Source organism: Streptomyces sp. DT2A-34, from assembly GCF_030499515.1.
GTDB lineage: Bacteria > Actinomycetota > Actinomycetes > Streptomycetales > Streptomycetaceae > Streptomyces.
In genome coordinates this window covers 2400233-2455000 of sequence record NZ_JASTWJ010000001.1, presented here as the reverse complement: position 1 = coordinate 2455000, position 54768 = coordinate 2400233, and the positions used below count along the sequence as shown (strand labels likewise).

Here is a 54768-nt window from a genome sequence, read left to right as displayed (position 1 = left end):
GGATGTGGAGTCGCAGAGACAACCAGGAGGTTGGCTTAGAAGCAGTCACCCTTGAAAGAGTGCGTAATAGCTCACTGGTCTAGTGATTCCGCGCCGACAATGTAGCGGGGCTCAAGCGTACCGCCGAAGTCGTGTCATTCACACAATAGGGCCAACGCCTGTGTGGATGGGTAGGGGAGCGTCGTCTGCCGGGTGAAGCAGCACCGGAAGGTAGTTGTGGACGGTTGACGAGTGAGAATGCAGGCATGAGTAGCGATACACACGTGAGAAACGTGTGCGCCGATTGACTAAGGGTTCCTGGGTCAAGCTGATCTGCCCAGGGTAAGTCGGGACCTAAGGCGAGGCCGACAGGCGTAGTCGATGGATAACCGGTTGATATTCCGGTACCCGCTGTGAAGCGTCAAACATTGAATCCAATGATGCTAAGTCCGTGAAGCCGCCCTGGAGCCTTCGGGCAAAGGGGAGTGGTGGAGCCGACGAACCTATCTGGTAGTAGGTGAGTGATGGGGTGACGCAGGAAGGTAGTCCATCCCGGGCGGTGGTTGTCCCGGGGTAAGGGTGTAGGACGTCAGGTAGGTAAATCCGCCTGGCAATAGTCTGAGACCTGATGCCGAGCCGATTGTGGTGAAGTGGATGATCCTATGCTGTCGAGAAAAGCCTCTAGCGAGTTTCATGGCGGCCCGTACCCTAAACCGACTCAGGTGGTCAGGTAGAGAATACCGAGGCGTTCGGGTGAACTATGGTTAAGGAACTCGGCAAAATGCCCCCGTAACTTCGGGAGAAGGGGGGCCACGCTTGGTGATGAGTCTTGCACTCTGAGCTGGGGGTGGCCGCAGAGACCAGCGAGAAGCGACTGTTTACTAAAAACACAGGTCCGTGCGAAGCCGTAAGGCGATGTATACGGACTGACGCCTGCCCGGTGCTGGAACGTTAAGGGGACCGGTTAGTCACTCTTCGGGGTGGCGAAGCTGAGAACTTAAGCGCCAGTAAACGGCGGTGGTAACTATAACCATCCTAAGGTAGCGAAATTCCTTGTCGGGTAAGTTCCGACCTGCACGAATGGCGTAACGACTTCTCGACTGTCTCAACCATAGGCCCGGTGAAATTGCACTACGAGTAAAGATGCTCGTTTCGCGCAGCAGGACGGAAAGACCCCGGGACCTTTACTACAGTTTGATATTGGTGTTCGGTTCGGCTTGTGTAGGATAGGTGGGAGACTTTGAAGCGGGCACGCCAGTGTTCGTGGAGTCGTCGTTGAAATACCACTCTGGTCGTGCTGGATGTCTAACCTGGGTCCGTGATCCGGATCAGGGACAGTGTCTGATGGGTAGTTTAACTGGGGCGGTTGCCTCCTAAAGAGTAACGGAGGCGCCCAAAGGTTCCCTCAGCCTGGTTGGCAATCAGGTGTTGAGTGTAAGTGCACAAGGGAGCTTGACTGTGAGACCGACGGGTCGAGCAGGGACGAAAGTCGGGACTAGTGATCCGGCGGTGGCTTGTGGAAGCGCCGTCGCTCAACGGATAAAAGGTACCCCGGGGATAACAGGCTGATCTTCCCCAAGAGTCCATATCGACGGGATGGTTTGGCACCTCGATGTCGGCTCGTCGCATCCTGGGGCTGGAGTCGGTCCCAAGGGTTGGGCTGTTCGCCCATTAAAGCGGTACGCGAGCTGGGTTTAGAACGTCGTGAGACAGTTCGGTCCCTATCCGCTGTGCGCGTAGGAGTCTTGAGAAGGGCTGTCCCTAGTACGAGAGGACCGGGACGGACGAACCTCTGGTGTGCCAGTTGTTCTGCCAAGGGCATGGCTGGTTGGCTACGTTCGGGAGGGATAACCGCTGAAAGCATCTAAGCGGGAAGCCTGCTTCGAGATGAGGACTCCCACCCACTTGATGGGGTAAGGCTCCCAGTAGACGACTGGGTTGATAGGCCGGATCTGGAAGCACCGTGAGGTGTGGAGGTGACCGGTACTAATAGGCCGAGGGCTTGTCCTCAGTTGCTCGCGTCCACTGTGTTAGTTCTGAGGCAACGACCGTGTTTTTTCCGGTCTGACTTCATAGTGTTTCGGTGGTTATAGCGTGAGGGAAACGCCCGGTTACATTCCGAACCCGGAAGCTAAGCCTTACAGCGCCGATGGTACTGCAGGGGGGACCCTGTGGGAGAGTAGGACGCCGCCGAACAAATTTTGACGGGTTGGACCCGGAACTTCGGTTCCGGGTCCAACCCTTTTTTGTTGTGCGTCACCTGAAGTTCACGTAGCGCAACCACCATCGCCCATATGGGTACTGCTGCAATGCTCAGGGCCGCCGGCATAGGAGTCGGCGACGAGGTTGTCGTACCGGCCTTCGGGAACGTCGAAGTCGCCGAGGCTGTGGTTCTGGCCGGGGCGCTGCCGGTGTTCGCCGACATAGATCCGGTGACGTACTGCCTGGACGCCATGGCCGTCGAGGTGGTCGTCACCCCGCGGACGGCGGCCGTCGTCGCCGTACATCGCTTTGGTCGGTCGGCCGATATCGCGCGGTTGCACGAGCTCGGGCAGCGGCATGGGCTGTTGGTGTTGGAGCAGGGTGAGTCCGAGGCGCCGTACGACGAGATTGCTCAGCGCAGGCAGCGGGCCTCGTATCTGGATGCGAAGTTGAAGGGTGTGCAGACGCCCGATGGTGGTGACGGGCACACCTACCAGCAATATGTCGTGCGGGTGCCTGGGAACGGGCGGCCGGATCGCGATGCCTTCGCTCGGGCCGTGCGGGCCAGGGGAGTTGACTGCCGTGTGCCGGTGAAGACGCCCGTGCATCGGCTGCCCGAGTTCCGCAGGTGTGTGTCGCTGCCGGAGACCGAGCGGGCCGCTGATGAAACGTTGGCTCTGCCTGTCGACGCCTCTCTGACGAAGCGGGACATGCACCGGATCGTGTCGGCCTGCAACGCGCTCGGAGGACTCCTCCAACCCGCTTTCTGACGAGGTTGGGAGCACGGGTGTGTTCGGGGTATGATCTATTCCGTTGCCGCGAGGGAAACTTCGCAAAAGGTGACAGGCCCCTATAGCTCAGTCGGCAGAGCGTCTCCATGGTAAGGAGAAGGTCAACGGTTCGATTCCGTTTGGGGGCTCCAGACAGAAGGCCCCGCCCATTCGGGCGGGGCCTTTCTCATGCCCTCCGCGTGCCTTGGGTCAGTCCTTGTGGATGCCCGGCACGCGCATCGCCAGGATCGCCATGTCGTCGGACGGGGCGTCCGAAGCGAAGCGTTCGACCGCGCGCATGATGCGGGCCGCCACGGCGCCCGCCGTCAGGCCGGTGCAAGTGGTGAGGACGTCGGTGAGGCCGTCGTCGCCCAGCATGCGGCTGCCTTCGCGGCGTTCGGTGACGCCGTCCGTGACGCACAGGAGGACGTCGCCCGGGTCAAGGGTGACCGTCTGCTCGTAGAGTTCCAGGTCCTCCATGACGCCGAGGAGTGGCTGGGGCTCGGCCGCCGGCTCGACTGTGCCGTCCTGGCGCAGGCGGAGGGGGAGCGGGTGGCCGGCGCACACCACCTTCAGCTCCGCGCTGCCGTCCTCCTGTGGCCTCAACTCGCCGTAGAGGAGCGTCAGGAAGCGGCTGCGAGCGCCCTCGTCGAGGATCGCGGAGTTCAGGCGCTCCAGGACCGCCGGGCCGCTGAGACCCTCGCGTGCGAGGAGCCGGAGGGCGTGCCGGGCCAGGCCGGTGACCGCGGCGGCGTTCGGGCCCGTACCGCAGACGTCGCCGATGGCGAAGCCGTAGGCGCCGTCGCTGATCGGGAAGAGGTCGTAGAAGTCGCCGCCGACCTCGTTGCCCTCGCCGGCCGCGCGGTAGATGACCTCGACCTCGACGCCGTCGATCTCGGGGAGCTCGGGCGGCAGGAGGCTGCGCTGGAGGGACTGGCTGATGGCCGTACGCTCGGAGTAGAGGCGGGCGTTGTCCAGGGCCAGGGCGGCTCGGCGGCTCAAGTCCTCGGCCAGTTCCAGGATTTCCTGGCGGAAGTGTTCGTCGGTCGGCTTGCCGAGGGTCAGCATGCCGATGACTCGGTTGCGGGCCACCAGCGGGAGTACGACCGTTTCGCCGCCCACTGCGGACGCCGTGGCCAGGGTGGGGCCGATGCCCGCGCTGATGCGGCCGACCGGCTCGCCCAGGCCCAGGCTGCGCATGGAGGTGCGCAGGGCCGCCTGGTGGGCCGACTGGGCGGGAGCCGACCAGACGCGGGCGCCAGGCGTGGGCACCGGGTCCGGTGGGGCGATCTTCGACAGCAACGACTTAATGCCGTCGATGAGCTCCTCGTCCTCGTGCAGGACGTACGACAGGTACGGCTCCGAGGCCTGGTCGGCGATCGTGTAGACCGCGCACCAGGTGGCCAGGGTCGGCACCGTCATCTGGGCCATCAGGGCCAAGGTCTGGTCGCGGTCCAGGGTGCCGGCGAGCAGGTCGGAGGCCTCGACGAGGAAGCTGAGTGAGCCTCGGCGCAGGCGTTCCAGTTCGCCCAGGCGGGCCGACTCCACGGCCAACGCGATGCGGTCGGCGGCGAACTGCAGGCGCAGCGCCTCCTCGTTGGAGTATCTGGCCGGGGCCTCGGCGGCGACGCCGAGCGAGCCGGTGAGGCGGCCCTCGACCTTCAGGGGCACCGTGACGACCGAGCGCATGCCGGTGCCGTTCAGCAGTGGCACGGCGCCGGGGACCATGGTGAGGTCCTCGTGGACCGCCGGCATGCGGGCGGAGCCGTAGCGGCCGGGACCCGCTTCGACGGGCACGCGCGCGAAGCGCTGGCGGGCGGAGGGCAGGCCGGTCGAGGCGCGGACCTCCAGTTCCGTCTCGTCGTCGGTCGCCAGGAGCAGGAACGCGGAGTCGCCGTCGAGCATGTCCCGGGCGCGTTCCACCGTGCGCTGGAGGAGCCCGTCGAGGTCGTCCGGGGCGGGGGAGCCGATGAACACCTCGAAGGGGTCGGTGCTCTGGCCCTCGGAGGTGGTGGACGTGTCGGAGGCCGGCACGCGCGACGGGGTCTGCAGGACGGCGCGTTCGTGGTCCCGGACCAGAAGGCAGACCGTGGAGGGTTCGCCGTCCGTGTCGCGGACGCGGAGGTGGGAGGCGTACACCGGTGTGACGCGGCCGTTGGCGCCCCTTATGCCGTAGCTGCCTTCCCAGCGGGAGAGTTGGAGGGCCTCCGCGATGCCGGTGCTGGTGCCCGGCGTGTGCGGCCAGGCCGCGAGGTCGGTCAACGGCTTGCCGGTGACCTGCTCGGCCGCATAGCCGAAGAGATCCTCCGCGTCCTCGTTCCAGGACGAGATGGCGCCCGTACGGTCGATCTGGACAACCGCGACGCGGACGCGGCCGTCGGCGAGGGGCAGGAGGTCGGCGGGGAGCGACGGGCCGGCCGCGCGGGTGCCCACCGGGCGTTCGGGGAGGTCGAGTTGGAACCAGACCTGCTTGTGCGTGGGCGTGTACTCGACGCCCCAGCAGGCGGCCAGGGCCGCGCACAGCTGGAGGCCGCGGCCGCCCTCGCGGTCGGGGCTGCCCATGTTGACGGGCGAGCCCTGGAGGGGGATCTCGCGCTCCGGGTACCGGTCGGCCACCTCGATCCGTACGCCGTCGTCACTGCGCAGACACAGAACGTCCGCGGACGTACCCGCGTGGACGACGGCGTTCGTCACCAGCTCGCTGGTGAGGACCACGGCGTCGTCCACGATGTCGGCGAAGCCCCAGCCCTGAAGTGTGTCGCGGACGAAGGAGCGGGCGCTCGCGACTGACCGCCCGACGGGATCGAAGGTTGCTGCCGCGCGCGCGGTGATCACAGAACTCCTCGTCCGGTTGTCGACGTGCAGGGCTCCGCGGCCCACCGGGTCGCGCCGCTGGTGCGGCATGTGCGCGCCCGTCGGCCGGTCCGGGGATGGTCCCCCCGGGATCAGTCCGGTGGTCATGTCCGGCTGCCCCTCCGATGCCCGCTCGTGCTCCTCCTGCTACCGCCCAGGCCGGACGGACCGGCGCGGCTGGACAGCCGCATGCAAGGTTACTTACCTTCGACGGCCATGCGGATGCCGGTCTGCAGTGTTTCCGTCCGGACGGTGTGCGGACGATGTGCGAAGCTGCCGAACTGTTATGGCCGGGTTCAGGCAGGGTGAAACACTGGGCAAGCTTCTTGTGAAGGTCCGGGCAGGCTGAGTGTCATTCGCGTTCTGCGGGCAGCAGCACGTGGTGTGGCCTGGTATATCCGGCAGGAATGCCCAGCAGTAACGGGTACGCCGAGCGGTAGAACCCGAACACAGCAGTAACGGTCGACCCCTGCGGGAGGGACACAGTGGAGTCTGGCGCAGCGACGCGGGGCACTAAGACGCGCGCGAAAGGCGGACAGTCCCTGAAGAACGAGCGCAAGCCGCGCAACGGGACCACTGCGGTGGACACCGCTGCCCTGAACCGGCTGATGGCGGCCCTGGTATCGATGCGCGACGGGAACTTCCGGAAGCGGCTCACGGTGTCCGGGGACGGCGTGATGTCCGAGATTGCCGCGGTTTTCAATGAGGTGGCCGACCGTAATCTCCACTTGACGGGTGAGTTGGCGCGAGTGCGCCGCATGGTGGGCCGTGAGGGCAAGCTCACGGAACGGCTGGAGACGGGCGCCTGTGAGGGTTCCTGGGCGGCCGCCGTCGACAACTCCAACGCCCTGGTCGACGACCTCGTACGGCCCGTCTCCGAGGTCGGCCGGGTGCTGTCCGCGGTGGCCGAGGGTGATCTGTCGCCGCGCATGGAGCTGCGGACGCAGGCGCCGGACGGGAACGGGCATCCGCTGCGGGGTGAGTTCCTCAAGGTCGGGCGGACTGTGAACAACCTTGTCGATCAGCTGTCGACCTTCACCGACGAGGTCACGCGTGTGGCCAGCGAGGTGGGTACCGAGGGCAAGCTCGGCGGGCAGGCACGCGTGCGTGGCATGTCGGGTTCGTGGAAGGACCTCACGGACTCCGTCAACACGATGGCGTACCGGTTGACTGCCCAGGTGAGGGATATCGCGCTGGTGACCACGGCGGTCGCCAAGGGTGATCTGTCCCGGAAGGTCACCGTTCATGTGGCCGGCGAGATGCTGGAGCTCAAGAACACCGTCAACACGATGGTGGACCAGCTGTCGTCGTTCTCCTCCGAGGTGACGCGAGTCGCGCGCGAGGTGGGCACCGAGGGTGAGCTCGGCGGGCAGGCGCAGGTGCCGGGTGTGGCCGGTGTGTGGAAGGACCTCACCGATTCGGTGAACCTCATGGCCGGCAACCTGACGGCGCAGGTGCGAGGGATCGCACAGGTGACCACGGCGGTCGCCAACGGTGACCTGTCGCAGAAGGTGACCGTGTCGGCACGTGGCGAGGTCGCGCAGCTCGCGGACACGATCAACCAGATGACCGAGACGCTGCGGATCTTCGCGGACGAGGTCACGCGTGTGGCCAACGAGGTCGGCGCCGAGGGACGGCTGGGCGGTCAGGCGAATGTGCCGGGCGCGGCGGGGACGTGGAAGGACCTCACCGACTCCGTCAACACCGTGTTCCGGAATCTGACCATTCAGGTGCGGGACATCGCGGCGGTCACGACGGCGGTGGCCAACGGTGATCTGTCGCAGAAGGTCACCGTGGACGTGGCCGGCGAGATGCTCGAGCTGAAGAACACCGTCAACGGCATGGTCGATCAGCTGTCGTCCTTCGGTTCCGAGGTCACGCGTGTCGCGCGTGAGGTCGGTGTCGAGGGTGAGCTCGGTGGTCAGGCGCAGGTGCCGGGGGCCGCGGGGACGTGGAAGGACCTGACGGACTCCGTCAACACGGCGTTCCGGAACCTCACCGGACAGGTGAGGAACATCGCCCAGGTCACGACGGCGGTGGCGAACGGTGATCTGTCGCAGAAGGTCACCGTGGACGTCTCCGGCGAGATGCTCCAGCTGAAGAACACCGTGAACACGATGGTGGACCAGCTGTCGAGCTTCGCCGACCAGGTGACGCGCATGGCCCGGGATGTGGGGACGGAGGGCCGGCTGGGAGGTCAGGCGGTCGTACCGGGTGTGGCCGGTACGTGGAAGGAGCTCACCGACTCCGTCAACGGAATGGCAGGAAACCTTACCGCCCAGGTGCGCAACATCGCGCAGGTCACCACAGCGGTGGCGCGCGGTGACCTGTCCCAGAAGATCGACGTCGACGCGCGCGGCGAGATCCTGGAGCTGAAGAACACCATCAACACGATGGTCGACCAGCTCTCCGGCTTCGCCGACCAGGTGACCCGGGTGGCGCGCGAGGTGGGTACCGAGGGCCGGCTGGGCGGTCAGGCGCAGGTGCCCGGCGTCGCCGGTGTGTGGCGGGACCTGACCGACTCCGTGAACGGAATGGCAGGAAACCTTACGGCCCAGGTGCGGAACATCGCGCAGGTCGCCACCGCGGTGGCCCGAGGTGACCTGTCGCAGAAGATCACCGTGGACGCGCGCGGCGAGATCCTGGAGCTCAAGAACACGCTGAACACGATGGTCGACCAGCTGTCGTCGTTCGCGGAGGAGGTCACCAGGGTCGCCCGTGAGGTGGGTACGGAGGGCCAGCTCGGCGGTCAGGCCGAGGTGCAGGGCGTCTCCGGCACCTGGAAGGACCTCACCCAGTCCGTGAACTTCATGGCGAACAACCTGACCATCCAGGTGCGTCAGATCGCCAAGGTCACGACCGCGGTCGCCAAGGGTGACCTGTCGAAGAAGATCACCGTTGACGCGAAGGGCGAGATCCTCGAGCTCGTCACGACCGTCAACACGATGGTGGACCAGCTGTCCAGCTTCGCCGAGCAGGTGACCCGGGTGGCCCGTGAGGTGGGTACCGAGGGCATCCTGGGCGGCCAGGCGCACGTGCCCGGTGTCACGGGCATCTGGAAGGACCTGAGCGGCAACGTCAACCTGATGGCCAAGAACCTGACCATGCAGGTGCGGAACATCTCCCAGGTCGCGGCGGCCGTCGCCAACGGTGACCTGACGCGGACGGTGACGATCGAGGCGCGCGGTGAGGTCGCGCAGCTCGCCGACACCTTCAACACGATGGTGAAGACCCTGAGCTCGTTCGCCGACCAGGTCACCAAGGTGGCCCGCGAGGTGGGCACGGACGGCATCCTCGGTGGTCAGGCGCATGTGCCAGGTGTGGCGGGCACGTGGAAGGACCTCACCGAGTCCGTGAACCAGATGGCCTCGAACCTGACGGGTCAGGTGCGCAACATCGCCCTGGTCACGACCGCCATCGCCAAGGGTGACCTGTCCAAGAAGATCGACATCGACGCTCGCGGCGAGATCCTCGAGCTCAAGACGACGATCAACACGATGGTGGACCAGCTGTCGTCCTTCGCCGAGGAGGTCACCCGAGTCGCCCGCGAGGTGGGCACGGAAGGACAGCTCGGCGGCCAGGCACGCGTGCGTGACGTCGACGGCACCTGGCGCGACCTCACCGAGTCCGTGAACGAAATGGCAGGAAACCTTACTCGGCAGGTGCGTGCCATCGCGCGCGTGGCGACCGCGGTGACCCGAGGCGACCTGAACCTGAAGATCGACGTCGACGCGTCCGGCGAGATCCAGGAGCTCCAGGACTACATCAACAAGATGATCGCCAACCTGCGCGACACCACGATCGCCAACAAGGAGCAGGACTGGCTCAAGGGCAACCTCGCCCGCATCTCCGCGCTCATGCAGGGCCGCCGCGACCTGGAGGACGTGGCCTCGCTGATCATGAGCGAGCTGACGCCGGTGGTGACCGCGCAGCACGGCGCGTTCTTCGTCGCGATGCCACTCCTCGACGGCAAGGACATGAACGCCGAGGCGGAGGACCAGTACGAGCTGCGGATGCTCGGTTCGTACGGCTACTCGATGGGCTCCATGCCGACGTCCTTCCGGCCGGGTGAGGCGCTCATCGGGACCGCCGCCGAGGAGAAGCGCACCATCCTGGTGGAGAACGCGCCCAGCGGCTACCTCAAGATCTCCTCCGGGCTCGGCGAGGCCCCGCCCGCGCAGGTGATCGTCCTTCCGGTGCTGTTCGAGGGCAAGGTGCTCGGCGTGATCGAGCTGGCGTCCTTCACGCCGTTCACGCAGATCCAGAAGGACTTCCTCAACCAGATCGCCGAGATGATCGCGACCAGCGTCAACACCATCTCCGTCAACACCAAGACCGAGGTGCTGCTGAAGCAGTCGCAGGAGCTGACCGAGCAACTGAGGGAGCGGTCGGAGGAGTTGGAGAACCGGCAGAAGGCCCTCCAGGCGTCCAACGCCGAACTGGAGGAGAAGGCCGAGCTGCTGGCCCAGCAGAACCGCGACATCGAGGTGAAGAACACCGAGATCGAGGAGGCGCGGCAGGTCCTGGAGGAGCGTGCTGAGCAGCTCGCCGTCTCCATGCGCTACAAGAGCGAGTTCCTCGCCAACATGTCGCACGAGCTGCGTACGCCGCTCAACTCGCTGCTGATCCTGGCCAAGCTGCTCGCCGACAACGCCGAGGGCAACCTCTCGCCGAAGCAGGTCGAGTTCGCCGAGACCATCCACGGCGCCGGCTCCGACCTGCTCCAGCTGATCAACGACATCCTCGACCTGTCGAAGGTCGAGGCGGGCAAGATGGACGTCTCCCCGACGCGTATCGCGCTCGTCCAGCTCGTCGACTACGTGGAGGCCACCTTCCGGCCGCTGACCGCGGAGAAGGGCCTGGACCTGTCCGTACGGGTCTCGCCGGAGCTGCCCGCCACGCTGCACACCGACGAGCAGCGGCTCCTGCAGGTCCTGCGCAACCTGCTGTCCAACGCGGTGAAGTTCACCGACTCCGGCTCGGTCGAGCTGGTCATCCGGCCGGCCAGCGCGGACGTACCGATGAAGATCCGGGAGCAGTTGCTGGAGGCCGGTTCGCTGACCGAAGCGGACGCGCCGCTGATCGCGTTCTCCGTGACCGACACCGGTATCGGGATCGCGGCCAGCAAGATGCGGGTGATCTTCGAGGCGTTCAAGCAGGCGGACGGCACGACCAGCCGCAAGTACGGCGGTACGGGGCTGGGGCTGTCCATCTCGCGGGAGATCGCGCAACTGCTCGGCGGGGAGATCCACGCGCAAAGCGAGCCGGGACGTGGTTCGACGTTCACGCTGTATTTGCCGCTGCACCCGAGCGAACTGCCTCCGCACGGCTACCAGCAGCAGCTGCCGGCCCTTGACGCCGGCGACCTGGTGGCTTCGGCGGCCGAGCTGGCGGAACTGTCCGACGTGGAGATCGTGACGCCGGCCGAGGTGAGGTCGTACCGGGAGACGCAGAACGGCGCCGCCGCGCTCTTCAGGCGCCGCCGCAGGGCCGCGACCGAGCTGGAACAGCGGCCGGCGCAGCAGGAGCAGTGGTCGGCGACTGAGCAGGACGCGGCGCCGCAGCCGCGCCGGGGCATCCGGTTCGGCGGCGAGAAGGTGCTGATCGTCGACGACGACATCCGCAACGTCTTCGCGCTGACCAGCGTGCTCGAGCAGCACGGCCTGTCCGTGCTGTACGCCGAGAACGGCCGTGAGGGCATCGAGGTCCTGGAGCAGCACGACGACGTGGCGGTCGTCCTGATGGACATCATGATGCCCGAGATGGACGGGTACGCGACGACCACGGCGATCCGCAGGATGCCGCAGTTCGCCGGGCTCCCGATCATCGCGCTGACCGCCAAGGCGATGAAGGGCGACCGGGAGAAGGCGATCGAGTCGGGCGCTTCCGACTACGTGACGAAGCCGGTCGATCCCGATCATCTGCTGGCAGTGATGGATCAGTGGATGAGGGAACAGTGACAGGAACCAACAGTGTCCACACGGAGTGCTGACTCAGTGTGCTCGAAGCCGTGTAGAAGTGCGGGATTGGGGGAACCTTCTGGTCTCCCGCTGCGTTTCTGCTACGTGCACAGTGACATCGCGGTGACAGGGTGTGGCGACAGGCGGGGTGCGGCTACCATGACCGGCACGAGGGCGGGCGGCGTAAGGGAGTCGTCCCCTGGGGCGGAGCCCGGTGCACTGCCGGGGCGAGGAGGGCGGGCCATGGTGCAGAAGGCCAAGATCCTCCTGGTCGATGACCGGCCGGAGAATCTGCTTGCGCTGGAGGCGATCCTCTCTGCGCTCGATCAGACCCTGGTGCGGGCATCGTCCGGGGAGGAAGCGCTCAAAGCACTACTGACGGACGACTTCGCGGTCATTCTGCTGGACGTCCAGATGCCGGGAATGGACGGTTTCGAAACCGCGGCGCACATCAAGCGGCGGGAACGGACGCGGGACATCCCGATCATCTTCCTCACCGCGATCAACCACGGCCCGCATCACACCTTCCGCGGTTACGCGGCGGGCGCGGTGGACTACATCTCCAAGCCGTTCGACCCGTGGGTGCTGCGGGCGAAGGTCTCGGTGTTCGTCGAGCTGTACATGAAGAACTGCCAGCTGCGTGAGCAGGCGGCACTGCTGCGGCTCCAGTTGGAGGGCGGCGGCAAGGCCGCGGGCGGGGACGCGAAGGAGCCGGCGGGCCTGCTCGCCGAGCTGTCGGCGCGGCTCGCCGCGGTCGAGGAACAGGCCGAGGCGTTGTCCAAGCAGCTTGACGACGAGTCGGCGGACGCGGCGGCGGTGGCCACCGCGGCTCATCTCGAACGCAAACTCACGGGACTGCGGCGGGCACTGGACGCGCTGGAGCCGGGTACCGGGAGCAGCGCGTCCTCGGTGCCCTCGCAGAACTGACGTCGGGATGGCGCCCGTTGGCCGGCGAGCGGCGCCGAGCCGCCCTGGGCGTTACCGGTCGGTGAACCGGCGTCAGTTCACCGCCTCCACAAGCGCGACACGAACGGGTGAAGCAGTGGGCACACGTGTCCACTGTCTCCTCCACCGGTAACCTCACACCCATGGCCTCACGTCCCTCCGCAGCCAAGAAGCCGCCCGCGAAGAGGGCGGCCGCTTCCGCGAAGGCTCCGGCGAAGAAGGCCGCTGCCAAGAAAGCCCCCGCGAAGAAGGCGCCGGCCAAGAAGGCCGCGGCGAAGAAAGCCGCGCCCCCGCCCAAGCCGGCACCGAACCCCACCGGGGGCATCTACCGGCTCGTGCGCGCCGTCTGGCTCGGGCTGGCGCACGCGGTCGGCGCGGTGTTCCGGGGCATAGGGCAGGGTGCGAAGAACCTTGACCCCGCCCATCGCAAGGACGGCATCGCGCTGTTGCTCCTCGGACTCGGCCTGATCGTCGCGGCCGGCACCTGGTCCAATCTGCGCGGCCCCGTCGGCGACCTCGTCGAGATCATCGTTACCGGCGCGTTCGGCCGGCTCGACCTGCTCGTGCCGATACTGCTCGCGGTCATCGCCGTTCGGTTCATCCGGCACCCCGAGAAGCCCGAGGCCAACGGCCGTATCGTCATCGGCCTGTCCGCGCTCGTCGTCGGCGTGCTCGGCCAGGTCCACATCGCCGTCGGCTCGCCTGCCCGCAGCGACGGCATGCAGGCGATAAGGGACGCGGGCGGGCTCATCGGCTGGGGCGCGGCGACCCCGCTGACGTACGCCATGGGCGAGGTCCTCGCCGTACCGCTGCTCGTGCTGCTCACGATCTTCGGGCTGCTGGTCGTCACGGCCACCCCGGTGAACGCCATCCCGCAGCGGCTGCGGCTGTTGGGCGTCAAGCTCGGGATCCTGCCCGACCCCGACGAGGGCGACGAGTACGCCGAGGACGAGCAGCGCTACGACGACCAGTGGCGCGAGGCGCTGCCCGCGGCGCGGAGCCGCAGGCGCACTCCGCCCCCCGAGGCGTACGACCCCGACGGCGCCGAACAGGAGGCCCTCTCGCGGCGTCGCGGCCGTCCGAGGCGCTCCGCGGTGCCGCAGCCCGAGATGGACCGTCCCATGGACGCTGTGGACGTCGCGGCGGCAGCCGCTGCCGCGCTCGACGGCGCCGTCATGCACGGGATGCCGCCCTCGCCGATCGTCGCCGACCTCACCCAGGGCGTGAGCGTGGGCGACCGCGCGGAGACCACCCCGGTTCCGACGCCCGTCCCCGCCGCGCGGCCCAAGCAGGAGAAGCTCCCGAAGACCGAGGTCCCGGACCTCACCAAGTCCGAGGTCCCGGACCTCACCAAGGCGGCACCCGGCGAGACGCGGGACCTGCCGCCGCGTGCCGAACAGCTCCAGTTGTCCGGCGACATCACGTACTCGCTCCCGTCGCTCGACCTTCTCGAGCGCGGCGGTCCCGGTAAGTCGCGCAGCGCCGCCAACGACGCCATCGTCGAGTCGCTGACCACCGTCTTCACCGAGTTCAAGGTCGACGCCCGCGTCACCGGCTTCACGCGCGGGCCGACGGTCACGCGCTACGAGGTCGAGCTCGGGCCCGCCGTGAAGGTCGAGCGGATCACCGCGCTGACGAAGAACATCGCGTACGCGGTCGCCAGCCCGGACGTGCGGATCATCAGCCCGATCCCCGGCAAGTCCGCGGTCGGCATCGAGATCCCCAACACCGACCGCGAGATGGTCAATCTCGGTGACGTGCTGCGCCTCGCGGCAGCCGCGGAGGACGACCACCCGATGCTGGTCGCGCTCGGCAAGGACGTCGAGGGCGGCTACGTGATGGCCAACATCGCGAAGATGCCGCATGTGCTGGTTGCCGGTGCGACCGGTTCCGGTAAGTCGTCGTGCATTAACTGCTTGATCACTTCGATCATGATGCGAGCGACCCCGGAGGACGTCCGCATGGTGCTGGTCGACCCCAAACGCGTCGAGCTCACCGCGTACGAGGGCATCCCGCACCTGATCACGCCGATCATCACCAACCCGAAGCGGGCCGCCGAGGCGCTCCAGTGGGTCGTACGGGAGATGGACCTTCGGTACGACGACCTCGCGGCGTACGGCTACCGGCACATCGACGACTTCAACGAGGCCGTCCGCAACGGCAAGGTGAAGGCGCCGGAGGGCAGCGAGCGCGAGCTCCAGCCGTACCCGTACCTGCTGGTGATCGTCGACGAGCTCGCCGACCTCATGATGGTCGCCCCGCGCGACGTCGAGGACGCGATCGTGCGTATCACGCAGCTCGCGCGCGCGGCCGGCATCCACCTGGTGCTCGCCACGCAGCGGCCGTCGGTCGACGTCGTCACCGGTCTCATCAAGGCGAACGTCCCCTCACGGCTGGCCTTCGCCACCTCGTCGCTCGCCGACTCGCGCGTCATCCTCGACCAGCCCGGCGCCGAGAAGCTGATCGGCAAGGGTGACGGGCTGTTCCTGCCGATGGGCGCCAACAAGCCCACGCGTATGCAGGGCGCGTTCGTGACCGAGGACGAGGTCGCGGCGGTCGTCCAGCACTGCAAGGACCAGATGGCGCCCGTCTTCCGGGACGACGTCACCGTGGGCACCAAGCAGAAGAAGGAGATCGACGAGGAGATCGGCGACGACCTCGATCTGCTGTGCCAGGCGGCCGAGCTGGTGGTCTCCACGCAGTTCGGGTCGACGTCCATGCTGCAGCGCAAGCTGCGTGTCGGGTTCGCCAAGGCCGGGCGGTTGATGGACCTCATGGAGTCGCGGGGCATCGTCGGTCCGAGCGAGGGTTCCAAGGCTCGTGACGTTCTTGTGAAACCTGATGAGCTGGACGGCGTGCTGGCCGTGATCCGCGGGGAGGCTTAAAGGGAGTCCGGGGCGGAAACGGGGCACAGTGCTCGCTTTGCGAACGGGTGGGTGATGAGTCGATGTTCGATTGTGACTCACCCGTAAGGGATCATTGAGCAACCGTTCCCCTTCGGCGTACGTCAAGTTGAGGGAAGCGCGACAATCTCGTACTCCGTCATCGGCGCGTCCGGCCATTCCGATGGCGTACAAAGTCCTACCGCCCGGTTGCCCCACCCTTTCGTACCCCCCATAGACTGAACCTCCAGCACAGGTGGCTTAAACGCTCGAAAGGCGCCCCCGTGTCCATCGGCAACTCCCCTGAAGACGAGCGTCCGTTCGAAGACGTGTCCGAGGAAGCCCGCCCCTCGATCGGCCGTGCCCTCCGGCAGGCGCGCATCGACGCAGGGCTGACCGTCGACGACGTCAGTAACGCCACCCGGGTCCGCATCGCCATCGTGCACGCCATCGAGGCGGACAACTTCGCTGCCTGCGGCGGCGACGTGTACGCCCGAGGCCACATCAGGACCCTGGCCAAGGCCGTTCACCTCGATCCGGCCCCACTTCTCTCCCAGTACGACGCCTCGCACGGCGGACGACCGGCGCCGACCCCGGCGGCCCCCCTGTTCGAGGCGGAGCGCATTCGCCCCGAGCGGCGCGGGCCCAACTGGACCGCGGCCATGGTCGCCGCGATCGTCGCCGTGGTCGGGTTCGTCGGGTTCACCGCGTTCAAGGGCGATGAAGGGGGCGGCAGGTGGTCGGTCGCGGAAGGTGGCTCGACGCCGACGGCCGACAAGATCACGCCCACGCCGAAGACCGACAAGCCCAAGGACCCGAAGCCGTCGGACAGCGCCATCGCCGCCGTCCCTCAGGACAAGGTGACCGTCCAGGTCAGCGCCCCCGACGGGAAGAGCTGGATCTCGGCCAAGGACCACAACGGCAAGCTGCTCTTCGACGGCCTCCTCAAGCAGGGCGACTCCAAGACCTTCCAGGACAGCGAGAAGATCAACCTGGTCCTCGGTGACGCGGGTGCGATCGACCTGTACGTCAACGGCAAGAAGATCGAGGACGACTGGCAGCCGGGCGCCGTGGAGCGCCTCGCGTACACGAAGGGCGACCCGCAGGCCGGATAAGTCCGGCCGAAGGGTTGAGCTGTGGACGGGGTTGGCCAAGATCGGCCAACCCCGTCGACGTGGGGTGTCAGTGAGACAAAGTAGTCTTGAGCCCATGCCTGAACGCCGTACCGTCGCACTCGTCACTCTTGGCTGCGCCCGTAACGAGGTGGACTCGGAGGAGCTCGCAGGCCGCTTGGAGGCGGACGGCTGGGACCTCGTGGAGGACGCCGGGGACGCGGATGTCGCCGTCGTCAACACGTGCGGCTTCGTCGACGCCGCCAAGAAGGACTCCGTCGATGCCCTCCTGGAGGCCAACGATCTCAAGGGCCATGGGAGAACCCAGGCCGTCGTGGCGGTGGGCTGCATGGCCGAGCGGTACGGCAAGGAACTCGCCGAGGCTCTCCCCGAGGCCGACGGCGTGCTCGGCTTCGACGACTACGCGAACATCTCGGACCGCCTGCAGACCATCCTGAACGGCGGCATCCACGCCGCGCACACCCCGCGCGACCGGCGCAAGCTGCTGCCGATCAGCCCGGCAGAGCGGCAGGAGTCCGCGGCCGGCGTCGCCCTCCCCGGGCACGCGCCCGCCGATCTTCCGGAAGGGCTCGCTCCGGCCTCCGGCCCCCGTGCGCCCCTGCGCCGCCGCCTCGACGGCGCCCCGGTCGCCTCGGTGAAGCTCGCCTCCGGCTGTGACCGGCGCTGCTCCTTCTGCGCCATCCCGTCCTTCCGCGGCTCCTTCATCTCGCGCCGCCCGAGTGATGTGCTGAACGAGACGCGCTGGCTCGCCGAGCAGGGCGTCAAGGAGATCATGCTGGTCTCCGAGAACAACACGTCCTACGGCAAGGACCTGGGCGACATCCGCCTGCTGGAGTCCCTCCTGCCGGAGCTGGCGGAGGTCGACGGCATCGAGCGGGTCCGCGTCAGCTACCTCCAGCCGGCCGAGATGCGGCCCGGCCTCATCGACGTGCTGACCTCGACGCCGAAGATCGCCCCGTACTTCGACCTGTCCTTCCAGCACTCCGCGCCCGATGTGCTGCGCGCGATGCGCCGCTTCGGGGACACCGACCGGTTCCTGGAGCTGCTCGACACGATCCGCAGCAAGGCCCCCCAGGCCGGCGTGCGCTCCAACTTCATCGTCGGCTTCCCCGGCGAGACCGAGGCCGACCTGGCCGAGCTGGAGCGGTTCCTGAACGGCGCGCGCCTGGACGCCATCGGAGTCTTCGGGTACTCCGACGAGGAGGGCACGGAGGCGGCGACGTACGAGAACAAGCTCGACGAGGACGTCGTCGCCGAGCGGCTGGCCCGTGTCTCCCGGCTGGCCGAGGAGCTCGTCTCACAGCGGGCCGAGGAGCGCGTCGGGGAGACCGTGCACGTGCTCGTCGAGTCGGTGGGCTCCGAGGACTCCGCGGAGGGCGCGTACGGCCGTGGAGCGCACCAGGCGCCGGAGACGGACGGCCAGGTGCTGCTCACGAGCGGCGAAGGGCTGAGCATCGGTCGTATGGTCGAGGCGAAGGTGGTCGGTACGGAAGGTGTCGACCTGGTGGCCGAGCCGCTGCAGGGCACGTTCGCGTGTAGTGAGGAGGCGGGCAGATGACCGGAGTTCCGGCGTCGGCCGCGGGTGGCTCCTCGCAGGCGGGCGCGGCGGGCAAGGCCAGTGCGGTGGGTTCGTCCAAGGCCGCCGGTTCGAACAGGGCCGCCGGCTCGAAGTCCGGCGGCGCCGACGCCGGTGTCCCGGGCGGTGCGAAGCCCCCGCGCGGCGGGAAGATCGCGGCCGCGGCCGTCAACCAGGCCAGCGTCTGGAACATCGCCAACCTTCTGACCATGCTCCGGCTGGTCCTCGTGCCCGCGTTCGTCGCACTGATGCTGGCCGACGGCGGATACGACCCGGCGTGGCGCTCGCTCGCCTGGGCGGCCTTCGCCATCGCCATGATCACCGATCTGTTCGACGGTCATCTGGCCCGGACGTACAACCTCGTCACCGACTTCGGGAAGATCGCCGATCCCATCGCCGACAAGGCGATCATGGGGGCGGCGCTTATCTGTCTGTCCGCACTGGGCGATCTGCCGTGGTGGGTGACGGGTGTCATCCTCGGCCGGGAACTCGGGATCACGCTGCTGCGTTTCATCGTTATCCGGTACGGCGTCATCCCCGCGAGCCGCGGCGGCAAGCTCAAGACCCTCATACAGGGCGTGGCCGTGGGGATGTACATCCTGGCGCTGACGGGGTGGCTGGCCACTCTGCGGTGGTGGGTGATGGCTGCGGCGGTCGTCCTGACCGTGGTGACCGGGCTCGACTATGTGAGACAAGCCATTGTGCTGCGCAGGCGGGGAATCGCCGAGCGCAAGGCCGCGTTGGAGGAGACGGAAGCGTGAGTTCCCCGGCCGCCGACGTCGTGCGACTACTCACAGTGAAGGGTGAGACGCTCGCTGTCGCCGAGTCACTGACCGGCGGACTGGTTGCGGCAGAGATCACAGCCGTCCCCGGAGCCTCCCAGGCCTTCCGGGGGTCGGTGACCGCCTACGCCACCGAGCTGAAGCATCGGCTGCTCGACGTCGACGCCACCTGGCTGGAGCAACACGGGGCGGTGAATCCGCAGGTCGCGGCCGCTATGGCGGCGGGCGTACGGAAGGCGCTGGGGTCCGACTGGGGCATCGCGACGACCGGCGTCGCGGGGCCCGAGACGCAGGACGGACAGCCCGTAGGGACGGTTTTCGTGGCCGTGGACGGGCCCGTCGGCCCTGGTTCCGGTTCCGCCGGTGGCGGAAAAGTGGAGGCCCTGCGGTTGAACGGCGACCGCGCGGAAATTCGTATGGAGAGTGTACGGAGCGTACTCGCACTGCTCCTGAAGGAGCTTGCGAGCGAACACACTGGGAATGAGCGGGCACAGGATACGGAACGGAACGGGGGGTTTTGATGTTTGCAGCCCTTAGTGAACACGACATCGCTCCCCGCACGGCCGCGGCGCAAGGCGGTACGGTGGGGCGTGAAGGATGCGGCTACGCGGTCCGAGGAGGGAGCCACCGATGATTCTGCTCCGTCGCCTGCTGGGTGACGTGCTGCGTCGGCAGCGCCAGCGCCAGGGCCGTACTCTGCGCGAAGTCTCCTCGTCCGCCCGAGTCTCACTCGGCTATCTCTCCGAGGTGGAGCGGGGGCAGAAGGAGGCTTCCTCCGAGCTGCTCGCCGCGATCTGCGACGCGCTGGACGTACGGATGTCCGAGCTCATGCGGGAAGTGAGCGACGAGCTCGCCCTCGCCGAGCTGGCCCAGTCTGCAGCGGCCACTCCCAGCGAGCCTGTACGCACATCGGTGCGACCGATGCTGGGTTCCGTGTCGGTGACCGGTGTGCCACCGGAACGGGTGACCATCAAGGCGCCTTCCGAGGCGGTGGACGTGGTTGCCGCGTGACGGTGACGCCGGTGCGTGTGGGCTGACCACGCGCAGAGTTGTGTGAGGCCCCGGCCAGGGCTTCTCCAGGGAGACCTGGGGCAGTGCGGTCGGGGTTTCGTGCTGTACGGACCCTTTCGGGGTCCGTTTGCCGGTATGTGACCCGACGGTCATGGTGGAGGGTGTGACGGCGCCCCACGCGCTGTGACGACGTTGGCCCGCGCTGCATCCGTGTGCCGTTGATGCGCCCTCCCGGCGGGTGAACGGGCGGCCTAGCCTCGGGCTGGAGGTGGGTGGATGGCACGGCCGATAGCGCGCTGGGGGGTGGCCCTCGCGTTCGCGGCGCTGTGGTGGTGGGCCGTGCTGCGGCTCGCGCTGGCGCCGGACGCAGGAGTGCTGGAGGGGGCCGTCGCCGCCGGAGGGTGGGGGTTGAGTCTGTTGCCGGTGCACTGTGTGCCGAAGGCGCGGGCAGCGGGGGCCGTCGACCCGCGGCGGTGGGCAGAAGCCTGGCGGGCGGGGCGAGCTATCACGGCATCGCCACACCGCCGTTCGGACGCAGGATCTGCCCCGTCGTGAAGGCCGAGGCGTCGGACGCCAGGTGCAGCACGGCGTGGGCTATGTCCTCCGGTTCGCCGACCCGGCCCAGCGGCGAGAGCCGGGCCATGAACGCCTCGGTCCGGTTCTGCGCCGCGGTGCCGTGGCGGTCGGTCATGGGAGTGCGGATCCAGCCCGGGGCGACCGCGTTGACGCGGATGCCGTGCGGGCCCATCTCCGCCGCCAGCGTCTTCGTCAGTTGCACGACCGCTGCCTTGGCCGCGCCGTAGCAGAGCAGGCCGGGGCCGCCGGTGTCGACGGCGCCGGAGGCCATGGTGATGATGCTGCCCTTCGTGTGCCGCGCGAGCATCGCGTGGGCGGCCTCCTGGCAGGCGTACAGCACTCCCTTGAAGTTGACGTTCAGTACCCGGTCGAGGTCCTCGTCGCGGGTCTCCAGGACCGGGCTGCTGTGCATGATCCCGGCGACCGCGGCCATCACGTCGAGCCGCTCGCAGGTGGCGACGGCTCGGCGGAGCTGTTCGCGGTCGGTGACGTCGAGGTGGTGGGTGCGGGCGGTGCCGCCGCTCGCCTTGATCAGGGTCGCCGTGTCGTGCAGTCCTTGTGCGTCGCGGTCGGCGCAGTGCACTGCGGCGCCGGCCTCGGCGAGCAGGAGGGCCGAGGCGCGGCCGATGCCGCTGGCGGCGCCGGTGACGAATGCGGTGCGTCCGGTGAGGTCGTACGCCTTCACGGCCATGAAGGGACGGTACGAGGGTTTCTGACAGGGCGTCAATTGGTGGGGCGGTGCTGAGTTCTGCGTGACGGGGCGGCGCCGGGTGTCGTGCTCGGTGCCGGGCCCGCCTGGCAGTTCGGGCACCAGTAGGTGGGGCGCTCGCGGGAGCCGTCGCCCTGGTCGGCCGCGCGGATCGGGGTGTCGCAGCGCAGGCAGGGGCGGTTGGCACGGCCGTACACGAAGAGGTCCTGGCCGCGGCGGCCCGTCGTACTGCGGATCGGGCGGTCGCGGTTGGCTTCCAGGAGCTTCTTGGCGAGTACGGGGAGTTGGGCGGTGTGTTCGGCGGGGAGTGCGCCTACGGGGAGCCAGGGGGTGACGTTGAGCAGGAAGCAGAGCTCGCTCTTGTAGACATTGCCGATGCCGGCGAGGTTGCGCTGGTCCAGCAGGGCCTCGCCGAGGGGGCGGGCGGGGTCCGTGAGGAGGTTGGCGAGGGCACGGTCGGGGTCCCAGTCCGGGCCCAGCAGGTCGGGGCCGAGGTGGCCGACGGCACGGTGCTCTTCGGTGGTGCGCAGGAGGTCCAGAACGGGGAGGCGGTAGCCGACGGCCGTGCGGGCCGGGTGGGCGTCGGTTGCGGGGGCGGCGGCGAGGATCACGCGGATCTGGTGGGCGGGGCCGCCGGTCCAGCGCTGCTGGTCGGCGTAGACCTTCCAGGAGCCTTCCATGCCTAGGTGCGAGTGCACGGTGAGGCCGCCCTCGATGCGGGTGAGGAGGTGCTTGCCGCGTGGGGTGACGTCCAGGACGGTGCGGCCCGTGAGGTCGACCGTGGCGTACTTCGGCACCCGGAAGTCGGTGCGGGTCAGCGTCTTGCCTGCGAGCGCCGTGTGCAGCCGTCTCGCGGTCTGCCAGACCGTGTCTCCTTCGGGCATGGGTCCAGGGTGGCATGGGGCGAGGAGGCGGGGGTGGGGGCGTGGTGCGGGTCGCGTCGGGGTGGGTGGGCTGAGGGGTTAGGCCGAAGGGATTGGGTCAGGCGCGTAGGCGTAGGCCTCGGGGTGTTGCGATGAAGCCTGCTCCTTCCAGGAGGGCGCCTATGGGGGAGGTCAGGGCCGAGGCGCCGTTCACGCGCTCCACCGTGACCGTGCCGAGGGAGCCCGCGCGGGCGGCTGTGGCGAGGGCCTCCGCTGCCGTGTGCAGGCGGGGGTCGTCGGCGGGGTCGGTGTCGGGGGCCGAGGGCCAGGCCAGCAGTGTCTTGCCGCCGCGCTCCATGTAGAGGGTCAGTTCGCCGTCGACAAGCACTACGAGGGAGCCCGCCTTGCGGCCTGGCTTGTGGCCGGCGCCGGTCGGGGGCTCCGGCCAGGGGAGGGCGGCGCCGTATGCGTTCGCCGGGTCGGCGGCGGCGAGGACGACGGCTCGGGTGTCGGCCGTGGGGCGGGTGCGGCGGGAGGCGAAGCCGGGGCCCGAGCCGGGGCCGGGGCCGTACGGGGGGCCGCCGTTGTGCCGGGTGGGGCCTTGGGAGGTGCGTGGGCCGCGCTGGGGGGCAGGTCGCGGGGGGAGGCGTAGTCGCCGGGGCCCAGGTGGGCGTCCAGGAAGTCGTGGTCGAGGTCCGGGATGTCGTAGGTGGGGGTGCCGTCGGGGCTGTCGTACATGGGGGTGCTGCCCTGGTCGGCCGTGGCCTTGTTGCCCTGGTCGGCTCCCGTGGTGCCGAAGCCGTCGGGGGAGCCGTACGTGTCAGATGCGCCGAAGCCGTCGGGGGCACCGCTGGTGGCGGGGGTGCTCGGGGCGGGCAGGCCGTCGCCTCGGTCGCGGGCGTTGGCCACCGCGCGGAGGCGGTCGACCGCGCCGTCCATCGCGAACTGGGCGGCGCCGAGCCCTTCGACCACGTAGCCGCGGCGCGCCTGGCCGCTGTCCTCGAAGGCGGACAGGATGCGGTACGTCGCCGAGAAGCCGCCCTCGACGCCCTCCGCGGTGACCGCTCCCCGGGTCACCACGCCGTGCCGGTCGAGGAGGGTGCGGGCCAGGGCGTGGGCGCGGACGGTGGGGTCGGGTTCGTGCGCCGGGAGCAGGGACCAGCGGCCGGCGACAGTTGGCGGGCCGGTGCGGGAGGCGGGGCGTGCGGCGGCCGTGAGGGAGCCGTAGCGGCCGCGCGGGACCGTGCGCTTGGCGCGGTGGGCGGTGGAGCCCGCGGTGCGGCCCGAGCCCAGCAGGGAGCGCATGGGTGCGAGCGTGTCGTTCGTCAGGCGGCCGGACCAGGCCAGGTCCCAGACGGCGTCGGCGAGTTGGGGGTCGGTGACGTCGGGGTGGGTGGTGGCGCGGATCTGGTCGGCTATCTGGCGGAAGAACAGGCCGTAGCCGCCGGACAGCGTGTCGAGGACGGACTGGTGCAGTGCCGTCAGCTCCAGGGGGTGGGGCTGCGGCAGGAGCAGGGGGGCCGCGTCCGCCATGTAGAGGGAGACCCAGCCGTCCTTGCCGGGGAGCGAGCCGGCTCCGGCCCAGACGACCTCGCCGGCCGCGGTCAGTTCGTCGAGCATCGCGGGGGTGTAGCTCGCGACACGGGACGGCAGGACGAGCTTCTCCAGGGCGGACGCCGGCACGGACGCGCCCTGCAACTGCTCGATGGCGCGGACCAGTCCGTCGATGCCGCGTAGCCCGTGGCCCTTGCCGATGTGCTGCCACTGGGGCAGGAACTGCGCGAGCGCGGCCGGTGGCACCGGCTCCAGTTCATGACGCAGCGCGGCGAGGGAGCGGCGGCGGAGGCGGCGCAGGACCGTGGCGTCGCACCACTCCTGGCCGATGCCGGCCGGGTGGAACTCGCCTTGTACGACACGGCCGCTCGCTGCCAGCCGCTGGAGGGCACCGTCCGTGACCGCGGCGCCCAGGCCGAAGCGGGCCGCTGCTGTGGCCGACGTGAACGGGCCGTGGGTGCGGGCATAGCGGGCGAGGAGGTCGCCGAGCGGGTCCTTGACCGGTTCGGTGAAGGCCTCGGGGACGCCGACCGGCAGGGCCGTGCCGAGGGCGTCGCGCAGGCGGCCCGCGTCCTCGATCGCCGCCCAGTGGTCGGTGCCCGCGATGCGGACCTTGATGGCGCGGCGGGCGGCGGCCAACTCCTGGGCCCAGTGCGGCTCGGCGCCCCGCTCGGCCAGCTCGGCGTCGGTGAGCGGGCCGAGGAGACGGAGGACGTCGGCGACGCCTTCGACGTCCTTGACGCGGCGGTCCTCGGTGAGCCACTGGAGTTCCTGTTCCAGCTCGGTCAGCACCTCGGCGTCGAGCAGTTCGCGCAGCTCCGCCTGGCCGAGCAGCTCGGCCAACAGGCGCGAGTCCAGCGACAGGGCGGCGGCGCGGCGCTCGGCGAGCGGGGAGTCTCCCTCGTACAGGAACTGGGCGACGTACCCGAAGAGGAGGGAGCGTGCGAACGGGGACGGTTCGGGGGTGGTGACCTCGACGAGGCGCACCTTGCGGGACTCGAGGTCGCCCATGAGCTCGGTCAGGCCCGGGACGTCGAAGACGTCCTGCAGGCATTCGCGGACCGCTTCCAGGACGATCGGGAAGGAGCCGAACTCGCTGGCCACCTGGAGCAGCTGGGCGGCGCGCTGGCGCTGCTGCCACAGGGGGGTGCGCTTGCCGGGGTTGCGGCGCGGCAGCAGTAGCGCGCGGGCGGCGCACTCGCGGAAGCGGGACGCGAACAGGGCCGAGCTGCCCACCTGGTCGGTGACGAGCTGGTCGACGTCGCCCTTGTCGAACACGACGTCCACCGCGCCGACGGGTGCCTGGTCGGCGTCGTACTCCGTGCCGGCCTTCGTCGGTTCCTGGTCAAGGAGGTCCAGGCCCATGAGGTCGGCGTCGGGCAGGCGCAGCACGATGCCGTCGTCGGCATGCATGACCTGCGCGTCCATGCCGTACCGCTCGGAGAGCTTCGCGCCGAGGGCGAGTGCCCAGGGGGCGTGGACCTGGGCGCCGAAGGGGGAGTGCACGACGACCCGCCAGTCGCCGAGTTCGTCGCGGAAGCGCTCGACGACGATCGTGCGGTCGTCCGGGACGTGGCCACAGGCCTCGCGCTGCTCGTCCAGGTACGAGAGGACGTTGTCGGCCGCCCAGGCGTCCAGGCCGGCGGTGAGGAGACGGAGCCGGGCGTCCTCCTTGGGCAGTGAGCCGACCTCGCGCAGGAACGCGCCCACCGCGCGGCCCAGTTCGAGCGGGCGGCCCAGCTGGTCGCCCTTCCAGAAGGGAAGCCTGCCCGGTACGCCCGGGGCGGGGGAGACCAGGACGCGGTCGCGGGTGATGTCCTCGATGCGCCAGGAGCTGGTGCCGAGCGTGAAGACGTCGCCCACTCGGGACTCGTACACCATCTCCTCGTCGAGCTCGCCGACCCTGCCGCCGCCCTTCTTGGGGTCGGCTCCGGCGAGGAATACCCCGAAGAGGCCGCGGTCGGGGATCGTGCCCCCGGAGGTGACGGCCAGTCGCTGTGCGCCGGGGCGGCCGGTGATCGTGCCGGCGACGCGGTCCCAGACCACGCGCGGGCGAAGCTCCGCGAAGGCGTCGGACGGGTAGCGGCCGGCGAGCATGTCGAGGACCGCGGTGAAGGCGGATTCGGGGAGGGACGCGAAGGGGGCGGCCCGGCGGACGGCTGCGAGGAGGTCGTCGAACTGCCAGGTGTCCATCGCCGTCATGGCGACGACCTGCTGGGCGAGGACATCCAGGGGGTTGGCCGGGACCTTGAGGGACTCGATGGACCCGGTGCGCATACGTTCGGTGACCACGGCTGCCTGGACGAGGTCGCCGCGGTACTTCGGGAAGACCACGCCGGTGGAGACAGCGCCGACCTGGTGGCCTGCGCGGCCCACGCGTTGGAGGCCGGAGGCGACGGAGGGGGGTGATTCGACCTGGACGACGAGGTCGACGGCGCCCATGTCGATGCCCAGTTCGAGGCTGGAGGTCGCTACGACTGCGGGGAGGCGGCCGGCCTTGAGGTCCTCTTCGACGAGGGCGCGCTGTTCCTTGGAGACCGAGCCGTGGTGGGCGCGGGCGATGACGGGCGGTGCGCCCTGGGCCGCGCCCGAGCCGCCCATGAGCTCGGCCGGGGCGTGGTGCTCGTCCAGGGTTTCGCCGGTGGCCCGCTCGTAGGCGATCTCGTTGAGGCGGTTGCACAGGCGCTCCGCGAGGCGGCGGGAGTTGGCGAAGACGATCGTGGAGCGGTGGGCCTGGACGAGGTCGGTGATGCGTTCTTCGACGTGGGGCCAGATCGAGGGGCGTTCTGCGCCTGCGCCGTCGGCGCCGTCGGCGACCGGGGAGCCGCCGAGTTCGGCGAGATCCTCGACGGGCACCACGACCGAGAGGTCGAACTCCTTGCCCGACTTCGGCTGGACGATCTCCACCTTGCGGCGGGGGGAGAGGTAACGGGCCACCTCGTCGACCGGGCGGACGGTCGCGGAGAGGCCGATGCGGCGGGCCGGCCTCGGGAGGAGCTCGTCCAGGCGCTCCAAGGACAGCGCGAGGTGGGCGCCGCGCTTGGTGCCCGCCACCGCGTGGACCTCGTCCAGGATCACCGTCTCGATGCCGGTCAGGGCGTCGCGTGTCGCTGACGTCAGCATCAGGAAGAGGGATTCCGGGGTGGTGATCAGGATGTCCGGGGGGCGGGTCGACAGGGCTCGGCGCTCTGCGGCGGGGGTGTCACCCGAGCGGATGCCGACCTTTACTTCGGGCTCGGGCAGGCCCAGGCGTACGGATTCCTGGCGGATGCCGGTCAGGGGGCTGCGGAGGTTGCGCTCCACGTCGACGGCCAGGGCCTTGAGGGGGGAGACGTAGAGGACCCGGCAGCGCTTCTTGGGGTCGGCGGGTGGGGGTGTGGAGGCCAGCTGGTCCAGGGCTGCGAGGAACGCGGCCAGGGTCTTGCCGGAGCCGGTGGGGGCGACCACCAGCACGTCCGAGCCCTCGCGGATGGCCTGCCACGCGCCTGCCTGGGCTGCGGTGGGCGCGGAGAAGGCGCCCGTGAACCAGCCGCGGGTCGCGGGGGAGAAGCCGGTGAGGGCTCGGTGCGCGTTGCTGACCATGCGTCCATCCTGCACCCGGGGACTGACAATGGGGCTGAGCTGGGGAAATGCCGTTGGGGTGGGGCGGGTGGGGGTGCGCGTGGGTGCCTGCGGCGGCCTGTGCGGCCTTGGTTGGGGGTGCGCGTGGCGCCTGCGGGTGGGTTGTGGGTCGGGGCCGTGCCGGGGGGTGTCCGTCCTCGGTCCGGTGGTGGGCGTTGGGCGAGAGGTGCCGTTTCTTGACACCGGACTCTGCGGGCGGACACCCCCCGGCACGTCCCCTTCCCGCCGTGGGCGGCTGCGGGCCCGTGGGGGTGTGCGCCCAGCCGTTCGCTGTCGCGACGATGGGGGTGTGGCAGGTTCGGGCGAGAGGGCGCGGCACTGGCGGTATGCCGGGTTGCCTGGAGTCGATCTGCTGCGGACCCAGTGCATGTCATCGTCGGGCTGCTGGCGCTGGACGCTACGGCGGCTGGAGCCGCTGCCGTTGGGGTGGCGCGCGCCTCGTTCCTGATCGTCGGGGCGGCCGTGGGGTGACGGTGGGGGTGCGGGCGATGGGTGGGTGAGGCGGGTCAGCCGATGTGGCGGCCGTATGCCCTCAGCGTGCGCAGCGCCTCGATCGTCACCATGGGGCGGGCCTCCAGGGCGGTGCCCGGCGCCCACCGGCGCCAGTTGATCGGCCAGCCTCCGTCCTCCTGCTGTTCGCCGGCGAGGTGGTCGAGGGAGCGGCTCATCTCGTCGTCCGTGAACCACGCGCGCGCGAGGGAGCGCGGTGTCCGCGCGTAGTCGTGCGGGAAGTGGTGCTCGTCGGGGGCGTAGCCGGGGGAGACCGGGTACGCGTCGAGGTTGTCCGGGTCCAGGGCTGCGAGGCGCTGTTCGCGCACCAGGCGGCCCAGTCGGTCGGCGGCTGCCTCCGCGCGCGTGCGGTCCGGAGCGGAGTCCAGGAAGGCCACGGCGGCCTCGATCTCGTACGGATGGGACTCCTCCAGGGATTCGACCGCCTGCCAGCAGAAGTCCGTGGCCCGGAACAGCCAGGCGTGCCACACCTCGTTGCGGTGCAGCAGACCGACCACCGGCCCGGTGGCCAGGAGCGAGCTGGGCGGGTCGTTCACGATCGGGATGAAGGGAGCCGCGGGGTAGCCGCGCTGGCTGGGGTGGATCGCCGGGAGGGCGCCGTCCGCGGTGGAGACCGACGTGAGGTAGCGGCATACGCGATCCACGCGCTGCCCGCCGCAGCGTTCGATGACGTCCAGGACGCGCAGTGCGTGGCCGGTGTGCAGTGGCTGGCTGACCGGGCCGCGTAGATCGGGCTCCAGCGCGTGGCCGTACCCGCCGTCCTCGTTGCGGTAGGCGTCCAGCGCGGTCTCCACCGCGTCGGCGGCGCCGTTCAGGAAGTGATACGCGAAGAGGCGCTGTTCGAGCACGCGCGCGGTGAGCCAGACGAACTGCTCGGCGCGGAAGAGGGGGGAGTGCGCAGGGGGCGTCGGGGGGAGTGCGGAAGCTCCTGTTTCGGCCATGCGTCAGACCGTAGGGCGGAAAGCGGTCTCGGTAAGCGGTCCCGGCGCAGGCCCACTCTCAGGGGCGGGATACTGGACGCATGCGGTTGACGGTCTTCTGGGAGCGGAAGACTTGCCGACCTGCGGCGATATACGTGAGTCGGCGCTGTGACCTGCACTGTTGCGCGGAATCGAAAGCCCTACGCGTCCCGGCCTGTCCCGCCGCCGAGAGCTTGGGGCAACTGCATTCCGAGCTGGGCCTGCAGCACCCCTTGCTGGGACGTCCTTGATCAGTGGTTGCTCGGGTCCACTGGGCTGTTGGTCATCGACGCCGTCGATGCAGCACGGGGCGATGCGTAATCAGCCTTGTGGCGATGGGGGATCAGTGAGGTTCGCCGGCGGTTGCCGAAGTGGCGGGTGGTCGCATCCATCCGGCCGTGGGATCTGCAGCATTCGACTCAGTTGCGTCAGCTCTTTGCAGCCGCTCCGGTGCTTTTGGAGGATCTTGAGGACGATGACCTAGACCAGGTAGTTGTGGGCTTCACAGCTCTGGCTGACCTCCTGGCTCAGTCAATATCTGGCGTGGCGACACTGTTGCGTAACCCCTTCCGCCTCCGTCTTGCCGCCGAACTCTTGCTGGAAGGCGTGAGCGTGACGGAACTCGGGCGGGTGGGAAGCCGGCTGGACCTCCTTCGTCGCTATTGGCAACACAGAGTCGGCGATGGGGCAGACGGTCTCTCACGCGTGGCGGTGCTGACCCGTTTCTGTGAGATGGCGGTCGAGGGGCGGCGTCTTGCGCTCAGCACCCAGGTCATCGTAGGTAGCGATACGGCCGCCGCTTCGGTGCTGGATACCTTGCTGTCACGAGCCGTTCTTAAGCGTCGCCCCGGTCTCCCCGGAGGCCCGGAAACAGGGCCCGTGGAGTTTTCGCACCATGTTCTCTTTGATTACGCGGTGGCCGTCTCTTTGTTCGGCTCATCCGACGAAGCACTGGTCGATCGTTTGCAGGCCGACCCTGACGCTGCGCTGTTCGCACGACCGAGCATCGACATGCATCTGGAACGGCTATGGGTAGCGGGGCCGGAACGCTTCGCTCGGCGATGGCCTGCAGCCCGCCATGATGTCTCGCTTGCGTCCGCCCTGCCTGTCTACAGGCCACGGGACAGCAGGATCTCGTGGGCCAGGCGGGCACCGCGGCCGCCGTCGGCCGCCCCGTTGCCCGGGGACGGTTCGAGGCCCTCGGCCAGGGCCCGTACGGCCGCGGTCAGCGTCTCCACGCGCTGTTCCAGGTTCCGCACCCGGTGCTCCAGGGTGTCGTGGGTCTCCTGTGTACCGTCGGCGCTCGTGGTGTCACGGCCGGTTCTTCGGCGTTCCGCATGATCGCCTCCGGCATGGTCTTGTTCACTGAATACATCGCGGACCGTCGTCATCTGGGCCAGCCGGCCGTAGGCCGAGTACCCCGCCCGCTCTGGGAGGCGCCCCATGCCCTCGATGTCGCGCTCGGCGGCAGGGACGCTGAATGGGCAGGCACATGTGACGGGTACAGGCCCGTCGCCCCCCTTCGGCTTCTCGCGGTGCCTGTCGGCACCGACCGCGATCCGGATCTCCGGCTCCGATGCGACGTCACCTCGCGTCATGGGGACACGCCGACCGGACATCGTCGACCGCCCCGGCCTGGCCCGCCCGTACCCTCGCACTGTGACGCTGACCGACGGAACGTACCGACTCGGGCCGTCGACAGGCCGCCTCTTGATCAAGACCGGCCGCGCCGGGCTGGGACGCCGGGCGGGGCACGACCTCACCATCGAAGCCACCCAGTGGTCCGGGGAGGCCATCGTGGCCGTCGATGACCCCGACAGGTCGTCCGTGAGTGTGACGGTAGAGACGGACTCGCTGGAGGTCCGGGAAGGAGCCGGCGGACTGAAAGCACTCACAGACGCCGACCGGGCCGAGATCAAACGGACACTGACAGACAAGGCCCTGCTGCACACCGCAGAGCATCCCACGATCACCTTCCGCTCCACCCGCATCACGGGAACCCCGCTCTCCTTCGAGATCACCGGGGAACTCACCATCAAGGGACGCACCCACCCGGTGACGGTGCACGGCAAGGGAAGCGACGCCGGGCCATTGCACGGCTGGGCGACGGTCACGCAGTCCGCCTGGGGAATCAAGCCCTACACCGCGTTCTTGGGCGCGCTGCGGCTGGCCGACGACGTCCGGGTGGAATTCGAGGCGGCCAGGCTCGAACCGGCGGATGGCACCGATTTGCCGCCACGCGCGGGCCAGGCGTGAGAGCCGCGCCGGCCGAACACAGCCACCCGCCCGCAAAGGCCGCACTCGGATCGGCCCCCTGGCCTCCTACGGTGGCGGCATGAGTCGTGTACGAACTCGACAAGCCGGTGGCTCCACGCGCCTCCCCGGGGATCCGGGGTGGCGAGGAACGGCACGTCCGCAAGGTGCACGCGGCGCCCACCGCGCCGGGGGAGCCCGCCGCCACGGGCCCGCGGACCCTCTGTGGGAAAGACACCTTCGCGATGGAAACGGGCTCCCAGGTCACCGAGCCCCCTGAGGTGCCCTGGTATCCCGGGCAATACGCATGCGTGGTCTGCCCCGACTGCGATGCGGTGATCGAGACCTGACGTGCGTCCTGCAGTCTGACCCGGTTCTCCCGCTGACGCGGGGCCGCCCTACGCCGCCTTGAGCAACCTGGGCCGAGCGGTTGCCCTGCTCGCCCAGGGTCGTCGTGCTGCGATGCAGAGGGCCGCGCGTGAGGCGTACCGGTGCAAGAGGGTGCCCCCGGACAGCGCGTGCCGGCACTGCCTGTCCCTGGGCGCCCCGGCCCCGGGACAGGAGCGACATGCTTCTCGCAGCTCATCCCACGCCCTGGGGCAGGCCAAGACGGTGGCGCTCCCAGCTCCGTGGCAGGCGTGCCGACGGCCGTCTGGTCCTCCTCCGCGGGCTTATCGGCGACGACGGCTCCTTGAGCGAGGATGGAGGGGAGGCGTTGAACGATGGCACGCATACACACCGACGGCGACCGCCTGGTCATCCGCTTGGCATGGTGGGAAAAGGCGGCCGCCCGCCGCGGTGACGTGCGCGTGCCGCTGACGGCTGTGCGCCGGGTGACGGTCGAACCCGACTGGTGGCGTGCTCTGCGCGGAACCCATAGGCGCGGCATCTGCATCCCCGGCAAGCTGTGCATCGGCACTCGGGGCCATCCGGACGGGGAGGATTTCGCGGCCGTGCGGCCCGGCAGGCCTGTGGTGTGCGTCGAACTCTGGCCCTCCGCGCTTTTCCGTCTTCTCGCCATCTCCGCGCGTGCCGATCCGGAAGCCGAGGCCACGGCGGAGAGGCTCCGCCGGGCCGCACCGAAGATCGACAGATCCACGCCTTGGCGCCAACCGCTACCTGTGTCCGAAGAATCGGAATGAGCACAGGAGGCCTCCCAGCCTGCGCCGTGCCCCTCCCCGTCGATCCGGCTTGGCCGCTGTGTGGGGACAGTGCCCGGGAGACAAGGAAGACGGCGGCGACGACGAGGGTGATGGTGCCGCCAGCGTCGAGGTTCCAGTGGGTGGAGAGGGCGAGTCCAACGGCGCAGGAGCCGGTGCCGACGGCCGTCGACATCGGCAGGGTCGTGCCGATGCGGTCGGCCCACAGGCGGGCGGTGGCGGCGGGACCGACGATGAAGGCCATAGCGAGCATGACGCCGACTCCGGGTGTGGGTGGGACAGCGTGCTGCGCCGGGGGTTACTGGTCGCCGAGGACCTGCCGACGCTTGGGTTCGGCCTTGCGCGTGAGGGCGTTCGTCATCCGCACGGCGGTGACGGTGAACGCGATGCCGCCGACGACGAACAGCACCCTGGGCGATGACGCTGACGACATGGATGTCCTTGGTCGAGTTGGCGATGCCCAGCAGCACGAAGCCGCCACAGAATCAGGCGAACCAGATCCGGAACTTCTCGATTCTTACGGCCGTCTGCACGTCCCTGTAGCCGGACTTTGCTTCCCCTCTGCGGTGGTGCCGGGCATGTGCCGAATTGTGGCGTGCGGTGCAGGCATGCGGAGGGAGTGTGGCGTCATTGTGACGTAAGGCAAGTGCCGTTCTTCACGGAGGTGTTGACCCAGTGATGATCAGCCCTCACCCGTGACACTCCGGGGACAGGGCCCGCTGGAGAGAGTGACCCCCGACGGGGTCAAGGCGCCTGCACTCCAGGGGGAGGCAGCGGGCGTCAACGTGCAGGGGCAGGCTGGTTCCCCCCGTGACGGGTCTGCCCCTGCTCGAAGATGAAGGCCGGCCCTGGGTGCCCAACCGCGCAGTGGTACCCAGGGCCTTCTCTGTGGGTGGGTGACGGGGGCCGCCCCGGGCGTGGCGGCGATGGCCTGTTGGGCGAATGCGGCGGGTTCGATGCCTGAGTCCCCGTGACGCGGATGGAGTTGCCGACTGGTCATCGGTATCCGTGGACCCGGGGTTCCTCCGTGCCTGCTGATCCCCGCACGACCGCCCCGAACTGCTTCGGCAGGGCGGGGCGTTGCCTGTTGTCCAGTTCGGGAGCAGCCTCTCGGCTCGACCAGTCGGCCGCAGCCTCAGTCGTCGTCCTCTTCTTCCCGGTCCTTCTTCCGATCCTTCTCGGCCGCCTTGCGCCGCGCTTCCGCCTCCTTCTGCGCCCTTTCCGCGTCATAGCTGGGGGTGGCTGACGACGTGGTGGGCGTGGCTGTGGGCGACGGAGGTGCTGTGGTGGGTTGCTCGACGGCTGGTGAGGAGAACCGGGCGGGTGAGGTGCCAGTGGGGGCAGGCGAGCCGCCGCCCTCGTCACCCGGGGCCAGCGCCGTCCCGACGACGGCCGAGACGGCGAACAAGGCGACGCCGCCGACGGCGAGCAGCGCTCTGGGCGAGGCCCCGTAGCGCTTGCCAGGACGCGGCCGGGCCGGGCGGAGGCCCTCGGTGCGCGGGGTATTTGCCGGGGGCGGTGCCACCGGCATGGCGACCGCGCCACGCTCGTCGTGGGGAGCCGAGGGGGCGTATTCCGGCGGGTTCGTCAGCCAGGCGGCGGCCTGGTCGGCGGTGGGCCGTTGCGCCGGGTCCTTCGTCAGCAGACTGATGATGTAGTCGTCGAGCGGCCCGGGTATCTCGGGGCGCAGTCGGGAGGGCGGGACGGGCGCGGCGTCGACATGCTGCTGGACCACGGACAGGGCGGTGGCGCCGGTGAACGGCGGCTGGCCGGTGAGCAGTTCGTACAGCACGCAGCCCAGTGCGTACATGTCCGAGGCGGGCTGGGCGGGTCGGCCCAGGGCGCGCTCGGGCGCCAGGTAGGCGCTCGTGCCGAGGATCGCCCCGGTGGCGGTCAGCGTGGAGGCGGCGTCGTCGGCGAAGCGGGCGATCCCGAAGTCGGCGATCTTCACGGCGCGGTCGGCTGTCAGCATTACGTTGGCGGGCTTGATGTCGCGGTGGATCACGCCCTGGCGGTGCGCGGCGGCCAGGCCCGCGGCCATCTGGGCGCCGATCCGCGCCGTCTCGTGCGCCTTCAGGACGCCGCGTAGGGACCGTTCCTGGGCCAGGCTCCAGCCGTCGACCAGTTCCATGACCAGGTAGAGCTGCCCGTCGTGGGAACCGAAGTCGTAGATGCTGACGACGTGGGGGTGGTTGAGCCGGGCCGCGGTCTGCGCCTCCTGCCGGAAGCGTTCGCCGTCCGTCTCCGCGGCTTCGTCCGTACGCAGCACCTTCACGGCCACGTCCCGGCCCAGGATCTCGTCGGTGGCGCGCCACACCTCGCCCATCGCGCCCCGTCCCAGCGGAGTGTCCAGGCGATACCGATCCGCCACCAGCACGGCTACATCCCCCTTCGGCCCGGCAAAATGGGCAGCCAGCCTGCCCTGGAATCTGCCGGTATCCACGCAATTGCGCAAACAGGCGCCCAGCGTACAGAAGCCGCGACGAGGCGCGACGCCACCCCGCGCGGGCAGGCACGGGGACCGGCGCCGGCCTGACAGACGGCGCCCACGTGTTTCAGCGCCCCAGGTGCCGCGGCTGTCACACTCCTCGGCGAGTGCGGTTCGGCGTCATCGCCGACGTCAGCACCATGTGCAGGACCACTCGGCACCGGGCTCGTCGGGCGCCGGGCGGGAAGCGAGGCAGTCGGCCACGAGCCACTGGGCGTGCTCTGCTGCGGTGCGCACGGACTCGACGGTGGTGCCGAGCACCTGAGCGACCGCCGGGTCGTCCAGCCCGACGACCCCGCGCAGCAGCAGGGCATCCGCCAGGCCTGTCGGCAGAGCGGCCAGAGGGCGCCACACGTCATCCGGGATGCTGCTGCTTGAGCGAGCACCGGCGCGGTCCGGCTGCGGGCGCTGCGCCAGGTGTCTTCGGGCGAGGGACGCGGCCCATATGCGGAAGTCGGTTCCGTCGCCGTGGAAGGAGAGCATCCCGTGGGCGATGTCCCGCCACATGGCGGAGGCCGCCTCGGCGGCCTCCGCGCCGCTTCCCAGCCGGGCGGTCAGGTAGCCCAGCAGTGCCGGGTGCAGGCCGCGGTAGAGGGTCCTGAAGTCCTCCTCGCTCCCTTCACGAGCGCCGGCCACGGTGGCGGTGAGTTCCGGCTCGCGCGGCCTGGAGTGCCGTGGCCTTCGGTACCTGACTGCTGCCACGCCCCGCCTCTCGGTCCGACCGAGCGGCACGCACGGGTGCGAGATCCGCGCTCGGCAACGCTCCTGTCGCGTACTTCTGCGCGCGGACTCACAGATTTGTCACAGCAAAGGACTCAGCCGGTGGCCGTCGTGCACGTGGTCGACGTGGTCGACGTGGGGCACCGCGACGTGGCCGCAGCCTTCGCCGTGCTGGTGTCGTGGCCGTCGTGGGTGGTGTGTGCGGCGGCTTCGCACTCGTCGACGTGGTCGTCGTGGACGCAGTGCAGGTGACCGTCGTGGGCGTAGTCCACGTGGTCCTCGTGCGGGACGGCGACGTGGCCGCAGCCCGCACCGTGTTGATGTGTGTGGGCCGGGTGAGTGGCGTGTGCGGTGGTCATGGTGCATGTCCGGTCGGCGTTCGAAAGCCGGTTGGCGACCGCTGTGCGGGAGGGTACCGCTGCTTCCGTCGTCCTCCCGAACGCGCCGTGCCGCAGGACAGCGCCCCATATCGGCGCAGTCAGTCACGGACCGTGTCCGACCATCGGTGGGCATCCGCGGTGACACGCCCAGGCCCCGCTGGTGTTTCCGGGCTGGAGCCGGAGGTGATCAGCGGCGTTGCCGGTGAGGGACCCACAGGTAGTGGACGACGCTCTCGCCTGCGTCTGATACATCCGTCCGGCCAGTGAGTACGAAGCCCATGCCCTCGTAGATGCGTTGAGCGCGGGCGTTATCGGCGTGCCAGCGCCGCCGCCTTGACGGCCGCTCATAGCGGCTGCAAGGCCGGTCGGATGGCCCTCCGCGCGCCGTGCGACGAAGAAGAACGCGTCCGGAAGGGCAAGTCTCTGGCCTATACGGCCGCTGCCCTCTTCCCCGTGGCAAACGGCCGCTCCGCCGGGCTTCGGCGGCGTTCAGGATCGTTACAGCCGCCTCGATGTCATTCGCGGTTCCGAGGCGGATGGTGACGGCTCGATCGGCTGCCACGGTAGCCGTCCAGCGGCAGGCGTGGTCACCCCTGGGAATGCCGATGAGCCGTGCCGGGTCTTCATCGACGCGATGGACATGATTCTCGGCCGTGGTCCGACGGAGACCTTGACCGTGACGTCGCTTCCGTGCCCCGGTCGGCACTGAGGCGGACATATGTCTCGCGGATGAGAAACATGAGAACTGCACATTCATGACTTCTTCTTGGCTTCCGCTGAGGTTCTTCCCGGCTGGCCAGCATGGCGGAGCGCCGACCTCCCCTCAGTCGGCGAGCACCGCTCACCGCTTCGCACACTCCGATCGTCCGGGAGACGAGATGCCGCTGAACCGCAGGGAATTGCTGGGCCGATCGGCGCTGGCCGGCGCCGGGGTCATGCTCATCGGCAGTGTGGAGGCGCTGCTCACCGCGCCCGGCGCCGTCGCCGACACGGCCGCGACGGGCGGCGCCGTCGGCTACGGTCCGCTGGTCCCGGACCCGAAGGGGATCCTCGCTCTGCCCGAGGGCTTCTCCTACCGGATCCTGACCCGCACCGGCGTCACCACCCTGGAGTCCGGCCAGACCACCCCGAGCAACCATGACGGCACCGGTGCCTTCGCACTCGGCGGCGACGATGACGATGACGACGACGTGACCCTGCTGGTGAACAACCACGAGATCGACGACCCGCTGAGCGAGGCCGACGACCCCGTCCCGCACCTGGACGGCCTGGTCTACGACCCGGCGGCGGCCGGCGGCTGCACCGTCGTCGAGGTGTCCGACGACTCCGTACGCGAGTGGGTCGGCATCGCCGGCACCTCCACCAACTGCGCCGGCGGCGTCACCCCGTGGGGCACGTGGCTGACCTGCGAGGAGACCGAGGACAAGGCCGGCGTGGGCGGCATGACCAAGGACCACGGGTACGTCTTCGAGGTCGACCCCGTGCACGGCAGCGCGGCGAACCTCGACCCCAAGCCCATCAAGGCCCTGGGCCGGTACGCCCATGAGGCGGTCGTCGTCGACAAGAACCGCGGCCACCTGTACCTCACCGAGGACGCCTCCAAGCCCAACGGCCTGCTCTACCGCTGGACCCCGCCGGTCGGCTTCACCCACGGCCCGGGCAAGCTGCGGGCCCTGGCCGACAACGCGGGCGTGCTGGACGCGATGAAGTGCTTCGACGCCGCCGGGCAGTACGTCGACGACCTCTCCCGCGCGACGAAGGTCGGCACGGTCTACCGCGTGGACTGGGTGAAGGTCCCGGACCGCGACGCCGTGACCACCTCCGTGCGCAAGCAGTTCCTGGCCGGTGAGATCACCCGCTCCCGCAAGCTGGAGGGCATGTGGTGGGGCGACGGCGGCACGTACTTCGTCTCCAGCTACGCCCGCACCGAGAGCCCCGGCACCCCGCACGACGGCCAGGTGTGGTTCTACGACCCCCGCACCGGCACCATCACCCTCAAGGTGCTCCTCGCGGTCCACACCGACGTCTCCCAGGACGGTGCCTACGACGGCCCCGACAACATCACCGTCTCGCCGTTCGGCGGCCTGGTGATCGCCGAGGACGGCGAGGGCGTGTCGCACCTGTTCGGCGCCACCGCCGACGGCCAGACCTACCCCATCGCCCGCAACGAGCTGAACGTCGGCACCGCGGAGGCCCCGGAGTACAGCGAGTTCGCCGGTGTCACCTTCTCCGCGGACGGAAAGACGCTGTTCGCCAACATCCAGGACCCCGGCATCCTCGTCGCCATCACCGGCCCGTGGTCGGGCGACGACGGCGACGACGACTAGTTCCGCCGGTTCCCCCCTCCCCTCCGATTCCGCCCCCCACGGTTCCACCAGTTCGACGGCAGTGGCTCAACGGCGAGCCACTGACGACCCCTTGCCAGTGACACCTCTCCTCACGAGGAAGCTGACATGAAAACCCTCATCGCACACGCACGGACCTTCGCCCACTCCCAGGGCGCCGAACTGGGCGAACTGGCCGCAGGGCAGTCGCCGTACGCCCTCTTCATCACCTGCTCCGACTCACGCGTCATCCCCTCGCTCATCACCGGTGCCCGCCCCGGTGAGCTCTTCGAGCTGCGTACGGCGGGGAACATCGTCCCGCCCTACGACGCGGGTCCCACCTCCGAGGCCGCGACGATCGAGTACGCCGTCAAGGTGCTCGGTGTCTCCGACATCGTGGTCTGCGGGCACTCCCACTGCGGCGCGGTCGGCGCGCTGGTACGCGGCGACGATCTGTCGGCCGTGCCGGCGGTGCGCGAGTGGCTCGGGCACGCCGCCGTACTGCCGTCCGGCGCGCCGGACGACCCGCAGGTCGCCGAGGCGGTCCAGCACCACGTACTGGGGCAGGTGCTCCGGCTGGTGTCGTACCCGTGCGTCGAGACGCGCCTGCGGGACGAACGGCTGCGCGTCCACGCCTGGTTCTACGAGGTCCACACCGGCGGCGTGCTGGTGTACCGGGCCGAATCCGACTCCTTCGAGACGCTGTGAGGCATCCGATGAACACCGCTTATCTCAAGCAGGACTTCGCGGCCTCCGTCGTCGTGTTCCTGGTCGCCCTGCCGCTGTGCGTCGGCGTGGCCGTCGCCTCCGGAGTGCCGGCCGAACTCGGCATCGTCACCGGCATCGTCGGCGGTCTTGTCACGGGCCTGCTGCCGGGCAGCGCCCTTCAGGTGTCAGGCCCGGCCGCCGGTCTGACCGTGCTGGTCTTCGAGGCCGTACACGCGCACGGGCTCGCCACGCTCGGCGTGATCGTGCTGGCCACGGGCCTGCTCCAGCTCGGCATGGGGGTCCTGCGCTGGGGGCGCTGGTTCAGGGCCATCTCCGTCGCCGTGGTCGAGGGCATGCTCGCGGGGATCGGCCTCGTGCTCATCGCCGGCCAGCTGTACGCGATGACCCAGAGCAAGGCTCCGTCGTCCGGCATCGACAAGATCGCCGGGCTGCCGGAGGTGCTCGCCGACTCGCTGGGCTCCGCCCCGGCCGTGGCGTCGCTGCTGCTGGGCGCGGGCACCATCGCCGTACTGGTGCTGTGGCCGAAGCTGCCGAAGAAGGTGCGCGTCGTGCCCGGTCCGCTCGCGGCCGTCGCGCTCGCCACCGTCGCCTCGCTGGCCTTCGCGCTCCCCGTCACCAAGGTGACGGTGGAAGGGCTGGTGTCCGTGATCCAGCCGCCCGCACCCTCCGCCTTCGCGGACCTGGCGTCCGTCGGTGTGGTGAGCACCGTCCTGGCGTTTACCCTGATCGCGTCCGCCGAGTCGCTGTTCAGCGTGGCGGCCGTGGACCGGCTGCACGACGGCCCGCGCACGCAGTACGACAAGGAGCTGATGGCCCAGGGCATCGGCAACACGGTCTGCGGCCTGCTCGGCGCACTGCCCATGACCGCGGTGATCGTGCGCAGCGCGGCCAACGTCCAGGCGGGGGCACGCACCAAGGCCTCCCGAGTGATGCACGGCGCCTGGCTCCTGCTGTTCGCGGCGCTGCTCCCGGCCGCGCTGGGCGTCATCCCCATCCCGGCGCTCGCGGCCGTTCTGGTGTACTCCGGCTTCAAGCTGATCCCGGTGAAGGGGCTCGTCGCCCTGTGGCGCGGGCACCGCGGCGAGGCCGTGATCCTCGTCGTCACCGCGGTGTCGATCGTCGCGATCAGCATGTTCGAGGGCGTACTGATCGGCCTCGGGCTCGCCGTGGTCAAGACGGCCTGGGAGGCGTCGCACATCAAGCTGGAGATCGTCGACAAGGGCGCGGGCCCCGTGCAGGCCCACCTGAGCGGCAACGCGACCTTCCTCCGCCTGCCGAAGATCCTCGACGCCCTGGAGGCGATCCCGCAGGACCGCCCCGTCGAGCTGGACCTGTCCCGGGTGCACCACCTCGACCACGCCTGCCGTACGGCTCTGGAGAACTGGGCCGAGCGGCACGGAGTGGCCGACACCGCGTCGGCCAAGGTCATCATGACCGCCGCCTGAGTCATGGCCGTCTGAGCGGAATGCGGGGCGGCACCCCCTACGGACACCAACAGCGTCCGTAGGGGGTGCCGCCCCCGCGCACACAGCCAGCGCATCGCCCACACACAAAGTTCAAGATCAGGCCATGCGCCCAGCAGGCCGCCGCCGGACTCGGCTGGTACCTCTTCAGACCGGGTCCGATGACGCACCCCCGCCCCAGCACACCGAGGAGGTCGTACCCGCGTGACCCGCAGCCAGCGTCTCGCCGCTCTCGCGGCCGGCGCGATCCTGCTTGTCGGAATCCCGGCCGCAGGTGCCCATCAGACACCGCCTCCGGATCTCGGTGAACCCGTCGTCGTCGGCAGCAACGACCCGGGCCCCACGAGCAGTTCCGCACCGTCCCTGGACAACCGGGCGACGGAGAGGACCCCGACCCGGTCACCGTCCCCCGGCGCGACGACACGGACCCCCGACGAGTACGGCGACGAGGATGCCGTCGCCCCCGCCACCACCTGGGTGGAGCAGCCTGAGGAGACGGATCCCGGCCGGACGGACACGGCGCAGCCCGTGGCGCCGAAGGCCCCCGTGCCCGCAGGTAGGGGAGCCGACGACGATACGACGCCCTCGGCTTCGGCCACCTCGGCCACCCCGAGTGCGTCCGCGTCCGCCGACGGAAGCGACGACGGAAGCGACGATGGAAGCGACGACGGAAGCGACGATGACACCGGTGAGGACGGCTGAGCCCGCCCCGCCGAAGCGGGCCGTCGGCATGCCCGGGCGCCATCCGTTCCGGTCGATCCGCGTGCGTCTGCTCGGGCGGATGCTGGTGCTCGTCGGGCTGACGCTGGCGAGCCTCACCGGCGCGGAATCGTTCATCCTCACGGCTCGTCTGAACGAACGCGTGGATCGCGAACTCGCCCACGACATCGAGGCGTTCCGCTCCTTCGCGACCGGCACCGCGGGCGGTTCGGGGCCGGCCCCCGGTGGAGTCCGCGCCCTCTTCGTCTCCTACCTGGAGGGTCACATACCGGCGCACGGCCAGACCCTGATCACCCTGGTCGACGGAGTTCCGTACCGCCGCTCCGCCGAGAAGCCGCCGGCCCGCCTGGACACCGACCGCGCGCTGATGAGCATGGCCGCCAAAGTCCGCTCACCCTCCTACGGCGACGCGAAGAGCCCGGCGGGCTCCGTACGGTTCGTGGCCGTGCCGGTGACGGTGGCGGGCGACTCCGCGCGGGGCGTGCTCGTCATCGCCACCTTCACCCAGCAAGAACGCGACCACATAAACGACTCGATCCGCATCCAGATCTATCTCGGCCTCGGCGCCGTGCTGCTCTCCGCCTGCGTCGGCTGGATCTTCGCCAGCCGTATCGTCGCGCCGCTGCGGCTCCTGCGGGACACCGCCCGCTCCATCCACGAGTCGGACATCACCCGCCGCATCCCCGTCCAGGACAGAGACGAGATCGGCCAACTGGCAGACACCTTCAACGACATGCTCGACCACCTGGACGACGCCTTCACCACCAAGCGGCAGTTCATGAACGACGTCGGCCACGAACTGCGTACCCCCATCACCATTGTGCTCAGCCAGTTGGAGAGCCTCCCCGACGACTCCGCGGACCGCGCCCAGACCGTCGCGGTCATCACCGACGAACTGCACCGCATGCACCGCATGGCGGAGGAACTCCTCATGCTGGCCAAGGCCCGCCGCCCCGACGCCCTGCGCCCCGAGGACCTCAGCCTTTCCGAACTGATCGAGGAGGTCTACGTGAAGGCCGCCGCGCTGGCCGAACGCCGCTGGCTCCTCGACTTCGTCGAGAACCCGCACCACGACACCCTCCACGCCGACCGCCAGCTCCTCACCCAGGCCATGATCCAACTCGCCCAGAACGCCGCTCAGCACACCGAGGAACACGCCCGGATCTGGATCGGCGGCCGGGCCGCAGCCGACAGGGTCGAACTGTGGGTCAAGGACACCGGTCCCGGCATCCGACTCGTGGACCAGCAACGCATCTTCGAGCGATTCGTCCGTGCCGAGGAAAGCCGCGGCAGAACCGGAGCGGGCCTCGGACTCGCCATCGTCAAGGCCATAGCCGAGGCACACCACGGAGAGATCCACGTCGACAGTGCTCCGGGCCGAGGGGCGACCTTCACCCTGCGCATCCCGTACGTCACGCGCGCCCTGAACAGCAGTCCGCAGAAACCATGAGCCACGACAGCCGGCCCCGCCGACGCCTCCTCATCGCCGAGGACGAGGCCCGCATAGCCTCCTACCTCTCGGAACGCTTCACCGCCCAAGGCTTTCGCACCACCGTCGTCACCGACGGGGAGACGGCCCGGCGCGTGGCCATGTCGGGCGGTTACGACCTCATGATCCTGGACATCGGTCTGCCCGGCGAGGACGGCTTCACCGTCGTCACCCGCCTCCGCGCGGCGGCCAGTGTCCTGCCGGTCATCATCCTCACGGCTCGTGACACCGTCGCCGACACGGTGCACGGCCTGGAGGGCGGCGCCGACGACTACATGACGAAACCCTTCAGCTTCGACGAACTCCTCGCCCGCGTCCGCCTGCGCCTGCGCCTGCGCGAGACCGACAGCTCCGTCCTGCGCCGCGCTGGAATCGCCCTGGAAACCCGCACCCGCCAGGCATATGTCGACGGCCGGATTATCCAGCTCAGCGCCCGGGAGGCGGCCCTGCTGGAACACCTCATGCGCAACGCCGGCAGTGTGCTCAGCCGGGAAGACCTGCTTTCCGACGTCTGGGGATACGAGGCGTCGGAAGGCTCCAACGTCGTCGACGTGTACGTCCGTTACCTCCGCCGCAAGCTGGGCGCGCACAGGATCATCACGGTGCGTGGACAGGGCTACCGCCTTGAGGGCGACGAACTCGCGTGACGGGGACAAGGCGTGCCGTGATCGGCAGATTCCTGCCACGGGCGCGACGCAACGACGAGAGCGGAAACTTCTCCGAAGGTTCCGGCAGATACCGCTCGGCGCACGCCTGCGCCGAGCAGATGGACGAGCGGGTTCAACCAGTGCTTGCCTGGTTCGTAGACCGCTGGTCAGGCTTGCACGGGTTCTTCCGCGTGGCGGCGTCCGACTCACTGCCCACGCCGGGCATCGGACGAGCCCGTCGGCTCCGCCTATGACGCCTCACTCGCCTCCGGCCGCGAATGGTGGCGTGACGCCGTACAGGGTGAGGCCTGTTGCTCATGCACGTCGAGCGTGGGTGGCCGAGCTCGTCCAGCGGTTGGCCGCTGACCGCATATCAGCTGGTCAAGCTGCTCAGGGGAGGGATCAAAACACGTGGACGGGCGCCGTGCAGGCGGTGCTCGCGCCGCTCGGGGCGTTCGGCATCAACCTGGCGGCGATGACCGCCGACGATCTGCACCGTCGACGGGGCCCACCCCGACCGGCAGCGGCGCTACCTCGTGGCGTGTGGGCGGGCGTCTTCTACCTGTGCGTCGGGCTGCTCGGCGCGAGCGTCGCCCTGCTGCTCACCGCGATGCCTCACGCGCTCGTCCTGGCTGTCGCTGGGGTCGGCCCGCTCACCACGATCGAGGCGTCCCTGGCCAGTGCCCTGCCGGACCCCGCGTCCAGGGAGGCGGCCGTCGTCACCTTCCTCGCCACGGCCTCCGGTGTGACGCTGCTCGGCATCGGGTCCGCGTTCTGGGGGCTGCTCGCGGGGGTGCTCACCAGCGTCCTCGCGTCGGTGGGACGGCGGCGCCGAGCCACCGCATCCGCATCCCCCCCGCATCCCCCCCGCATCCCCCCCGCATCCCCCCCGCATCCCCCCCCCGCAGCCGGTCACGGCAGCCTCGCGCACACCTGAGCGAACCTCCGCGTGAACACCGACCACGCCGAGACAGCCGCTCCCTCGTCGGCCACGGCCTCGGCGTACAGCCGGTCCCTGTCGAAGCCCTGCCGGGCCAGCCGCGCCCGGTCCCAACCGGCGATCCGCTCGGCCTCCGCCTCCGGGTGAAACTGCACACCCCAGGTCCGCGCCCGACCCGGAACGCCTGGTGGGAGCAGGCCGCGCTGGACGCCAACCAGGAGGCACTCGGCGGGAGTTCGGTGATCGCGTCGACGTGCCGCTCGATCGCGGGAACCGTCGCGCCGAGCCCGTACAGCAGCTGATCGTCGGCGGCTTCGGGACGCAGCCGGATCTGCGTGCTGCCGAACTCGGGCCGCCCGTGACGCGCCCGTACGCTGCCGCCCGCGACCTGTGCGAGCAACTGGCCGCCGAGGCAGATGCCGAGGACGGGCGTGCCGCCGTCCAAAGCCTGCGCGACGAGGCAGCGGGTTGCCGGAAGCCAGGGCGCGCGCCCGTCGTCGTCCGGCAGGAAGCCGCCGCCGAGCACGAGGAGCGGCCTGCCGTCGAGCGCCTGGGGCAGGACCTCACCCTCGTAGGGACGCAACACTTCGAGGCCGATTCCCGCCTCGCGTAGCCAGGCCCCGACCCGGCCGGGACCGCCGCTCCCGTTGTTCTGTACGACCACGGCGGTCGGCGGGTCCGGTGCGTGCGAGGGCGTCATCGCCTCAGCTCCCCTGCTCGGCATCTGCGTTCGCTGCGTTGATCTCTACGGAGCAGGGAGAGCCGGACGGCCGAGGATGCCCCAGAGCAGGCAGATCCGTTCGGGTGGGCACTAGTGCAGGCGGGTCCGGGGAAGCGACACCCCAGACCTCCGAGGGCGCTGCGAGAGGCGGGCCCAGGGCCTGTGATCACCGCTCGCCCCTCTTCTTTCGAGCGGTAGTCGCCTGCAGCGGCAGGCATGCTCTTGCAGCCCTGACGGTCCGGCCCATCACTCGTTCGGCTCAAGGGCTGTCGGCTGGGCCGGGGCTGTGACTCGTGCGGGGCCATCGCGGCTGACCGCTCCCGCGTCCTGGCCGAGCGGGTGGCCACGGCCGCCTCGCCGTGACGAGTATGTCCTGCCGGCTGGCGGACGGCAGTGCGCAGCCGGTCGCCTCCTATGGCCTGAGCAGGGGTGCTGTCTCCTCATGGTGAAACCCGTTGTCGAGGGGGCAAGGTCCGCCCCTGTTTCAAGCCGTCACCGGCGGCGCCCGCCGAGGTCACTCGTCTGGTCGCACCAGGCGAGGCCCGGCGGTGTTCCCCGGTACCGCTGCCTTCGCTCACGCGGTGCCGTCGGTCTTGGGCCGTCGTTATGCGCAGACGAGACCATGGAATCCGGAGAGCGGAGCAGTGAGAGGATTGCGAGGGTGAAGGCAAGAACCACTGACATCGAGAAGGCGGCCGGTGTGCTGCGCGCCGGAGGGCTGGTGGCCTTCCCTACCGAAACCGTCTACGGTCTGGGCGCCAACGCCGAGGACTCCGCCGCTGTCGCGCGCGTCTTCCAGGTCAAGGGGCGCCCGCCCTCCCACCCGCTGATCGTCCACCTCGGCGGCGCGGACCACCTGGGTGACTGGGTTGAGGACGTGCCCGCGACGGCGTGCCTGTTGGCCGAACGCTTTTGGCCGGGGCCACTCACGCTGGTCCTGCGGCGCGGTCGCAGGGTTCCCCTCGAAGCGACTGGTGGACTGGAGACGGTGGCCGTGCGGGTGCCCGACCACCCCGTCGCACTCGCGCTTCTGGCGGCCTTCGGCGGCGGTGTCGCGGCCCCGTCAGCCAACCGCTTCGGCTCGGTCAGCCCCACCACTGCGAACCACGTCCGTGCGGAGCTCGGTGATGCCGTCGACTTCGTGCTGGACGGCGGCCCCTGCCAGGTCGGCGTCGAGTCGACCATCGTCGACGCCACGGGCGAGATCCCGAGCGTCCTTCGGCCTGGCGGGGTGACGCGCGAGGACCTCGAAGCGGTGCTGGGGTGCCCGCTTGCGGTCCATTCGACGAGCCGCGTTCGAGTGCCGGGCCAGCATCCGTCCCACTACGCGCCGTGTGCACGGGTCGTCCTCGTCGAGCCCGAGAAGGTCGTCGCCGAAGCGGAACTCGCGCAGGAGCTCGGGCACCAGGTGGGCGTCTTTCTTCCGCCCTCCTTCGCCGACGCTCCGGTCAAGGTGCACGCCGTGGTGGCGGTCCCCGGTTCGATGGCCGCCTACGCGCGCGGCCTGTACGGGTTCCTGCGCGAGCTCGACCAGCGGGGGTGCGACCTCATCGTCGCGTCCTTGCCGGTGGAGGAGGGGCTGGGACTCGCGATCGCCAACCGGCTCCGCCGCGCCGCCGGGCCCCGACCCTCCGCGGCACAGCCGACAACCTCGCGTCGGCCTACGAGAGGGTGAGCGAACACCGGATCGGGGACGACCTGGCTGTTTGGCTCACCTCGTCCATACCCCCTCACTGTGTCGCGGCGTCAGCCCGTCAGGGCTTCCGCCGCGGGCTGATCGCTGACGCGCGCGTGTCCCCCCATGGAGTGAAGGCGGAGTAGGACGCCCAGGGCGGGGCCCGCGTGGTCGTTGGGCTCCTGCTGAGATTCCCGCTGCGGTCTTCGGACTGGACGGTTGGGAGGGCGTTGTGGCTGATCCCTCGGTCGAGATGAGCGCCTCCGGCCACTGCCTGGTCGCGAGGGTTCTGTGATCCGGCCGGGCTGAACGTGCTTCTCGGCGCGTGGCGGCAAGCGGACGCGAGCGGAGCGGTGCTCGTGCTGGCGTGTGTGCCTGAGCCGTTGAGGAGGATCCTTGAGATGACCGGAGCGGATCAGGTCCTGCGGTGTTTGACACCGCCGCCGACGCAGAAGCGGTCTTCGGCGGCTGAACTGTTTTCCCGTTCGTGCGGTCGCCAGCGAGGTCGACGAGGGCGCGGAGCGTGAGACCGGCTTCCGCCGGATGCCGCAGTGGCTGGTCGAGGCTGAGGGTGTACTGGTTGCGCCGTCCGGTTCGCTGCCGGTGCAGATAGCCGGCCTGTTCGAGGTCGGCGATGATGGCCTGGACCGCTCGTTCGGTGATGAGGCAGGCGGCGGCGATGGTTCGCAGCCGTATGTTCGGGTCCCGTGCGATGGCACGCAGCACCCTGGCGTGGTTGGTCAGGAACGTCCACCGGCTGTCCTGGTGATCCATGGCGTCAGCCGACCTCCCCGCCGGCACGAGATATGCGATGAAGAATACCGGAAGTCCTCATCACCCATTCTGGCAGGGACCAGCATGATCGGAACGCCGTGCGTGCCGGATTCGTGGCTTTGCCCGTGCGCGCGTCGTTGACCTGGCGCGACGCAACGGTGTGCACTTGTGCAGGCGGCCCCTCGTCCTGCTCTCCCGCGCGGGAATGGGCTGCCTCCTCTCCGGTGAACCGGCCGGCTGGGCGGCTCCGGGCACGCACCGACATGCCGGAGCCTGCCCGGATGCCAGCCGGCCCGGCGCGTTCGGCCTGGGCCTTGGTGTGGGCCCGGTGGTAGGACTCCGTGTCAGTCTTGGACAGCTGTTTTCATCCGGTGCCTCGACGAGTCCGTTGGCCGGCGTGGTGGCGAGCACGGAGCGGATGCGGAAGCCCTGCATGGCGGCCTCCGTCCCGGCGATCAGCAGGTGGGACTTGCCGGTGTCGGAGTCGCCGATCCGGCAGAGGGGCTCACCCTTACTACCCCGTTCCTCCGCGTTCGTCGACATCGCCGGACCCGGTCCTCGTCTTGAGGTGTACAGGCGCGATCAGCTCAGAGCGCCTGCGCGCGGTGGCGCTCGACCTGCCGGACGGTTCCTGAACACAGCCGGTGGCGGTGCCGGTCGGGGCGGGCCGGGTGGCGTCACCCGTTCGGCGGGCGTCGTGATCGCGACAACGTCGTTGTGGACTGCGTGACGGTGCACGATGAATTTCCCGTCGGCGGCAGGGCACAGGACGCCGCGCGGGTGCCTGGCGAAGAGAATCGCTACCAGACTGACCGGACGCGCCTTGCGTTGAGGCTTGGGCTGGAAGCCGCCGTCGCCCGGCGCTTGGGCGTGCCCGGGGCACGCCCAAGTTCAGTCCCCGGACCGCCGGATCGGCACCTCGTGGGGTGGCCCCCCGCACTGTGATGAGCTGGGCCTCGTCGTAGCCTGCGGGCATGACTGATGCCGCTGCACTGACCCCGTCCCAAGCCTTCGAGTTGCTGCTGGCCGGCAACCAGCGATTCATCGCTGGCGTGCCGCAGCACCCGAACCAGGACGCGGCCCGCCGCGCCGAGACCGCACCGGGCCAGCGTCCCTTCGCGGTGCTCTTCGGCTGCTCCGACTCTCGCCTGGCCGCCGAGATCATCTTCGACCGGGGCCTGGGTGACCTGTTTGTGGTCCGCACCGCAGGCCACGTGGCGGGGCCGGAGGTGCTGGGCAGCATCGAGTACGGCGTGAGCGTGCTGGACTGCCCGCTGGTCGTGGTACTTGGCCACGACTCGTGCGGCGCGGTGGCCGCCACCCGCGCCGCCCTGACCGACGGCCTGGGCACCACCGGTTACGTACGCGACGTCATCGAGCGGGTCACGCCCAGTGTCCTGGCCGCTCGCGCTGCCGGGCTCACCCGGGAAGACGACATCATCGCCGAGCACATACGGCAGACCGTCGACCTCCTGCTGGACCGCTCCCGTGTCCTTGCCGACCAGGTCACCGCCGGTCAGACGGCCGTGGTGGGCCTGTCCTACCGGCTGGCCGACGGCAGCGCCGAACTCGTCACCACCCGCGGGCTGCCGACAGAAGCAGCAGCCCCCGGTCCGGCAGCCTGAACTGCCCATCGGGCGGCTGGTCCTGGGCACGCAGGAGTTGTTCAATGTCCTGGATCTCGGTGGTCTGCCCCTTGTCCAGGCATCGGGCGTAGCGGGTCGGCAGGACCTCGACGCTGTCGTCGGCGTGCCGGGTGCCCATGGTCGGTCGGTCCGCCCGCGCACAGCGTGACCGATGCGGAATGCACACTGGTCCAAGCACCGCGCTCGGGGCGACGGTGGCCGGGCGCTGGTGTCCGTGATGCTGTGACGAGACCGCCCGGCCAGAGGCTCGGGGTTGAGCCTTCGGCCGGGCGGCAGATCCCTACGACGAGATCCTTACGGCTCCGTGGCCTTCACCGGCTCCGCGTTCGTGACCTTCACCGGGTCGGTGTCGGGTGCGCTGTGCCGCTCCGCCCAGTTCTCCAGGGCCGTGCGGCAGGCGTGGTCGAGGTGGTACAGCCCGGACAGGTCCACCTCGATCGGCCGGTCCTGCGGAAGCGCCTCCAGGCTGTCGAGTATCTTCGGCAGCCGCAGGAACGTCGCGTTGCCCGACAGGTACACCTGGATCGGCCCGGCGCCCTTGTCTATGACCTCCGTCTTCAGGTGCGATGCCTCCCAGGCCGTCTTGATCACCGCCAGGGCCAGACCGATGAGCACCCCCTCGAACATGTTCACCACGACGATCGACACGGCCGTGACCACGAGGATCAGCGCCTCACCCTTGTTACCCCGCCACAGCTCCGCGACCTGGCGGAACGGGATCAGCTTCCAGCCCGCGTGCACCAGGATGCCGGCGAGCGCGGGCAGCGGGATAAGCGCCAGCGCGGCGGGCAGCGCGGCGGCGAACAGCAGCAGCCACACGCCGTGCAGCACCCGTGACGCCTTCGTCTTCGCGCCCGCGTTGACGTTGGCGGAGCTGCGCACGATCACCGCGGTCATCGGCAGCGCGCCGAGCAGACCGCACACCGTGTTGCCCGCGCCCTGGGCGATCATCTCCTTGTCGTACTGCGTGCGCGGGCCGTCGTGCAGCCGGTCCACGGCCGCCGCGCTGAACAGCGACTCGGCGGAGGCGATCAGTGCGAACGCGATGATCGTGCCCCAGATGGCCGGGCCGGCGAGTTCGCCGAAGGCGTCCGCGCCGGGCGGCTGGATGACGCCGAGCAGGCCCTCCACCTCGACCGTGGCGACCGGCAGGCTGAAGGCGAGCGAGGCGAGAGTGGCCAGCATCACCGCCGCGAGGGCGCCGGGCACGGCCTGCGCCTTCTTCGGCAGCTTCTTCCACAGCACGATGACGGCGACGGTGCCCGCGCCGATCGCGAGCGAGGTCAGCGCCTCGGTGCTGCCGAGCGCGTCGGCGAACGCACCGGGCAGGCCCACGATCTTGCCGATGCCTGTATCCGGAGCCTTCAGGCCCGCCGCCGCGTAAATCTGCCCGGCGATGATCACCAGACCGATGCCGCAGAGCATGCCCTCCACGACGGCGACGGATATCGCCCTGAACCAGCGGCCGATCCGGAGGAAGCCCATGGCGAGCTGGAGCAGCCCGGCGATCAGCACGATCACGCCGAGCGCGGCCACTCCGAACTCGCTGACCGCCTCGAAGACCAGCACGGTCAGGCCCGCGGCCGGGCCGGACACCTGCAGACTGCTGCCGGGCATGAGCCCGGTGATCAGGCCGCCGACGATGCCGGTGATCAGGCCCAGCTCCGCGGGGACGCCGGAGGCGACCGCCACGCCGACGCACAGCGGCACGGCGACCAGGAAGACGACGATGGAGGCGGCGAAGTCCTGCCGCAGGTAAGGGAACTTCGACAGCACAGTCAGCCCCCTCACAGCGCCTCGAACGTGTCGGTCTCCACGCGGTGTTCGCGCACGGCCCCGGTGTGCACCTCGTAGTACCAGCCGTGCAGCCGGAGTTGGTCCGCCTGCAGGCGCTTGTCGATGCAGGGGTAGGAGCGCAGCCGCAGCAGCTGCGTCAGGACGTGGTTCTGCACGGCCTCGGCGACCGTGGGATCGGCCTTGTCGGAGCACTTGGGCTCGTCGGCGGCGTGCGCGAGCCAGTCCCGCACAGCCGGCACGGCGTCGAGATCGTCGCCGCGCACCACGGCGCCCACGGCGCCGCAGTGGGAGTGGCCGCAGACCACGATGTCCTTGACGCCGAGGACCTCCACGGCGTACTCGATGGTGGCCGCCTCGCTGGTGGGGTGCTCCAAGGCGTACGGCGGGACGATGTTGCCCGCGGTGCGCAGCTCGAAGAGCTCGCCGGGGCGGGCGCCGGTGATCAGGGCCGGGACGACCCGTGAGTCGGCGCAGGTGATGAACAGGACCTCGGGCGACTGGCCTTTGGCGAGGCCGGCGAACTCCTCAGGGCGCTGTCCGAACATGCGGGCGTTGTCGATGAGGGGCTGCATGATGGGGTGACTCCTCCTGGCGCGCCGTGGGGGCGCGTCGGACTGACAGGACAGGTGTGTGGGGGGCTGCTCTGCTGCTCAGCAGCGGAATACCTGAAGTGCCGCCGGAGAGTGCGCTGTTGAGGCTCTCGACGTGCGGTGGTGCGCGGTACGGGGTGTGTCCGGCTCGTCCGCCTTCGAGGCACCCTGCCTCAGGTGTGGACGGTCGGGTGCCTCGAGTGCGCATTCGGCGGCAGTGCGGTGCCGGTCGCGGGTGCCCAGGGGACCGGTCGGGTCCCCGTGGTGGGCCGCGTCGCGGCAGGTGACGATCTCGTCGCGCAGCGCCTTCCCGGAGGGCTTGATTCCGGGCTGGCCCTTGGCCACGGCGTGACGGGTTGTGTGCGCGGATGCGAAGGATGCGGTGGACGCGAAAACCTGAAGGCCGAGCAGGACGGCGGCGAGGACCGACACCACGGTCCGGACCGTAGTACCTCGGAACATGAGCCTCCCCCCAGGTAGTTCGCGGTCTCTAGAACATGCCAACGCTTAGTCAATGATCCACCAAGAAACACAATAACCCTGCAAAATCATTTGCAGGGTTAACCTAAGGTTTCGACCTGAAGTGAGAGCCTGAAAGCGTGTCGTCGGTGGCGAGAACCGGCCCTCGATGTACTGAAGTTCGTCGGTCGGCGGCCGGGTTACCAGGTCGACGAGCCGCTGGGTGTCCCGGGGCGGCGCCCTGAGTCGGAAGACTGCCCAGATGCTCTTCCTGTGGTGGCCGCCGGAGCGCTGACATCACGTCAGGACAGCCGGTCGACGGATGCCGCTCGCGGCCGAGGGGGCGCGACTCACGGTGAGCCTCCGAACCCCGCACTCGTCATGGCCGATGATCAATCGGTCAGCCTGCTCGGCAGGGCGTGAGAGCGTGGGAGAGGCAGTGGCAGAGCATCCAGTGATCGGCTACCTCATCTGGGCCGTGCTTTTCGGCGCCATCTTCGCCTGGGAAGGCATCGGCCTGCTGCGGCCCCACGACGGCTTTCCCACGCTCAGTGACGCGACCAGAGCCGTCATGCGCTATCCCGCAGGCCGTTGGGCCCTGTTCGCCCTGTGGTTGTGGTTCGGCTGGCACACCTTCGTCCGCGGCTGGCACTTCCTCCTCCGGGACTCCCCCTGAGAGCGGCCGCCACCGGGAGTCGGCCATGCTGCCCGTGTCCCTCAACATCACGCTCATGCTGAGCGGTTATCTGCTGGTCATGGGCTACCTCGGCCTCGGCCTGCTCATCATGCGCCGCCGCCCGATCCGACGCTGGAGACGTGCGCAACGCATCGCGCCGGCACCAGGCAGGCACGGCTGGCCCGCGCTGGTACGCCAGGTAGCGGGCACCGCGATCGGCGGATACGTGGTGCTGGTGGCTGTGGCGGTCGGCTATTACCACGGTGTCACCCGCCTGGGAGGCCAATTCCTCTTGAGCGCGGTAACGGGCCCAGCACTTCTGATCGGCCTCACCCTGCCCGCGTTCCTCTTGGCCTCGTGGGTCGCCACACGTCGACGCAAATAGGGCCGGCGGGCCGATCAGTCGAAGTGCGACTCAAGAGTGCCGCGACGCCGGATGTCGAGCGTCGCGCAGTGGAACGAGCCACCGAACGGCGCGTAGTGCAGCAGGTCGCACGGGATCGGCTCGAAGCCCCCGCTGCTCGAGCGCGCGCAGCATGCCGGTGTGGTGGCGTTCCGCGATCACCCTCTTCTCGTCCACCATCAGCACGTTCATGCTGAGCCGCTTTCCGCACATCGAGGTGACGCTCGGCAGGCGGTCGTCGATCGGATCGGGCTCGGGAGCAACCAGGATCCGCGCGCACGAAGTCCGCCGCGTCGAACACTAGCTCGAACTCGGTGAGGATGTAGCGCACGGGCTCGCCGGGTTCGGGCGCACGGAAACCTCGCTCGAACAGGGCGTCGGTGAGCTCCGGTTTCGGTGCCGCTGTCCAGCGCGCGCCGCGCCGGAAGTAGTCCTTGAGGATCGGGCGATAGGAGTGAGTCTCGAAGTACCGGCACGGCCATGCCATCGGGGTCTCGATGACCTCTTCGCCGATCACGAGCATGCTGTCGCGCGGACAGGTGTTGCAGAAACCGCGCGACGACCAGTGCGGGGTACCGAAGCGCTGCCTGTGGTCGACCATGTCGGGGCGCCGGACCGCGACGCCGAGGGATCGCAGGAGATCAACGAACTGTTCGAGTTCGTGCTGTGCCCGCTCGATCAGCACGCGCGGATACTTGAAGCCGCCTACCAGCCCCGGCAACCGCCCCGTCCAATGGTGGAACGTTGCAGGTCACAACCGGATGGCTGGAAGGGATCGTCGCGCCGTCGAGGCGACCGACGACGATCTCCTCCAGCGGATCCCACTCGTCATGTGAACTGACCGGCGAAACGGCACGTTCCCCAGCCTCGGCAGTCGCGGTCGACGACGCTGACATCATGTGCAGTCCAGAGGCCGCGCAGGGACGTCGTGGTCTGCTGCCGCCGTCACTGTGCGCCTCTGCTTCGCTGTGGTGCGTTCATTCATGAGCGTCGATCCACGTAGGTTCTGGGCGGAATGCTTCAGTGCTTTGGCGGGCTTTTGTACTCCGGCTCCTCCAGATACTCGGGGCAGTCAGGGTTGCGGCATGGGCCAGGGCCCCACACGGGCACAAAGATCCCGAGCGTCTTGTGCCGCTTCTTGATGGTCATGTCCAAGGAGTGCTTGCAGACCGGGCATGCAAGCGTCCCTTGCGGGGTCTTTTGCTTGGCTTTGCTCATTCTTTAACAATAGGCCGTTTGTGTGAGAAAAGGGATGGTCTGCTCACTTCGTCAAGGTGCGGCGTGGTCAGCGTGCCCGTCGGGTGGATCGTCTCGCTGAGCCGGCTCGGCCTGCGGGTCGCTGGCGGGCTGTGGGTTACTGGCAACCGTGTCTGGTCGCGGGGTTGGTTGCTCCTCCTCAGCGGCGGGGGCAACTGGGATCGGGACGGGGCGCAGCAGGCTGAGTACGACGGAGGCGGCCAGGACGACGACGATGACCGCGAGGCTGATCGGTGAGGGGATTTCCGGGATGTCGGGACTGATCAGCTTGTGGGATGCCTGGAGGATGAGCTTGATGCCGATGAAGGCCAGGATGATCGCGAGGCCCCTGTTGAGGTAGTGGAAGCGGTCCAGTAGCCCCGCCAGCATGAAGTACAGGGCGCGCAGGCCCAGGATCGCGAACGCGTTGCTTGTGTAGACGATGAAGGCGTCGTCGCTGACAGCCAGGACGGCCGGCACACTGTCGACCGCGAAGATCAGGTCCGCGGCCTCAATAGCGGCCACCACCGCGAGGAGCGGGGTGGCCACGCGCTTGCCGGCCTCCTTGACGAAGAACTTCATGCCCGCGTACT

Annotated in this window: 37 protein-coding genes, 1 tRNA gene, 2 rRNA genes and 7 pseudogenes (2 of these 47 only partly in view); 28 read left to right on the top strand and 19 right to left on the bottom strand. The window is 69.4% G+C overall.

Annotated elements, in window-relative coordinates; genetic code table 11:
• The 4 genes from QQM39_RS10580 to QQM39_RS10565 form a co-directional block, all read left to right on the top strand.
• Positions 1-1989: ribosomal RNA gene (locus QQM39_RS10580) — 23S ribosomal RNA — on the top strand; it begins 1131 nt to the left of the window's first position.
• Between the two features lie 69 nt (positions 1990-2058).
• A 5S ribosomal RNA gene (gene rrf / locus QQM39_RS10575) occupies positions 2059-2175 on the top strand.
• Between the two features lie 113 nt (positions 2176-2288).
• Complete coding sequence (locus QQM39_RS10570) at positions 2289-2951, top strand: DegT/DnrJ/EryC1/StrS family aminotransferase (RefSeq protein WP_302003542.1); 663 nt, start codon at positions 2289-2291, stop codon at positions 2949-2951.
• A 76-nt stretch (positions 2952-3027) separates the two neighbouring features.
• Positions 3028-3103 (top strand) — tRNA-Thr (locus QQM39_RS10565).
• A 58-nt stretch (positions 3104-3161) separates the two neighbouring features.
• Here the strand turns inward: QQM39_RS10565 and QQM39_RS10560 are convergent.
• Complete coding sequence (locus QQM39_RS10560; protein ID WP_301996438.1) at positions 3162-5912, bottom strand: SpoIIE family protein phosphatase; 2751 nt, start codon at positions 5910-5912, stop codon at positions 3162-3164.
• Positions 5913-6289: 377 nt separating this feature from the next.
• Here QQM39_RS10560 and QQM39_RS10555 point away from each other — a divergent pair, with 377 nt between their 5' ends.
• The 9 genes from QQM39_RS10555 to QQM39_RS10515 all read left to right on the top strand — a co-directional run bounded on the left by QQM39_RS10555 (position 6290) and on the right by QQM39_RS10515 (position 20648).
• Positions 6290-11764, top strand: coding sequence for a HAMP domain-containing protein (locus QQM39_RS10555; protein WP_301996437.1), 5475 nt, complete (start codon positions 6290-6292; stop codon positions 11762-11764).
• Positions 11765-12007: 243 nt separating this feature from the next.
• The gene (locus QQM39_RS10550; RefSeq protein ID WP_301996436.1) at positions 12008-12691 is read left to right on the top strand and encodes a two-component system response regulator; all 684 of its coding nucleotides are present in this window, start codon (positions 12008-12010) and stop codon (positions 12689-12691) included.
• Positions 12692-12852: 161 nt separating this feature from the next.
• Positions 12853-15594: a DNA translocase FtsK gene (locus tag QQM39_RS10545; protein ID WP_301996435.1), complete on the top strand. Its 2742-nt coding sequence runs from the start codon at positions 12853-12855 to the stop codon at positions 15592-15594.
• Positions 15595-15875: 281 nt separating this feature from the next.
• Positions 15876-16706, top strand: a complete 831-nt coding sequence (locus QQM39_RS10540) for a RodZ domain-containing protein (RefSeq protein WP_301996434.1) — start codon at positions 15876-15878, stop codon at positions 16704-16706.
• A 94-nt stretch (positions 16707-16800) separates the two neighbouring features.
• On the top strand, positions 16801-18282 hold the full coding sequence (rimO, locus tag QQM39_RS10535) for a 30S ribosomal protein S12 methylthiotransferase RimO (protein WP_301996433.1): 1482 nt from the start codon (positions 16801-16803) through the stop codon (positions 18280-18282).
• Positions 18279-19061, top strand: coding sequence for a CDP-diacylglycerol--glycerol-3-phosphate 3-phosphatidyltransferase (gene pgsA, locus QQM39_RS10530; protein WP_301996432.1), 783 nt, complete (start codon positions 18279-18281; stop codon positions 19059-19061). Before rimO ends, pgsA begins: the two co-directional genes overlap by 4 nt.
• Complete coding sequence (locus QQM39_RS10525) at positions 19058-19603, top strand: CinA family protein (protein WP_301996431.1); 546 nt, start codon at positions 19058-19060, stop codon at positions 19601-19603. Before pgsA ends, QQM39_RS10525 begins: the two co-directional genes overlap by 4 nt.
• Positions 19604-19712: 109 nt before the next feature.
• A complete protein-coding gene (locus QQM39_RS10520; protein ID WP_301996430.1) occupies positions 19713-20093 on the top strand; it encodes a helix-turn-helix domain-containing protein in 381 nt (126 codons plus the stop codon).
• Positions 20094-20369: 276 nt separating this feature from the next.
• Positions 20370-20648, top strand: a complete 279-nt coding sequence (locus QQM39_RS10515) for a hypothetical protein (protein WP_301996429.1) — start codon at positions 20370-20372, stop codon at positions 20646-20648.
• Here the strand turns inward: QQM39_RS10515 and QQM39_RS10510 are convergent.
• The 5 genes and pseudogenes from QQM39_RS10510 to QQM39_RS10490 all read right to left on the bottom strand — a co-directional run bounded on the left by QQM39_RS10510 (position 20599) and on the right by QQM39_RS10490 (position 30330).
• The gene (locus QQM39_RS10510; protein ID WP_301996428.1) at positions 20599-21360 is read right to left on the bottom strand and encodes an SDR family NAD(P)-dependent oxidoreductase; all 762 of its coding nucleotides are present in this window, start codon (positions 21358-21360) and stop codon (positions 20599-20601) included. The two genes, QQM39_RS10515 and QQM39_RS10510, sit on opposite strands and share 50 nt — an antisense overlap.
• Before the next feature lie 32 nt (positions 21361-21392).
• The gene (locus tag QQM39_RS10505; RefSeq protein ID WP_301996427.1) at positions 21393-22262 is read right to left on the bottom strand and encodes an Fpg/Nei family DNA glycosylase; all 870 of its coding nucleotides are present in this window, start codon (positions 22260-22262) and stop codon (positions 21393-21395) included.
• Positions 22263-22359: 97 nt separating this feature from the next.
• Positions 22360-27377 (bottom strand): annotated as a pseudogene (locus QQM39_RS10500) (ATP-dependent helicase).
• A 545-nt stretch (positions 27378-27922) separates the two neighbouring features.
• Positions 27923-28867, bottom strand: coding sequence for a hypothetical protein (locus QQM39_RS10495; RefSeq protein ID WP_301996426.1), 945 nt, complete (start codon positions 28865-28867; stop codon positions 27923-27925).
• Between the two features lie 1127 nt (positions 28868-29994).
• A complete protein-coding gene (locus QQM39_RS10490) occupies positions 29995-30330 on the bottom strand; it encodes a hypothetical protein (RefSeq protein WP_301996425.1) in 336 nt (111 codons plus the stop codon).
• A gap of 214 nt (positions 30331-30544) precedes the next feature.
• On the opposite strand from QQM39_RS10490, the gene QQM39_RS10485 reads away from it, so the two are divergent.
• The 3 genes from QQM39_RS10485 to QQM39_RS10475 all read left to right on the top strand — a co-directional run bounded on the left by QQM39_RS10485 (position 30545) and on the right by QQM39_RS10475 (position 32280).
• A complete protein-coding gene (locus QQM39_RS10485) occupies positions 30545-31141 on the top strand; it encodes a YceI family protein (RefSeq protein WP_301996424.1) in 597 nt (198 codons plus the stop codon).
• Between the two features lie 86 nt (positions 31142-31227).
• Positions 31228-31488: a hypothetical protein gene (locus QQM39_RS10480; RefSeq protein ID WP_301996423.1), complete on the top strand. Its 261-nt coding sequence runs from the start codon at positions 31228-31230 to the stop codon at positions 31486-31488.
• A gap of 372 nt (positions 31489-31860) precedes the next feature.
• Entirely contained in the window at positions 31861-32280 is a 420-nt protein-coding gene (locus QQM39_RS10475; RefSeq protein WP_301996422.1) for a hypothetical protein, read from the top strand.
• 85 nt (positions 32281-32365) lie between these two features.
• Here QQM39_RS10475 and QQM39_RS46150 read toward each other — a convergent pair.
• The 5 genes and pseudogenes from QQM39_RS46150 to QQM39_RS10455 all read right to left on the bottom strand — a co-directional run.
• Positions 32366-32551, bottom strand: a pseudogene (locus QQM39_RS46150) (metal ABC transporter permease); the annotation flags it as partial.
• 45 nt (positions 32552-32596) lie between these two features.
• Positions 32597-32731: a hypothetical protein gene (locus QQM39_RS10470; protein ID WP_301996421.1), complete on the bottom strand. Its 135-nt coding sequence runs from the start codon at positions 32729-32731 to the stop codon at positions 32597-32599.
• A gap of 702 nt (positions 32732-33433) precedes the next feature.
• A complete protein-coding gene (locus QQM39_RS10465) occupies positions 33434-34675 on the bottom strand; it encodes a protein kinase (protein ID WP_301996420.1) in 1242 nt (413 codons plus the stop codon).
• Between the two features lie 243 nt (positions 34676-34918).
• Complete coding sequence (locus QQM39_RS10460) at positions 34919-35488, bottom strand: hypothetical protein (protein WP_301996419.1); 570 nt, start codon at positions 35486-35488, stop codon at positions 34919-34921.
• A 99-nt stretch (positions 35489-35587) separates the two neighbouring features.
• Positions 35588-35865, bottom strand: a pseudogene (locus QQM39_RS10455) (hypothetical protein).
• Positions 35866-36764: 899 nt separating this feature from the next.
• Here QQM39_RS10455 and QQM39_RS10450 point away from each other — a divergent pair.
• The 7 genes from QQM39_RS10450 to QQM39_RS10420 all read left to right on the top strand — a co-directional run bounded on the left by QQM39_RS10450 (position 36765) and on the right by QQM39_RS10420 (position 44195).
• Positions 36765-38213, top strand: coding sequence for an alkaline phosphatase PhoX (locus tag QQM39_RS10450; protein WP_301996418.1), 1449 nt, complete (start codon positions 36765-36767; stop codon positions 38211-38213).
• A gap of 126 nt (positions 38214-38339) precedes the next feature.
• Entirely contained in the window at positions 38340-38918 is a 579-nt protein-coding gene (locus QQM39_RS10445) for a carbonic anhydrase (RefSeq protein ID WP_301996417.1), read from the top strand.
• An 8-nt stretch (positions 38919-38926) separates the two neighbouring features.
• The gene (locus QQM39_RS10440; protein WP_301996416.1) at positions 38927-40384 is read left to right on the top strand and encodes a SulP family inorganic anion transporter; all 1458 of its coding nucleotides are present in this window, start codon (positions 38927-38929) and stop codon (positions 40382-40384) included.
• A gap of 222 nt (positions 40385-40606) precedes the next feature.
• Complete coding sequence (locus QQM39_RS10435) at positions 40607-41104, top strand: hypothetical protein (protein WP_301996415.1); 498 nt, start codon at positions 40607-40609, stop codon at positions 41102-41104.
• Entirely contained in the window at positions 41091-42572 is a 1482-nt protein-coding gene (locus QQM39_RS10430; protein WP_301996414.1) for a cell wall metabolism sensor histidine kinase WalK, read from the top strand. Before QQM39_RS10435 ends, QQM39_RS10430 begins: the two co-directional genes overlap by 14 nt.
• Positions 42569-43258 (top strand): response regulator transcription factor, encoded by a 690-nt coding sequence (locus QQM39_RS10425; protein ID WP_301996413.1) that lies wholly within the window; start codon positions 42569-42571, stop codon positions 43256-43258. The genes QQM39_RS10430 and QQM39_RS10425 overlap by 4 nt, the downstream gene beginning before the upstream one ends.
• A gap of 424 nt (positions 43259-43682) precedes the next feature.
• Positions 43683-44195 (top strand): benzoate/H(+) symporter BenE family transporter, encoded by a 513-nt coding sequence (locus QQM39_RS10420; RefSeq protein WP_301996412.1) that lies wholly within the window; start codon positions 43683-43685, stop codon positions 44193-44195.
• Here QQM39_RS10420 and QQM39_RS10415 read toward each other — a convergent pair.
• A pseudogene (locus tag QQM39_RS10415) lies at positions 44171-44898 on the bottom strand (type 1 glutamine amidotransferase). The gene QQM39_RS10420 and the pseudogene QQM39_RS10415 overlap by 25 nt on opposite strands.
• A gap of 682 nt (positions 44899-45580) precedes the next feature.
• Here QQM39_RS10415 and QQM39_RS10410 point away from each other — a divergent pair.
• Positions 45581-46594, top strand: coding sequence for an L-threonylcarbamoyladenylate synthase (locus QQM39_RS10410; protein ID WP_301996411.1), 1014 nt, complete (start codon positions 45581-45583; stop codon positions 46592-46594).
• A 299-nt stretch (positions 46595-46893) separates the two neighbouring features.
• Positions 46894-47121, top strand: a pseudogene (locus tag QQM39_RS46145) (STAS domain-containing protein); the annotation flags it as partial.
• A 124-nt stretch (positions 47122-47245) separates the two neighbouring features.
• On the opposite strand, the pseudogene QQM39_RS46140 reads toward QQM39_RS46145, so the two are convergent.
• A pseudogene (locus QQM39_RS46140) lies at positions 47246-47368 on the bottom strand (AsnC family transcriptional regulator); the annotation flags it as partial.
• Between the two features lie 974 nt (positions 47369-48342).
• On the opposite strand from QQM39_RS46140, the gene QQM39_RS10400 reads away from it, so the two are divergent.
• The gene (locus QQM39_RS10400; protein ID WP_301996410.1) at positions 48343-48993 is read left to right on the top strand and encodes a carbonic anhydrase; all 651 of its coding nucleotides are present in this window, start codon (positions 48343-48345) and stop codon (positions 48991-48993) included.
• Here QQM39_RS10400 and QQM39_RS10395 read toward each other — a convergent pair.
• The 4 genes from QQM39_RS10395 to QQM39_RS10380 form a co-directional block, all read right to left on the bottom strand.
• Positions 48941-49132 carry a hypothetical protein gene (locus QQM39_RS10395; RefSeq protein ID WP_301996409.1) on the bottom strand — a complete coding sequence of 64 codons (192 nt, stop codon included), beginning with the start codon at positions 49130-49132 and terminating at the stop codon, positions 48941-48943. The two genes, QQM39_RS10400 and QQM39_RS10395, sit on opposite strands and share 53 nt — an antisense overlap.
• A 176-nt stretch (positions 49133-49308) precedes the next feature.
• A complete protein-coding gene (locus QQM39_RS10390) occupies positions 49309-50790 on the bottom strand; it encodes a SulP family inorganic anion transporter (RefSeq protein ID WP_301996408.1) in 1482 nt (493 codons plus the stop codon).
• A gap of 11 nt (positions 50791-50801) precedes the next feature.
• Positions 50802-51383: a carbonic anhydrase gene (locus tag QQM39_RS10385; protein WP_301996407.1), complete on the bottom strand. Its 582-nt coding sequence runs from the start codon at positions 51381-51383 to the stop codon at positions 50802-50804.
• Between the two features lie 78 nt (positions 51384-51461).
• Positions 51462-51863: a hypothetical protein gene (locus QQM39_RS10380; RefSeq protein ID WP_301996406.1), complete on the bottom strand. Its 402-nt coding sequence runs from the start codon at positions 51861-51863 to the stop codon at positions 51462-51464.
• 436 nt (positions 51864-52299) lie between these two features.
• Between QQM39_RS10380 and QQM39_RS10375 the strand changes: the two genes are divergently transcribed.
• Together QQM39_RS10375 and QQM39_RS10370 are read left to right on the top strand one after the other, a co-directional pair.
• Positions 52300-52536 carry a DUF6186 family protein gene (locus QQM39_RS10375; RefSeq protein WP_301996405.1) on the top strand — a complete coding sequence of 79 codons (237 nt, stop codon included), beginning with the start codon at positions 52300-52302 and terminating at the stop codon, positions 52534-52536.
• 25 nt (positions 52537-52561) lie between these two features.
• The gene (locus QQM39_RS10370) at positions 52562-52921 is read left to right on the top strand and encodes a DUF6256 family protein (RefSeq protein ID WP_301996404.1); all 360 of its coding nucleotides are present in this window, start codon (positions 52562-52564) and stop codon (positions 52919-52921) included.
• A gap of 14 nt (positions 52922-52935) precedes the next feature.
• Here the strand turns inward: QQM39_RS10370 and QQM39_RS10365 are convergent.
• Together QQM39_RS10365 and QQM39_RS10360 are read right to left on the bottom strand one after the other, a co-directional pair.
• Positions 52936-53838: pseudogene (locus tag QQM39_RS10365) on the bottom strand (amidinotransferase).
• 370 nt (positions 53839-54208) lie between these two features.
• Positions 54209-54768: the 3' portion of a TerC family protein gene (locus tag QQM39_RS10360; protein ID WP_301996403.1), read on the bottom strand. 523 nt of this gene lie beyond the right edge of the window; 560 of the gene's 1083 nt are visible here — the last part of the coding sequence; its start codon lies off the right edge, out of view — the gene reads right to left on this strand; it ends in the stop codon at positions 54209-54211.

Bases quoted from the DNA above. Each gene is read 5' to 3' on its own strand.
- QQM39_RS10570 (WP_302003542.1), top strand. From the start codon at position 2,289: ATGCTCAGGGCCGCCGGCATAGGAGTCGGCGACGAGGTTGTCGTACCG.
- QQM39_RS10560 (WP_301996438.1), bottom strand. From the start codon at position 5,912: ATGACCACCGGACTGATCCCGGGGGGACCATCCCCGGACCGGCCGACG.
- QQM39_RS10550 (WP_301996436.1), top strand. From the start codon at position 12,008: ATGGTGCAGAAGGCCAAGATCCTCCTGGTCGATGACCGGCCGGAGAAT.
- QQM39_RS10545 (WP_301996435.1), top strand. From the start codon at position 12,853: ATGGCCTCACGTCCCTCCGCAGCCAAGAAGCCGCCCGCGAAGAGGGCG.
- rimO (WP_301996433.1), top strand. From the start codon at position 16,801: ATGCCTGAACGCCGTACCGTCGCACTCGTCACTCTTGGCTGCGCCCGT.
- pgsA (WP_301996432.1), top strand. From the start codon at position 18,279: ATGACCGGAGTTCCGGCGTCGGCCGCGGGTGGCTCCTCGCAGGCGGGC.
- QQM39_RS10520 (WP_301996430.1), top strand. From the start codon at position 19,713: ATGATTCTGCTCCGTCGCCTGCTGGGTGACGTGCTGCGTCGGCAGCGC.
- QQM39_RS10515 (WP_301996429.1), top strand. From the start codon at position 20,370: ATGGCACGGCCGATAGCGCGCTGGGGGGTGGCCCTCGCGTTCGCGGCG.
- QQM39_RS10510 (WP_301996428.1), bottom strand. From the start codon at position 21,360: ATGGCCGTGAAGGCGTACGACCTCACCGGACGCACCGCATTCGTCACC.
- QQM39_RS10505 (WP_301996427.1), bottom strand. From the start codon at position 22,262: ATGCCCGAAGGAGACACGGTCTGGCAGACCGCGAGACGGCTGCACACG.
- QQM39_RS10495 (WP_301996426.1), bottom strand. From the start codon at position 28,867: ATGGCCGAAACAGGAGCTTCCGCACTCCCCCCGACGCCCCCTGCGCAC.
- QQM39_RS10490 (WP_301996425.1), bottom strand. From the start codon at position 30,330: ATGGGGCGCCTCCCAGAGCGGGCGGGGTACTCGGCCTACGGCCGGCTG.
- QQM39_RS10475 (WP_301996422.1), top strand. From the start codon at position 31,861: ATGGCACGCATACACACCGACGGCGACCGCCTGGTCATCCGCTTGGCA.
- QQM39_RS10470 (WP_301996421.1), bottom strand. From the start codon at position 32,731: ATGTCGTCAGCGTCATCGCCCAGGGTGCTGTTCGTCGTCGGCGGCATC.
- QQM39_RS10450 (WP_301996418.1), top strand. From the start codon at position 36,765: ATGCCGCTGAACCGCAGGGAATTGCTGGGCCGATCGGCGCTGGCCGGC.
- QQM39_RS10445 (WP_301996417.1), top strand. From the start codon at position 38,340: ATGAAAACCCTCATCGCACACGCACGGACCTTCGCCCACTCCCAGGGC.
- QQM39_RS10440 (WP_301996416.1), top strand. From the start codon at position 38,927: ATGAACACCGCTTATCTCAAGCAGGACTTCGCGGCCTCCGTCGTCGTG.
- QQM39_RS10425 (WP_301996413.1), top strand. From the start codon at position 42,569: ATGAGCCACGACAGCCGGCCCCGCCGACGCCTCCTCATCGCCGAGGAC.
- QQM39_RS10400 (WP_301996410.1), top strand. From the start codon at position 48,343: ATGACTGATGCCGCTGCACTGACCCCGTCCCAAGCCTTCGAGTTGCTG.
- QQM39_RS10395 (WP_301996409.1), bottom strand. From the start codon at position 49,132: ATGGGCACCCGGCACGCCGACGACAGCGTCGAGGTCCTGCCGACCCGC.
- QQM39_RS10385 (WP_301996407.1), bottom strand. From the start codon at position 51,383: ATGCAGCCCCTCATCGACAACGCCCGCATGTTCGGACAGCGCCCTGAG.
- QQM39_RS10380 (WP_301996406.1), bottom strand. From the start codon at position 51,863: ATGTTCCGAGGTACTACGGTCCGGACCGTGGTGTCGGTCCTCGCCGCC.
- QQM39_RS10370 (WP_301996404.1), top strand. From the start codon at position 52,562: ATGCTGCCCGTGTCCCTCAACATCACGCTCATGCTGAGCGGTTATCTG.